Source organism: Streptomyces pyxinae, from assembly GCF_024756275.1.
GTDB lineage: Bacteria > Actinomycetota > Actinomycetes > Streptomycetales > Streptomycetaceae > Streptomyces > Streptomyces pyxinae.
In genome coordinates this window covers 1-56,511 of the sequence record NZ_JANUGQ010000006.1, presented here as the reverse complement: position 1 = coordinate 56,511, position 56,511 = coordinate 1, and the positions used below count along the sequence as shown (strand labels likewise).

The 56,511-nt window shown below is 72.9% G+C and carries 53 protein-coding genes and 1 tRNA gene (1 of these 54 only partly in view); 29 read left to right on the top strand and 25 right to left on the bottom strand.

Annotated elements, in window-relative coordinates; translation table 11 throughout:
• Nucleotides 1–849, top strand: the 3' portion of a protein-coding gene (locus NX801_RS09360) for a bifunctional FO biosynthesis protein CofGH (RefSeq protein WP_258786807.1). It extends 1,761 nt beyond the left edge of the window; 849 of the gene's 2,610 nt are visible here — the last part of the coding sequence; the start codon falls outside the window, past its left edge; it ends in the stop codon at nt 847–849.
• A gap of 27 nt (nt 850–876) precedes the next feature.
• Nucleotides 877–1,233: a hypothetical protein gene (locus NX801_RS09355; protein WP_258786806.1), complete on the top strand. Its 357-nt coding sequence runs from the start codon at nt 877–879 to the stop codon at nt 1,231–1,233.
• A gap of 40 nt (nt 1,234–1,273) precedes the next feature.
• On the opposite strand, the gene NX801_RS09350 is transcribed toward NX801_RS09355, so the two are convergent.
• On the bottom strand, nt 1,274–1,687 hold the full coding sequence (locus tag NX801_RS09350; protein WP_258786805.1) for an ATP-binding protein: 414 nt from the start codon (nt 1,685–1,687) through the stop codon (nt 1,274–1,276).
• 254 nt (nt 1,688–1,941) lie between these two features.
• On the bottom strand, nt 1,942–2,172 hold the full coding sequence (locus NX801_RS09345; RefSeq protein ID WP_258786804.1) for a hypothetical protein: 231 nt from the start codon (nt 2,170–2,172) through the stop codon (nt 1,942–1,944).
• 863 nt (nt 2,173–3,035) lie between these two features.
• On the opposite strand from NX801_RS09345, the gene NX801_RS09340 reads away from it, so the two are divergent.
• From NX801_RS09340 to NX801_RS09315, 6 genes are all read left to right on the top strand, one after another.
• Nucleotides 3,036–3,854 carry a helix-turn-helix domain-containing protein gene (locus NX801_RS09340; protein ID WP_258786803.1) on the top strand — a complete coding sequence of 273 codons (819 nt, stop codon included), beginning with the start codon at nt 3,036–3,038 and terminating at the stop codon, nt 3,852–3,854.
• Nucleotides 3,851–4,045: a DUF397 domain-containing protein gene (locus NX801_RS09335; RefSeq protein ID WP_258786801.1), complete on the top strand. Its 195-nt coding sequence runs from the start codon at nt 3,851–3,853 to the stop codon at nt 4,043–4,045. The genes NX801_RS09340 and NX801_RS09335 overlap by 4 nt, the downstream gene beginning before the upstream one ends.
• 60 nt (nt 4,046–4,105) lie before the next feature.
• On the top strand, nt 4,106–5,176 hold the full coding sequence (locus NX801_RS09330; RefSeq protein WP_487403417.1) for an NsdA family TPR-like regulatory protein: 1,071 nt from the start codon (nt 4,106–4,108) through the stop codon (nt 5,174–5,176).
• Nucleotides 5,177–5,276: 100 nt separating this feature from the next.
• Nucleotides 5,277–5,594, top strand: coding sequence for a putative quinol monooxygenase (locus NX801_RS09325; RefSeq protein WP_258786799.1), 318 nt, complete (start codon nt 5,277–5,279; stop codon nt 5,592–5,594).
• 137 nt (nt 5,595–5,731) lie between these two features.
• Nucleotides 5,732–5,917 (top strand): DUF397 domain-containing protein, encoded by a 186-nt coding sequence (locus tag NX801_RS09320; RefSeq protein WP_258786798.1) that lies wholly within the window; start codon nt 5,732–5,734, stop codon nt 5,915–5,917.
• Between the two features lie 125 nt (nt 5,918–6,042).
• A complete protein-coding gene (locus NX801_RS09315) occupies nt 6,043–7,152 on the top strand; it encodes an ADP-ribosylglycohydrolase family protein (RefSeq protein ID WP_258786797.1) in 1,110 nt (369 codons plus the stop codon).
• A 224-nt stretch (nt 7,153–7,376) separates the two neighbouring features.
• Here NX801_RS09315 and NX801_RS09310 read toward each other — a convergent pair whose 3' ends face one another.
• From NX801_RS09310 to NX801_RS09300, 3 genes are all read right to left on the bottom strand, one after another.
• A complete protein-coding gene (locus tag NX801_RS09310) occupies nt 7,377–7,577 on the bottom strand; it encodes a DUF397 domain-containing protein (RefSeq protein WP_258786796.1) in 201 nt (66 codons plus the stop codon).
• A 328-nt stretch (nt 7,578–7,905) separates the two neighbouring features.
• Complete coding sequence (locus tag NX801_RS09305; RefSeq protein WP_258786795.1) at nt 7,906–8,763, bottom strand: helix-turn-helix domain-containing protein; 858 nt, start codon at nt 8,761–8,763, stop codon at nt 7,906–7,908.
• A gap of 571 nt (nt 8,764–9,334) precedes the next feature.
• A complete protein-coding gene (locus tag NX801_RS09300) occupies nt 9,335–10,072 on the bottom strand; it encodes a GOLPH3/VPS74 family protein (protein ID WP_258786794.1) in 738 nt (245 codons plus the stop codon).
• Between the two features lie 177 nt (nt 10,073–10,249).
• On the opposite strand from NX801_RS09300, the gene NX801_RS09295 reads away from it, so the two are divergent.
• Nucleotides 10,250–12,682: a D-alanyl-D-alanine carboxypeptidase family protein gene (locus tag NX801_RS09295; protein ID WP_258786793.1), complete on the top strand. Its 2,433-nt coding sequence runs from the start codon at nt 10,250–10,252 to the stop codon at nt 12,680–12,682.
• A gap of 574 nt (nt 12,683–13,256) precedes the next feature.
• Complete coding sequence (locus NX801_RS09290; protein WP_428986108.1) at nt 13,257–15,185, top strand: MFS transporter; 1,929 nt, start codon at nt 13,257–13,259, stop codon at nt 15,183–15,185.
• Nucleotides 15,186–15,419: 234 nt separating this feature from the next.
• Here the strand turns inward: NX801_RS09290 and asnB are convergent, their stop codons facing one another.
• Complete coding sequence (asnB, locus tag NX801_RS09285; protein ID WP_258786792.1) at nt 15,420–17,261, bottom strand: asparagine synthase (glutamine-hydrolyzing); 1,842 nt, start codon at nt 17,259–17,261, stop codon at nt 15,420–15,422.
• A gap of 627 nt (nt 17,262–17,888) precedes the next feature.
• Between asnB and NX801_RS09280 the strand changes: the two genes are divergently transcribed.
• Nucleotides 17,889–19,763, top strand: coding sequence for a hypothetical protein (locus tag NX801_RS09280; RefSeq protein ID WP_258786791.1), 1,875 nt, complete (start codon nt 17,889–17,891; stop codon nt 19,761–19,763).
• Nucleotides 19,764–20,149: 386 nt separating this feature from the next.
• Here NX801_RS09280 and NX801_RS30735 read toward each other — a convergent pair whose 3' ends face one another.
• Nucleotides 20,150–21,301: a hypothetical protein gene (locus tag NX801_RS30735; protein ID WP_309505809.1), complete on the bottom strand. Its 1,152-nt coding sequence runs from the start codon at nt 21,299–21,301 to the stop codon at nt 20,150–20,152.
• Between the two features lie 506 nt (nt 21,302–21,807).
• Nucleotides 21,808–22,584: a TetR/AcrR family transcriptional regulator gene (locus NX801_RS09270; protein ID WP_258786790.1), complete on the bottom strand. Its 777-nt coding sequence runs from the start codon at nt 22,582–22,584 to the stop codon at nt 21,808–21,810.
• Between the two features lie 275 nt (nt 22,585–22,859).
• Here NX801_RS09270 and NX801_RS09265 point away from each other — a divergent pair, with 275 nt between their 5' ends.
• Together NX801_RS09265 and NX801_RS09260 are read left to right on the top strand one after the other, a co-directional pair.
• Entirely contained in the window at nt 22,860–24,260 is a 1,401-nt protein-coding gene (locus NX801_RS09265; RefSeq protein WP_258786789.1) for a carotenoid oxygenase family protein, read from the top strand.
• A 248-nt stretch (nt 24,261–24,508) separates the two neighbouring features.
• The gene (locus NX801_RS09260; protein WP_258786787.1) at nt 24,509–24,745 is read left to right on the top strand and encodes a hypothetical protein; all 237 of its coding nucleotides are present in this window, start codon (nt 24,509–24,511) and stop codon (nt 24,743–24,745) included.
• A 79-nt stretch (nt 24,746–24,824) separates the two neighbouring features.
• On the opposite strand, the gene NX801_RS09255 is transcribed toward NX801_RS09260, so the two are convergent.
• From NX801_RS09255 to NX801_RS09235, 5 genes are all read right to left on the bottom strand, one after another.
• Nucleotides 24,825–24,897, bottom strand: a tRNA-Arg gene (locus NX801_RS09255).
• 155 nt (nt 24,898–25,052) lie between these two features.
• Nucleotides 25,053–25,409, bottom strand: a complete 357-nt coding sequence (locus tag NX801_RS09250) for a DoxX family protein (protein ID WP_258786786.1) — start codon at nt 25,407–25,409, stop codon at nt 25,053–25,055.
• Between the two features lie 163 nt (nt 25,410–25,572).
• Nucleotides 25,573–26,757: an amidohydrolase family protein gene (locus tag NX801_RS09245; protein ID WP_258786785.1), complete on the bottom strand. Its 1,185-nt coding sequence runs from the start codon at nt 26,755–26,757 to the stop codon at nt 25,573–25,575.
• Nucleotides 26,754–27,899: an MAB_1171c family putative transporter gene (locus NX801_RS09240; RefSeq protein ID WP_258786784.1), complete on the bottom strand. Its 1,146-nt coding sequence runs from the start codon at nt 27,897–27,899 to the stop codon at nt 26,754–26,756. Before NX801_RS09240 ends, NX801_RS09245 begins: the two co-directional genes overlap by 4 nt.
• Nucleotides 27,899–28,360: a hypothetical protein gene (locus tag NX801_RS09235; protein ID WP_258786783.1), complete on the bottom strand. Its 462-nt coding sequence runs from the start codon at nt 28,358–28,360 to the stop codon at nt 27,899–27,901. Before NX801_RS09235 ends, NX801_RS09240 begins: the two co-directional genes overlap by 1 nt.
• Nucleotides 28,361–28,784: 424 nt before the next feature.
• On the opposite strand from NX801_RS09235, the gene NX801_RS09230 reads away from it, so the two are divergent.
• Nucleotides 28,785–30,470, top strand: a complete 1,686-nt coding sequence (locus tag NX801_RS09230; RefSeq protein WP_258786782.1) for a class I adenylate-forming enzyme family protein — start codon at nt 28,785–28,787, stop codon at nt 30,468–30,470.
• 183 nt (nt 30,471–30,653) lie between these two features.
• Here NX801_RS09230 and NX801_RS09225 read toward each other — a convergent pair whose 3' ends face one another.
• A complete protein-coding gene (locus NX801_RS09225) occupies nt 30,654–31,934 on the bottom strand; it encodes a M6 family metalloprotease domain-containing protein (RefSeq protein WP_258786781.1) in 1,281 nt (426 codons plus the stop codon).
• A gap of 333 nt (nt 31,935–32,267) precedes the next feature.
• On the opposite strand from NX801_RS09225, the gene NX801_RS09220 reads away from it, so the two are divergent.
• From NX801_RS09220 to NX801_RS09200, 5 genes are all read left to right on the top strand, one after another.
• Nucleotides 32,268–32,930, top strand: coding sequence for a TetR/AcrR family transcriptional regulator (locus NX801_RS09220; protein ID WP_258786780.1), 663 nt, complete (start codon nt 32,268–32,270; stop codon nt 32,928–32,930).
• Between the two features lie 524 nt (nt 32,931–33,454).
• On the top strand, nt 33,455–35,041 hold the full coding sequence (locus NX801_RS09215; protein WP_258786779.1) for an MFS transporter: 1,587 nt from the start codon (nt 33,455–33,457) through the stop codon (nt 35,039–35,041).
• 218 nt (nt 35,042–35,259) lie between these two features.
• Nucleotides 35,260–36,165 carry a LysR family transcriptional regulator gene (locus tag NX801_RS09210; RefSeq protein ID WP_258786778.1) on the top strand — a complete coding sequence of 302 codons (906 nt, stop codon included), beginning with the start codon at nt 35,260–35,262 and terminating at the stop codon, nt 36,163–36,165.
• A gap of 255 nt (nt 36,166–36,420) precedes the next feature.
• Complete coding sequence (locus NX801_RS09205; RefSeq protein ID WP_258786777.1) at nt 36,421–36,972, top strand: cysteine dioxygenase family protein; 552 nt, start codon at nt 36,421–36,423, stop codon at nt 36,970–36,972.
• On the top strand, nt 36,972–38,102 hold the full coding sequence (locus NX801_RS09200; RefSeq protein ID WP_258786776.1) for a YeiH family protein: 1,131 nt from the start codon (nt 36,972–36,974) through the stop codon (nt 38,100–38,102). Before NX801_RS09205 ends, NX801_RS09200 begins: the two co-directional genes overlap by 1 nt.
• A gap of 187 nt (nt 38,103–38,289) precedes the next feature.
• Here NX801_RS09200 and NX801_RS09195 read toward each other — a convergent pair whose 3' ends face one another.
• Entirely contained in the window at nt 38,290–38,802 is a 513-nt protein-coding gene (locus NX801_RS09195) for a MarR family winged helix-turn-helix transcriptional regulator (RefSeq protein ID WP_258786775.1), read from the bottom strand.
• A gap of 112 nt (nt 38,803–38,914) precedes the next feature.
• Here NX801_RS09195 and NX801_RS09190 point away from each other — a divergent pair, with 112 nt between their 5' ends.
• From NX801_RS09190 to NX801_RS09170, 5 genes are all read left to right on the top strand, one after another.
• Nucleotides 38,915–39,739 (top strand): dioxygenase family protein, encoded by an 825-nt coding sequence (locus NX801_RS09190; protein WP_258786773.1) that lies wholly within the window; start codon nt 38,915–38,917, stop codon nt 39,737–39,739.
• A 278-nt stretch (nt 39,740–40,017) separates the two neighbouring features.
• Complete coding sequence (locus NX801_RS09185) at nt 40,018–41,028, top strand: sigma-70 family RNA polymerase sigma factor (RefSeq protein WP_258786772.1); 1,011 nt, start codon at nt 40,018–40,020, stop codon at nt 41,026–41,028.
• Between the two features lie 393 nt (nt 41,029–41,421).
• The gene (locus tag NX801_RS09180) at nt 41,422–42,183 is read left to right on the top strand and encodes a DeoR/GlpR family DNA-binding transcription regulator (protein WP_258786771.1); all 762 of its coding nucleotides are present in this window, start codon (nt 41,422–41,424) and stop codon (nt 42,181–42,183) included.
• Nucleotides 42,180–43,139 (top strand): 1-phosphofructokinase, encoded by a 960-nt coding sequence (pfkB, locus tag NX801_RS09175; RefSeq protein ID WP_258786769.1) that lies wholly within the window; start codon nt 42,180–42,182, stop codon nt 43,137–43,139. The genes NX801_RS09180 and pfkB overlap by 4 nt, the downstream gene beginning before the upstream one ends.
• On the top strand, nt 43,136–45,292 hold the full coding sequence (locus NX801_RS09170) for a PTS fructose transporter subunit IIABC (protein WP_258786768.1): 2,157 nt from the start codon (nt 43,136–43,138) through the stop codon (nt 45,290–45,292). Before pfkB ends, NX801_RS09170 begins: the two co-directional genes overlap by 4 nt.
• A gap of 13 nt (nt 45,293–45,305) precedes the next feature.
• Here NX801_RS09170 and NX801_RS09165 read toward each other — a convergent pair whose 3' ends face one another.
• Entirely contained in the window at nt 45,306–45,995 is a 690-nt protein-coding gene (locus NX801_RS09165; RefSeq protein ID WP_258786767.1) for a MerR family transcriptional regulator, read from the bottom strand.
• A gap of 89 nt (nt 45,996–46,084) precedes the next feature.
• On the opposite strand from NX801_RS09165, the gene NX801_RS09160 reads away from it, so the two are divergent.
• The 4 genes from NX801_RS09160 to NX801_RS09145 all read left to right on the top strand — a co-directional run bounded on the left by NX801_RS09160 (nt 46,085) and on the right by NX801_RS09145 (nt 49,816).
• The gene (locus NX801_RS09160; RefSeq protein WP_258786766.1) at nt 46,085–46,567 is read left to right on the top strand and encodes a DUF4188 domain-containing protein; all 483 of its coding nucleotides are present in this window, start codon (nt 46,085–46,087) and stop codon (nt 46,565–46,567) included.
• 417 nt (nt 46,568–46,984) lie between these two features.
• Nucleotides 46,985–48,211, top strand: coding sequence for a glycosyltransferase (locus tag NX801_RS09155; RefSeq protein ID WP_258786765.1), 1,227 nt, complete (start codon nt 46,985–46,987; stop codon nt 48,209–48,211).
• A gap of 63 nt (nt 48,212–48,274) precedes the next feature.
• Nucleotides 48,275–48,853, top strand: a complete 579-nt coding sequence (locus tag NX801_RS09150; protein ID WP_258786764.1) for a TetR/AcrR family transcriptional regulator — start codon at nt 48,275–48,277, stop codon at nt 48,851–48,853.
• Between the two features lie 78 nt (nt 48,854–48,931).
• Entirely contained in the window at nt 48,932–49,816 is an 885-nt protein-coding gene (locus NX801_RS09145) for an alpha/beta fold hydrolase (RefSeq protein WP_258786762.1), read from the top strand.
• An 80-nt stretch (nt 49,817–49,896) separates the two neighbouring features.
• On the opposite strand, the gene NX801_RS09140 is transcribed toward NX801_RS09145, so the two are convergent.
• From NX801_RS09140 to NX801_RS09105, 8 genes are all read right to left on the bottom strand, one after another.
• A complete protein-coding gene (locus NX801_RS09140) occupies nt 49,897–50,469 on the bottom strand; it encodes a hypothetical protein (RefSeq protein WP_258786761.1) in 573 nt (190 codons plus the stop codon).
• Between the two features lie 44 nt (nt 50,470–50,513).
• Nucleotides 50,514–51,089, bottom strand: coding sequence for a hypothetical protein (locus tag NX801_RS09135; RefSeq protein ID WP_258786760.1), 576 nt, complete (start codon nt 51,087–51,089; stop codon nt 50,514–50,516).
• Between the two features lie 116 nt (nt 51,090–51,205).
• Nucleotides 51,206–51,766 carry a hypothetical protein gene (locus NX801_RS09130; RefSeq protein ID WP_258786757.1) on the bottom strand — a complete coding sequence of 187 codons (561 nt, stop codon included), beginning with the start codon at nt 51,764–51,766 and terminating at the stop codon, nt 51,206–51,208.
• Between the two features lie 66 nt (nt 51,767–51,832).
• A complete protein-coding gene (locus NX801_RS09125) occupies nt 51,833–52,489 on the bottom strand; it encodes a contact-dependent growth inhibition system immunity protein (protein WP_258786755.1) in 657 nt (218 codons plus the stop codon).
• A gap of 13 nt (nt 52,490–52,502) precedes the next feature.
• Nucleotides 52,503–52,817, bottom strand: a complete 315-nt coding sequence (locus tag NX801_RS09120; protein ID WP_309505808.1) for an RNase A-like domain-containing protein — start codon at nt 52,815–52,817, stop codon at nt 52,503–52,505.
• Between the two features lie 43 nt (nt 52,818–52,860).
• Nucleotides 52,861–53,424, bottom strand: coding sequence for a fibroblast growth factor (locus NX801_RS09115; protein WP_258786753.1), 564 nt, complete (start codon nt 53,422–53,424; stop codon nt 52,861–52,863).
• 24 nt (nt 53,425–53,448) lie between these two features.
• A complete protein-coding gene (locus tag NX801_RS09110; RefSeq protein WP_258786752.1) occupies nt 53,449–55,236 on the bottom strand; it encodes an RNase A-like domain-containing protein in 1,788 nt (595 codons plus the stop codon).
• Nucleotides 55,236–55,544, bottom strand: a complete 309-nt coding sequence (locus NX801_RS09105) for a WXG100 family type VII secretion target (protein WP_258786751.1) — start codon at nt 55,542–55,544, stop codon at nt 55,236–55,238. The genes NX801_RS09110 and NX801_RS09105 overlap by 1 nt, the downstream gene beginning before the upstream one ends.
• A gap of 164 nt (nt 55,545–55,708) precedes the next feature.
• On the opposite strand from NX801_RS09105, the gene NX801_RS09100 reads away from it, so the two are divergent.
• The gene (locus NX801_RS09100; RefSeq protein ID WP_258786749.1) at nt 55,709–56,113 is read left to right on the top strand and encodes a WXG100 family type VII secretion target; all 405 of its coding nucleotides are present in this window, start codon (nt 55,709–55,711) and stop codon (nt 56,111–56,113) included.
• Nucleotides 56,114–56,157: 44 nt separating this feature from the next.
• Here NX801_RS09100 and NX801_RS09095 read toward each other — a convergent pair whose 3' ends face one another.
• Nucleotides 56,158–56,373: a DNA polymerase V family protein gene (locus tag NX801_RS09095; protein WP_258786747.1), complete on the bottom strand. Its 216-nt coding sequence runs from the start codon at nt 56,371–56,373 to the stop codon at nt 56,158–56,160.
• Nucleotides 56,374–56,511 lie beyond the last annotated feature (138 nt).

The following is a 56,511-nucleotide window of genomic DNA, read 5'->3' as shown; positions in this document are numbered from 1 at the left end:
GTGGAGGTGTGCATGCAGGGCGGCATCCACCCGGACCTGCCCGGCACCGCGTACTTCGACATCGCCCGCGCGGTGAAGGCCCGGGTGCCCGGCATCCATGTGCACGCCTTCTCGCCCATGGAGGTGGTCAACGGGGCCAGCCGTACCGGACTCTCGATCCGCGAGTGGCTGACCGCCGCCCAGGAGGCCGGACTCGACTCCATCCCGGGCACCGCCGCCGAGATCCTGGACGACGAGGTGCGCTGGATCCTCACCAAGGGCAAGCTGCCCGCCGCCACCTGGACCGAGGTCATCAGGACCGCCCACCAGGTGGGCCTGCGGTCCAGCTCCACGATGATGTACGGCCATGTCGACCAGCCCCGCCACTGGCTGGGCCACTTCCGCACACTGGCCGCCCTCCAGCAGGAGACCGGCGGCTTCACGGAGTTCGTCACCCTCCCCTTCATCCACACCAACGCCCCGGTCTATCTGGCCGGCATCGCCCGCCCGGGCCCCACCACCCGCGACAACCGCGCCGTCACCGCCATGGCCCGGCTCCTCCTGCACCCGCACATCACCAACATCCAGACCAGCTGGGTGAAGCTCGGCGCGGAGGGCGCCGCCGAGATGCTCCGCTCCGGCGCCAACGACCTGGGCGGCACCCTCATGGAGGAGACCATCTCCCGGATGGCCGGCTCCTCCTACGGCTCGTACAAGTCCGTACGCGACCTCACCGCCATCGCCGCCGCCGCGGGCCGCCCCGCCCGCCCCCGCACCACCCTCTACGGCGAGGTCCCCGAGGAACGCCGCCGGGCCGCCACCGCCTCCGACGGCCACCTCCCCCGCCTGCTCCCCGTCCTCACCGACTGAGCCCGCCCGAAAGGAACACCGGCAGCCGTGCGGCTCCTCTTCCAGGTCACCTTCGCCGTGGCCACCCTGCTGGAGATCGTCCTGATCGCCGTCCTGATCCGCCGGTCGGTACGGAAGACCTCTCCGCGCCGCACGGTGAGCGGGGGCGAGTGGCTCTCGGCGGCCGGCTACTTCGCCGGTCCCATGGTGATCGTCCAGCTCCTCGTCCACGGCTGGGACACCCTCCACCCCACCGACATCGCCCTCTTCGCCGCCACCTTCGGCCTGGTCACCGCCGCCCTCACCGAACGCCTCCGCCCCCGCCACCCCACCGCCGCCCTCGCCACCCTCACCCTCCCCGCCGCCCTCGGCCTCCTCGGCGGCCTGGTGGGCCCGGGGCTGTGACGGGTACGTGCCGATCGGCGCCCCTGTCGTGGGGCGGGGGTCACCGGACCACCGCCCAGACGGTCTTTCCCCGGTGGTGTTCCTCGATCCCCCACGACTGCGCGAGCGCCGACACGAGGGCCAGTCCGCGTCCGGTCTCGTCGTCGTGGCCCGATGCGCGCGGCACGGGAAGTACGCCGGAGGAGTCGGTGACCGCCACCCGGACGGTCCGCCGTCCGGTACGGTCGATGGCCACCGCGATGTCGTCGCACCGTGCGTGCCGCACGGCGTTGGACATCAGCTCCGAGACGATCAGCGCGGTGGGGTCGGCCAGTTCCTCCAGGGCCCAGGTGGCGAGCGCGACACGGACCAGACTCCGGGCGGTGGCCGCGCTTCCGGGGGCGGGCGGCAGGGTACCGCCGTAGCCGGGGCGGCAGGCTGGCTGCGCGGATTCCCCCGGTGAGGGTTGAGCCATCGTCGTCTCCTTTGACTTTGACGGTGGTGTGGGCATCGCCGCACTGCGGCGCCGATGCGGGTGGCTGACTCCCGGTACGGGCGCGGCCCCGGCGGGTGGCGTACAGGCCTCGGGCTCTCGACGGGTCCGGTCAAGGCCCGCGCGGCTTACGCCCTGGCCTCGACGTGGGTCAGAGCCGGCCGAGCACGGTCCAGGTGAGCAGCAGCGTGGCCGTGGCGGCGACGACCGCCGTCAGTGCCCGCCACCCGGGGCCGTCACCGGTCACGGACGGCCTGCCGATGCAGCCGGGCGAGGGCGGCGAGCTGCCGCTCCTCGTGCGCGGTGGGCCGCCGCAGCTGTGCGAAGGCCGCGAACCAGGGGTGGCCTCCGGGACGTACGAGCGTCACTTGCTCGGCACCCGGCCGGACGGCAAGCACCCGGCCGGCCTGGCCTTTCCGCTGGTCGAACCACACCTCTCCGGCCTCCGGGTCGGGTCGCTCGGGCATCCGGGAGTTCCTGCGCCGCGAGGCCGGGGCGTTCGCCGTCCCGGAGCTTCGCCGCTGCACCGGTCGGCCGTCACCGGCTCCGGCGGCGGTGTGTGCGGCGACGGCGGCGAGCTGCCGCACCTCGGCCTCCGTGGCCGGGCGCGTCCTGGCTCGCTCCGCCGTCCACGGTTGCCGGCCCGGCCGTACCAACGTGACCCTGTCCGCCGTGACTTCCGCGACGCGCCCGGCAGCCTCCCGGGCCCGGTCGAACAGCACCTCGCCCACTTTCACCGGACGCAGCGGCAGACGCGGCCGACCCCTTCGGTTCATGACCGGCCCCCGTCCGTACGCCGCCGGCGCGGGTGCTGCCGGACGACCTCGTGCTGCGCCTCCACGCCGGTGAACTCGCGCGCCCCGTAAGCCTGGTGTCGGTACTCGCCGGCTGTCGTGCAGACCTCGCACTCGGACCCGGCGACGGGGTCCAGTTCCTGCGCACGGTCCGTCCTCCTCCGGCGGAGCCCGGCCTCGACGGCTTTCGGCGTGGCGTGGTCGGGGACCGTGGTGACCGGCGTCGGGAAGGTGAAGGTGCCGGCCGCGTACGCCTTCAGGACTTCGTCCGGGACCGGTACGCGGGTGCCCGGCGGTAGCGGCACGGACGGAGGCGGCGACGGAGACGGGCGCCCGCGCCGCATGAAAACGCTCATGGTCGAGACCTTCCTGTCGGAAACTCGTTGCACAGGAAGAGAGTCGGTTCCGTGGCCCAGCATCTGAAGGTGCGCACGCCGCAACCTGCACGGTGAATTCCCCGGCATATGCAGGGGTGTTGTCACCTGCGGAGACGTTCCGGCTGCCAGTCGTGTGCATCCTCGCGAGAAGGGGGCAAAATGGACGTGGAACGCGTGGACGATCCGCTGATGGCTTTTGCTGAGCGGCTCAAGCAGGATCGTGAGTTGTACCCCGAGCGTCGGCTCACGCAGGCCGATGTGGCGCGCATGGTTCACATGTCCTCGTCGACCATCAGCCGGGTCGAGTCCGGGAGGTATCCGATCCCGGACGGCCTGCCGGCCCTGCTCGACCGGATCTTCAACACGGACGGGGTGTACAAGCGGCTGTACGAAGCCAGTGTTGCCGCGAGCTTTCCGGTGCTCTTTCAACGACGGATGCTGCTGGAGCGGAACGCGGAGGCGATCTGGGAGTGGTCACCGTGCATGGTGCCGGGTCTGCTGCAGACGAGCCGGTACGCCCACAGCCTGATCCGCAAGTGGGACCGGTTGGCCAGTGCCACCGAGGTTGCCCGACTGACGGCGGCGAGGGTGGATCGCCAGGAGGTCTTCCGTCGAGCCGCACCCCCCGACGTCCGGATGGTGCTCTGCGCATCGACGCTTCTGCGCCGCCCTGTTGAGCACGATGTGATGCGCGAACAACTTGCCGCGCTGTTGACCCATGCCCAGCGGCCCACGGTCAGGCTTCATGTCCTGCCACTGGACGCGCCCGCCCACACGCTGATGGACAATCCCATCAGCATCCTGACTACCTCGACACACGAAACCGTGATCTGTGTCGAGGCGTACGAGACGGCAGCCATCATTCAGGACTTGGACAAGGTTCGGACGGCCGTTCGCGCCTACCATGACTTGTCGGAGGAGGCGCTATCGGCTCGCGCCAGCGCGGAGTTCATCAGAGACCAGATGGAGAAGCTGTGAATACGTTCCTGCGGTGGGTCAAGTCCTCGTACAGCGGTCCGGCGGGCGGCAACTGTGTCGAGTGGGCCCCGGACGCGGTGGGCGCGACCGGTGCGGTGCCCGTCCGCGACAGCAAGGTTCCCGGTCCGGTCGTCACGGTCTCGGCCGGTGCCTGGGCGGCCTTCGTCCGTGTGGTGCGTTCCGAGGACTGACTCCGCCCGCACGCGATCCGGCGGCTCTGCTCATGATCCGCCGAGTGAGCCGGGTAAGCCATGTTCCCCACCTTGGAGTTGGCAAGGAGTGACGTGGAGCGCCGGACCTTCCTCACCGCCTCCAGCGGATACGCCCTGGGTGCTCTGGGGTTGCCCGACCCGGAGGGTGTGCTGCGCCGGGCCGGGCGTCCCGTGGCCGGAGCCGTCCGGGTGGGGCAGGGGGAGGTGGCGGCGGTGCGGCAGATGGTGAAGTCGTTGGGGGACTCCGCCGCGGAACTCGGTGGCGGGCATGCCCGGCATCTCGCCGTCCGCTATCTGACGGAGGACGTCGCCCCCTGGCTGGCGGGGCGGTTCGGTGAGGCCACCGGACGGCGGCTCTTCGGAGCCGTCAGCGAACTCGTGCACCTGGTGGGCTGGATGGCGCAGGACGAGGGGGACACCCCCGAGCTGCGGTGGCTGGCGCAGGCGTACTACGCGCATGCCTACCGGCTGGCCGCCGAGGCGGGGGATCCGGAGCTGTCCGCGACCGCGCTGCGGGGCCTGGCCGTTCAGTGCGGGGAGCTGGGACACCGCGCCGAGGCCGTCCAACTGGCCGAGGCGTGCGTGGAGCACGGGCGGCGGGTGGACCACCCACGGGCCGTCGCCTACTACGAGGCCACGCTCGCCCAGGCGGCCGCGCAGGACGACGACCGCCGGACGGCCACCCGCCATCTCGCGGCCTCCGAGGCGGCCATCGGGCGTTCCGCGGACGTTGCCGGAGATTCCTGGGCGGCCCACTACTCGCCGGGCCGCTGGGCCCATGAGAGCGGCACGATCCTGGGGCGGCTCGGTGATCTCGACGCGGCCGAGGAACATCTGCGGCTGGCGCTCGGGATCCACGGGCTGGACCGCAGGCGCACCCGGGCCATCGTCCTCGCGGACCTCGGCACCGTACGCCTGCGCCAAGGGGACACGGACGGCGCGTTCACCGCCTGGGACGGCTTCCTGGACTGCGCCGAAGGCATCCGGTCGGTCAAGGTGCGGGCCGCCCTGCGGGAGCTGGGGATCCGGCTGCGGCGTTACGGCGGGCTCTCCGAGGCGCGGACGCTGTGCGAACGGGCCGCCCGGGTGGCGGGGGCGGCGGGGGAGTGAGCCGGGGACATGGGCGCCGACCGGCCACCGCCCCTCGACGCGACATGTGTGGCCGTGGGCTCCACCCTGCGGCTCCGGAGGCAAGATCAAGGAGGGCCACATGACCAGAGGGTTTGGCCTCGTCGTCCGGTTCACCCTGCGCGACGCGGAGGCGGCGGAGGCGTTTGACGCCCTGGTGACGAAAGTGCTCGAAGGCATCCGGGCCCAGGAACCGGGCACGCTGGCCCATGTCGTGCACGCGGTGGCGGGGGAGCCCCACGCCCGTCTCTTCTACGAGCTCTACGCCGACCGGGCGGCGTTCGACCACCATGAGCAGCAGGAGCACACCCGCCACTTCCTGAAGGAGCGGGAGAAGTACGTCTCCGACGTACACGTCACCTTCCTGCGGAGCCAGGACGCTGCCGGGGCGTGGACGTGACCCAGACGGGATGCCGTGCATGTCGGAGCACGGGTCACCGATCCGAGGGAGCAACGCGGATGCGCACATGCCCTGTCGGCGGAGGTGCTGTCGGCCCACGCCTGCGCGAAGTTCATCAGGGACCAGAGGGAGAAGCTGTGGATACGTTCCTGCGGTGGGTCAAGTCCTCGTACAGCGGTCCAGCGGGCGGCAACTGTGTCGAGTGGGCTCCGGGCGCGGTGGGTGGGGTACTCGTCCGTGACAGCAAGGTCACCGGACCGATCGTCACGGTCTCGACCGATGTCTGGGCGACCTTCGTCGGCGCGGTGCGATCCGAGAGCTGATCCGCGCGGGCGGCCCCGGGTGGAGGGTGCCGGTCCGGGTGCGGGGAGCGGGGGGCGGACGGGGGCGGGGTGGTCGGTTACAGTGCTGGGCCAGGCGTACGGTGGCGGCCGACGGAAGGGGCTCGGTGGGTACTGTCTGGGGCCGGGCCGAGCAGCAGGACTTCCGTGCCCGGGTACGCGGCTGTCTGCTGGGCGCCGCCATCGGGGACGCCCTCGGGGCGGGGGTCTCCGGGCTCTCCGTGGAGGCCATCCGGGACGCCCACGGGCCGGACGGGCTCAGCGATCTCACCCCCGCCCACGGCCGGCGCGGCGCCGTCACCTCGGCCACCCAGCTGACCCTGTTCACGGTGGACGGGCTGATACGCGCCCAGGTGCGCCGTGACACCGGTGCCTGGCATCCGCCGACCGACATCCACCGGGCCCACCTCCGCTGGGCCGCCACCCAGCGCGACTGGGGCCCGGACGAGCGGCGGAAGGACAACGGCTGGCTCGCCTGCGAGGAGTGGCTGTACGCCCGCCGGAACCCGGCCCGGGCCACCCTCACCGGGCTCGGGGACGAGGTACTGGGCACCCCCGACCGCCCCAAGAACCCGGCCGCCCGGGACGCCGGGGCCGTGGTGCGCTCGGCGCCGTTCGGGCTGCTGGTCGGCTGGGAGCCGGAGCTGGTGTGCCGGCTCGCCGTGGAGTGCGCCGCGCAGACGCACGGGCACCCCTCGGCGTACCTCGCGGCCGGTGCCTACGCCGTCGTGGTGCACGGTGTCGCCCGGGGCGAGACCATCGAGGCGGCGGTGGCCCGGGTGCCCGCGCTGCTCGCCGGGTACGCCGGGCACGAGCCAGTCGCCGGGGCGCTGCGGGGCGCGCTCGGCGCCGTACGGCAGGGGGTACCGGGGCCGGACCGGATCGCCGCGCTGGGCGACACCGACGGCGAGGCGGCCGAGGACGCGGTGGCCATCGCGGTCTACTGCGCCCTCGTCGGGGCGGACATGCGGCACGGGCTGCGGCTGGCGGTCAACCACGACGGGCCGTCCGAGACCACCGGGTCGCTCACCGGCGGGCTGCTCGGCGCCCTGCACGGCGAGACCGCGCTGCCGCCCGCCTGGCTGGCCGAACTGGAGGGCCGGGCCACGGTGCTGGAGCTCGCCGACGACTTCGCCATGGAGATGACCCAGGGCCCCGCGCTGCACGGCCCCGCCGTCTCCGCCCCGGGCTGGCTGGCCCGTTACCCACGGGGATGAGGACCGGGGTGAGAAAGGCCGGCCGACGACGACGGACGGGGGTGCCGGAGCCGGGTGCGGGCAGGACGGAGCCCCCTCGGCCTGGTCGGCGGTAATCCGGTCGAGAGGGCTCTGTGGGTGATGCGATGCAGCGATGACGCGGTGATGCGGTGATGCCGTGATGCCGTGAGATGGGGGGCGGGGCCGCGAGTCTCCGGGCCCGGGCCTGCGGAACCCGCCGGTTCTCAGCGGGTGCCGGTGCCGACGTCGCGTACGAAGGCGTTCCAGGACCCGGGGACGAAGGTGATCGACGGCCCGGCGGGCACCTTCGAGTCGCGCACCGAGATCGCCGCCACCAGCGGTGACTTGACCTCGACGCACGCGCCGTTGCCGCAGGAGTACGAGGACTTGGTCCAGGTGTTCAGGGCGCCCTGGGTAATTGCCATGATCTTCACTCCGGTTCCGAGGGGTGAGGGGCTGCCGGCGGTCTCCCGGCGGACCGCCGGCGGCGGCCCGGGACGACCGACGGACAGCGGTGACGCGCGCCGGCCCGGGCTCCGGGCCCGTGCGCTCGTCACCGACATCGTTCGACGTCGGCATCGACGCTACTGGCCAACGCGGGCCCGTGCGGCGGCCGTTCACCCGACCGGATGGCATATTCCAGGTGGACTTACACCGAGAACCGGGCCGGTGTACGGTGCCGACCCCGCCGGCCGGTCCGGGGCGCCCGAACCGGCCGGGACCGGGGGATCGACCGGGCCCGGTGCACCGGGCTCAGCGGGCGTACTCCTTGGTGATGTCGACGATGAACTGCCGGGACTGGTCGACGTTGAGCGACTGGGCGCGCAGGTGTTCGTACATGACGCTGTACCGCTGCACGTCGTGGGCCTTCTCCAGGTACAGGTCGCTGGTCACGCCCTCGATGTAGACGGCCGACGAGTCCGACGCGTCCGGGAACTCCAGGATCGCGTAGTGCCCGCACACCCCCGGATGCGCGCCCATCTCGAACGGCAGTACCTGTACGGTGACATGCGGCAGGTGGGACTGCTCCACCAGGTGCTCCAGCTGCGTGATCATCAGCTGCTTGTCCCCGACCACCCGGCGGAGCGCGGACTCGTCGATGACCGCCCACAGCCGCAGCGGCTGGTCGGTGTCGTTGATCCGCTCCTGGCGCCGGACGCGGACGTTCACCCGCTTCTCGATGTCGGTCAGCGAACTCTCCGGCAGCGCACCGGTGATCAGCGCCTCCGCGTACTGCCGGGTCTGGAGCAGTCCGGGCACCACCTGCGGCTCGTAGACCCGCAGCGAGGCCGCGTCGGTCTCCAGGCCGATGTAGACGCTGTACGGGATGTCGCCGAAGGCGTGCCACCAGCCCTGCTGGCGCGAGTCCTTGGCCATCTGCATCAGGGAGTCGACGATCCGGAGGTCCTCGACCTCGTACACCCCGCACAGATCGCGGACGTCCCGCTGGCTGATGGAGCGGCGGCCGTTCTCCAGGCGGCTGATCTTGGACTGCGAGACGAGCAGCCGGTCCGCCACCTCCTCCGCCGTCATGCCCTTGAGTTCGCGCAGCCGCCGGAGCTCCTGGCCCAATCTGCGTCGCCTGACGGTGGGGTTGACGTTCGACGCCACGGGAAACTGCACCTCCGACTCGGGTCGCTGTGCGTATCTACTGCTCAGCAGATTGCCACCGAGGGGGCGCCCCGCGCTGGGAAATGGCTACACGCGTCAACGGGGTGCCCCCCGGGGGGCAGCGGCCGGGACACCCGTACCGACGGGACACCTCCGTCATTACGGCACAAGCGCGCGGGGCGACCGGTCGGCCGCCCCGCGCTCCTGCGGTGCCGAGGACCCGGGTGAGGCCGGGGTCGGGTCGTACCGGGCCGGGGTGGTACCGGGGCCCGGTGGGGTGCGCACCGGTCCGTCGGCCGGGCGGTGCGGTGATGCGGTGATGCGGTGGGTGGTTCCGTGGCGGATCCCTGGTGGTTCCGTGGTGGGTCCGTGGGTGGTTCCGGCCGTGCGGTGGGCCGCCCGGCGCCGTGGTGCGGTGGCGCTGTGGTGCGGTGGGTGTCGCGGTGCGGCGCGCACCCGTGGGTGGACGCGGTGTGCGGTGTGCCGTGTGCGACGGTGTGGTGCGAGCCGGTGGGCCCGTGACCTGGTGTCGCGGTGTGTCCGGTGGGCCGGCCGCGGCCCCCGGCTGCCCTCAGTGGGCGACGGCCCGGACCATGGACCCGCCCCGGGCGCCCGGCTGGATGGGCACGCCCGACGTGGCCGTCCTGCCGGAGCCGCCCGCGGGCGTGCCGCGCCGGGGCTGGGCGGCCACGCCGTTCTGGACGTCCATCACGGCATGCGCCACCAGGCCGCCCATGGGGTCGTGGCGGATCAGATCCCGGAGGCGGGAGCGCGAGGAGCGCCCCTCGTTCCCGGGGTAGAGATGCTTGCCGAGCCCGACCGCGTGGGCCAGCGCGGCGAGCGCCGCGGTCCGTGGGTCCGGCGGCACACCGGTGCGGATCGCGCTGTCCAGCCGGGCCCTGATCTCCCGGCTGATCGCCGTCTCGGTCGCCTGGTAGCGCGTCGTCGGCAGCACCCCGCACATCTGGCTCTCGACGGCATGCACCATGCCGCACCGCTCCAGGTGTGAGAGATACGTCTGGCGGAGCCCCAGCCGGGGCCCGCCGATCCAGTGGACGGCCCGTACCGGGCTGCCGCGCCTGCGCAGCAGTTCCAGTGCGGAGTCCAGTGTCGGATCTCCGGTCGGCCGTGGCATCACCACGGCGATACGATCCCCGTCCGGGGCTATCCGTCCCGCCAGAGCCAGCTCCACTAGCTGTGCTCCGGCAAGGCCGAGGTCGAGCGACTGCGGCTGCGCTGTGGTACCCGTGGCCGGGTCCAGAGCGAGCAGCAGAAGCTCCTCCGGAAGTGTTCTGCGGCTCCTGCCCATCCATGCCTCCCCGCGTGGATGAATGACAGGGTGACCCCTCTCACATTCATCTGTCGAGAGCGCCTGGGTGCTTTGTGCGGGAACCGGGCCGTATGTCGTTCTCGTCTAGCACGGGGGCTTACGGCTCACACAGGACACTGATACATGGTTCGGACAACGCGTTGTTGAGGAGGCACGGTGGCGGGCGAGTCCCCGGACAAGTCGGAGCAGCAGAAGTCGTCCGGGAGGACGGCTCCGGGTGAACGTGACCCGCGGCTTGCCGTGCTGGGTGACGAGCGCACACCGGACCGGAAGGACCAGTCCGACCGGGCCGCGAAGCCGGTCGACCAGCCGACGGCGGTCTTCCGCGCGCCCGGGAAGCCGGCGGCCGGGGAATCCGGGGCCGGAAAGGCCGGGGCGGACGAGGCCGCGGCGGGGAAGACCGGAGCGGGAGAATCCGGGGCGGAGAAGGAGCCTGCGGAGAAGGACGCCACCGGGAAGGACTCCGCCGCCACGAAGGGCTCCGCCAAGGAGGACTCCACCGCGAAGAACTCCACCGCGAAGGGCTCCGCCGGTGGCGAGGGTGATGAGCGGCTGAAGGCGGCGGTGGCGGCCTGGGTGGCCGAGGACGCAGAGGACGCCGAGGACGCGGAGGAAGCCGCAGAGGCTGGTGAAGCCGAGGACACCGGCGGCGCCGAGGGTGCCAGTGACGCCGACGCCGCCGAGGACACGGGCGGTGTGAGAGGCGCCGGGGCGGAAGGTTCCGGCAGCGGGAGCGACGGGGTCCCGGGTGCCCGGACGACGGCGGACGACGCGGAGGCGGGCGGCGGGGGCCTGAAGGACGGGGCGGCCGGGGTGGGCCGACCGGGCGGAGAGGCGCGGCCCGCCGACCGTACGAAGAAGGACACCGACGGCGAAGGCACCGCCGAGGAGGCCGGGGAGGGCGCCCCCGGGGAGGCGCGGGTGGACCAGCCCACCGCCGTCTTCCGGGCGGCGCCGCGCAAGCCGGTCGAGGACCAGCCCACCACCGCGCTCAAGGCGGTGGCCCCGGGTGCGGCGGCCAAGGCGTCGGATGCGGCGCCCGCGGAGTCGCCCGCCGAGCGGACCAGCAAGTTCGTGCCGCTGCGGGGGGACGACGTGCGTCCGGCGGTCGGCGGTACGGCGCCGAAGACACCGGCGGCGCCGGCGACAGCGGTGTCGCCGAAGACACCGGCGCCGTCGAAGGCCGAGCCGTCGTCGAAGGCGGGGGCCGGGGCGGCCGGGGCCGGGGCCGGGACGGCGGCGGGGGCCGGGGAGCCGGCCGCGCTGACCGGGGCCGAGCGGACCACCCAGCAGCCGATGCCGCCGCGCCCGCCGCTGGACCTGCTCGCGGAGCTGACCAACACGCCGCCCCCGCCGGAGACACCGGTCCGGACCCTGGTGCGGCGCGTCAAGATCTGGACCCCGCTGGTCGTGCTGCTGGTGATCGTCTTCGCGGTCGTGCAGGCCGTCCGGCCGCTGCCCGCTCCGGAGCTGGCGCTCAGCGCCGAGCCGACGTACACCTTCGGCGGCGGCAAGCTGGAGATGCCGTGGCCCACCGAGGGTCAGGGCGCGGTGGAGGTCGAGGGTGTCGGCCGGATCGGCACCTACGGGGAGCAGAAGCCGGCGCCGATCGCCAGCGTCGCCAAGACGATGACCGCCTACATCATCCTCAGGGACCACCCGATCAAGCCCGGCGCCAAGGGGCCGGTGCTGACGATCGAGAAGCTCACCGAGGAGCAGGCGAGCAACCCGGACTGGTCGGTCGCGGAGGTCAAGGAGGGCAAGCAGTACACCCTGGAGGAGATGCTCCAGATGCTGATGCTCCGCTCAGCCAACAACGTCGCCCACCAGCTCGCCCGCTGGGACTCCGGCACGGAGGAGAAGTTCATCAAGAAGATGAACGACACCGCCAAGGAGCTGGGCATGACCGGGACCACCTACACCGACCCCAGTGGCTTCGACAAGACCACCGTCTCCACCCCGCTCGACCAGATCAAGCTGGCGAAGGCGGCGATGCAGGACGCCGTCCTCCGGAAGACCGTGGACCTGCCGCAGGTCGAGATGCATGATGTCGGCCTGCTCTACAACGGCAACAAGATCGTGAACAATCCGGGTGTCATCGGTCTGAAGACCGGTTCCTCCACCCCGGCGGGCGGCAATCTGCTGTGGGTCGCGCGCACCATCGTGGACGGCAAGGAGCGCCGGATCTTCGGTGCCGTGATGGGTGTGCAGAATGCCTCCGGGGTCAGCGCGAGGCTGGAGAAGGCCACGCGGGTCTACAGCCGCGGCCTGGTCGAGAAGGCGCAGAGCGACATCGACTCGGCGGTCGTGGTGAAGAAGGGCGCGGTCGTCGGGTACGTGGACGACGGCCTGGGCGGTCGTACGCCCCTGGTGACGACGGCCGACCTGAAGGCCGTGGGCTGGCCCGGGCTGAAGGTCGACCTCCGGCTGACCGGCAAGAAGGACGGCGTGCCGCACGAGGCGCCGCGGGGCACGGTCGTCGGCGAGCTGTCGATCGGCTCGGGCACCGGCAAGACCGCCGTGCCCGTCGTCACCCAGCAGGCGCTGGCCGAGCCCGGCTTCGGCGCCAAGCTGACCCGGCTGGGCTGAGCGGGGACTGGCTCAGCGGGGACTGTTCGGCCTCCCGGGTCGCCGGGGCCCGGGGCCGGAGCCGTCGTGGGCCCGGACCGTCAGGGGCGGGTGACCGTCACCCGGCGGGCGGCCGGGGCGCCTCGGAGCCGGGTGATCCGAGCCCCGGTCCGGCCCGGGCGGCCGGGGCGACTCGGGCCCGGCCTGTCGGTTCGGGCCCGGGGGTGCCGGGCCCGGGCGGTGCCGGCTCGGGCCCGGGTGGTGGCTCGGGCCCGGGGGCGGTGCCGGTTCGGGCCCGGCCTGTCGGCTCGGGCCCGGGCGGTGCCGGTTCGGGCCCGGGGGGTGGCTCGGGGACCGCGCGCCCGGGCCCCGGTCCGGGCCGGGTGGCCGGGGTGGCTCGGTGGCCGGAGGGCCGCGCGTGCTAGCGTCCGGGCGCATCGCCGCCGGACGCGCGGGACCCCGGGGCGCCCGTGCCCCGGCCGGTACGCGGCGGCAGCGGTACGGGCCCCGGGCCGTACCGGCCGGTGCCGCCCGATAGGCGGCGACACGGGGACGACGCTCATACGGGGACGACGCAGACGACAGGGGAGCCGCGGTGACCACCACTGAGCCGACCCGGGCGCCCGATCCCCCGGCGACCGGCCCGTCCATCGCCGTACCCGCCGTGCCTGTCGCCGTACCCGCCGTACCTGGCGTGGGGTCCGGGGCGCCCGCCGCCGGGTCCGGACCGGCCGACCCGGTCGATCCGGCCGACCCGGTCGATCCGCCCGCGCCGCGCTCCGGCGCCGGAGGGGCCGCACGCCGGCCGGCCCGGCTGCTGCGGGCGCGGGCGCTGGGCGGGCGGCCGGCCGCGGTGGCGACCGGGGTGGCCGCGCTGATCCACATCGTCTGGGCGCTGTTCATCGCCAACAGCGGCGGCGACCTGGCCGCCCAGGACGCCTGGGCCGAGTTCGTCGGGCGCCATCCGGACTCCGCGTACAACCTCGCCTGGTACGGCGGGATGCACCCGGTCTCGTACAGCGTGGTCTCGCCCTATCTGATGTCCCTGCTGGGCGTCCGCACCACGATGATGATCGCCGGTACGGTCTCCGCCGGGCTCACCGCGCTGATCCTGGTGCGGGTCCGGGCGGTGCGCAATCCGCTGGCGTGCGCGCTGGCCGGGGTGTTCGCGTTCCTGTGCAACGCGCTCTCCGGCCGGGTGACCTTCGGCCTCGGCATGATGTTCGCGCTGGGCGCGGTGGCGGCGGTCTTCTGCTGGCCGCACCGCTGGCGGCTCCGGCGCGGGGCGAAGGCCGCGGTCGCCGCGCCGCTGGCCGCCCTGGCGACGGCGGCGAGCCCGGTGGCCGGGCTCTTCCTGGGGGTCGCGGCGGCGGCGCTCTTCCTCAACAAGCGGCGCCCCGGGGCGTACGCGCTGGGGCTGGCCCCCGCCGTGGTGGTGGCGCTCTCCGCCTGGCTGTTCCCGTTCTCCGGTACGCAGCCGATGTCCTTCGCCTCCACCCTGCTGCCGTTCGGCTTCGGCGTCGCGGTCTTCCTGCTGGTCCCGTCCGAGTGGCGGACGGTGCGCGCCGGGGCCGCGGTCTACTCGGCGGGCACGCTGCTGACCTGGGCGGTCGACTCGCAGATCGGCTCCAATGTCACCCGGCTGCCGATGCTCTTCGCCGGGGTGGTGCTGCTGGCCGCCCTCCCGTACGCGGCGCCGCGCAGCCGTCGCCGGTACGCGGTGGTGCTGGCGTTCGTCGCGCTCAACGGCTGGATCGGCTTCAAGAGCGTGGACGACATCGTGCGCACCGCCCCGGACGCCTCCTGGGCGCGGGAGGCCGCCCCGCTGATCGACCAGTTGCAGCGGCGCGGCGCGGAGCGGGCGCGGGTCGAGGTGGTCCCGGCGCGCAGCCACCGGGAGGCGTCGGCCCTGGCGCCCTACATCAACCTGGCGCGCGGCTGGAACCGCCAGGCCGACATGGAGCGCAACCCGCTCTTCTACGACGACACCCTGAACGCCGCCACCTACCGCGACTGGCTCCACCGCTGGGCCGTCCACTACGTGGTGCTGCCCAAGGGCGAACCGGACACGGGTGCCCACGAGGAGGCGGCGCTGGTCGGGGCCGGGCTGTCGTACCTGAAGCCGGTCTGGTCCGACGCCAACTGGCGGCTGCTCGCGGTGGAGGCGCCGACCCCGCTGGCCGACCCCCCGGCGACGGTGGACCGGGCCGCCGCCGAGGAGGTCACCATCCGGCTGCGCTCGGCGGGCCGGGTGCTCATCCGGGTGCCGTACTCGCCGTGGCTGGCCCTGCTGGACGCGGAGGGCCGCAAGGTGGAGCCGCCGCAGGAGACCGAGGCGTCCAAGGCGCGGAGCGGCGGCCCGAAGACCTTCACCAATCCGCACGGCTGCCTGCTGAAGGCGGAGGAGGACGCCGAGGGCGACGAGTGGACGGAGCTGGTCGCCCCCCGGGCCGGGACCTACCGGCTGGCCGCCCCCTACAAGCTCTTCCCGCGCGGCACGGCCTGCCCGGAGGAGCTCCGCTGAGGGCGGGCCGCCTCCGGGAGACGGCGGGCCGCCAGCGTAACCGGGCCGGGGCGGGCGCGGGGACCGGGGCCGTACGGGACCGAGCGCGTACGGGACCGGGGCCGTACGGGGCGGGAGCCGTACGGGCCCGGACCGGGCCGGGGGGCTCGTACAAGGCCGGAGCCGGGCCGGCCCCGGGGCCCGGCGGCCCCCACTCCGGCGGCGCCCGCCGGTCCCGCGCGTCCGCCCGGCCGCTCACTCCATGACGATCTCCGGCTCGTACATGTCCAGCCACAGCGCCAGGTCGAGGGTGCGCTCCAGGCCGCGCCGGGACGCCTGGGTGATCTGCGGCAGGTCGCGGCGGGCGACGCGCCCGACGGCCTCGCGGTCGAGCAGGTCGAAGACCCGGTGCGAGGGCCGGGACAGCAGGTCCTTGGCGTGGTCCTGGAGCGCCACCGCGTACTTCGGGTCCTGGGTGGACGGGTAGGGGCTCTTGACCCGGTCGTACACCGACTTCGGCAGCACATCGGCCGCCGCCTCGCGCAGCAGGCTCTTCTCCCGGCCGTCGAAGGACTTCAGCGCCCAGGGCGTGTTGTACACGTACTCGACCAGCCGGTGGTCGCAGAACGGCACCCGGACCTCCAGCCCGGTCGCCATGCTGGCCCGGTCCTTGCGGTCGAGCAACACCCGGACGAACCGGGTCAGATGGAGGTGGCAGATCCGCCGCATCCGGAACTCGAAGTCGCTCTCGCCGTCCAGCCGCCGGATCCCGCGCACGGCGGCGGCGTAGCTGTCGCGGACGTACCCGTCCAGGTCCAGCCGGTCCGTGAGGTCGGCGCGCAGCACGCCCGAGTCGTCGCCGAAGTGCTGGGCGAACCTGACCAGCCAGGGGAAGGTGTCGGCCGTGCGCGCCTCCTCGTCGAAGAACTGGAGGTAGCCGCCGAACACCTCGTCGGCGGACTCCCCGGAGAGCGCGACCGTCGAGTGTTCCCTGATGGCCTTGAAGAGCAGGTAGAGCGAGGCGTCCATGTCCCCGAAGCCGGCCGGGATGTCCCGGGCCCGGATCACCCGGGCGCGGACCTCCGGGTCGGCCAGCGCGTCCGAGTCCAGCACGATGTCGCGGTGGTCGGTGCCGGCCAGCTTGGCGACGTCGTGGACGTACGGGGTGTCGGGGGTGCCGCGCAGCTCGTCGGCGACGAAGTTCTCGGTCTGGCCCACGAAGTCGACGGCGAAGCTGCGTACCGTCTCGCCCCGCTCGGCGAGTTGGCGGGCGGCGAGCGCGGTCATGGCGGAGGAGTCCAGGCCGCCGGAGAGCAGGGTGCAGCGCGGCACGTCGGAGACGAGCTGGCGGCCCACGATGTCGTCCAGCAACTCCCGGACCCGGCCGATGGTGGTGGCGCGGTCGTCGGTGTGGGCGCGGGTCTCCAGCGACCAGTAGGTGTGCCGGCGCAGGCCCGAGCGGTCGACGGTCACGACCGTGCCGGGCTCCACCTCGCGCATGCCGTCCCAGAAGGCGTGACCGGGTGTCTTGACCAGGGTGAACAGCTCCCGCAGCCCGTCCAGGGTCACCCGGGAGCGGGCGAGCGGGTTGGCCAGGATCGCCTTGGGCTCGGAGCCGAAGAGCACGCCGTCGGGCGTCTCGTAGTAGTAGAACGGCTTGATGCCCATCCGGTCCCGGATCATCACCAGCTTCTGGACCCGGCCGTCCCAGACGGCGAAGGCGTACATCCCGTTGAGCCGCCCGGCCAGCTCCGCGCCCCACTCCAGGTAGCCCCGGAGCACCACCTCGGTGTCGGAGTCGGTACGGAACTCATGCCCCCGGCCCGCCAGTTCGCGGCGCAGCTCGGTGAAGTTGTACGTCTCTCCCGAGTAGACCAGCGCCACCGTGCCCTCGGGCGTCTCGGCGGTCATCGGCTGGCGGCCGCCCGGCAGGTCGATGATCGCCAGCCGCCGGTGGCCGAGCGCGGCCGGTCCCTCGGCCCAGGTGCCCCGGTCGTCCGGACCACGGCAGGCCATGGTCTCCGTCATCGCGTCCAGCGCCTCGGCCGAGGCGCGCAGGTCACGGTCGAAGGAGACCCAGCCGGTGATGCCACACATGTCCTACCTCCTGTTTCCCGGTGCACCGGAATCCGCCGCCGGCGGGCGCGTCCACGGGGTCCGCGAAAAGTCCGCGAAAAGTCCGCGAACCGCGGTGCACGCACGGTGAGTGCGCGAAGGGTTCGCGGTCGGTGCGTGGTGGGGTGCGCCATGGGGGTGCCCGCCCTCGGAAGATTCAGATGTACATAGCATCTATCTCTCCTCGAGGGTGCTCCTCGGTGAGCGGCGCGGTCAACCGGTCCGTCATGGCGGTGTCACACGGCACCGATCGATTCCGGCCGGAGATGACCAGAAGATGACGGGAGGCGCCCGGACTCAGGTTCCCCGGCCTCGCCCGAGCCTACGCAGGGTGAAGTCGTACTTCTCCCTCGGAGAACATGGCCTCAGGGCACCCTGGACCTCAGAAAACAAGCCACAGGCAAAATCTCCGTCACGCCGGGCCCACTCCACCCGCCCCACCCCTCATCGACCCCCCTCCCGACGGCAGTTGACCCCGGGCGGCCGTCACCGGTGGCACCGGCGGTCCGGCTGGGTACTCTCGGGGCCCGGCCGCTGCCGCCACCCCTCCAGCGGCCCGTGACCCCGCCCCGGAAGCCGGTTCCGGATCGAGCGAGCAGGAGGTCAGCGTTGACACCCACGCCCCTGGCGATGCCCAGCCGCAGACCCGCGGCCCCGACTCCCGCACGGGAGCGGGCCGATTACACCCCGGAGGAGTCCCGCGCCGAGAACCCACTGGTCTACCGGGCCGTGCTGCCGGTCCTCGGGGCCGACCAGGAGCAGATGTTCGCCCGGGCGCGGACGTGCTTCACCTCCTGGCTGGAGAGCAAGTCGCTCACCGCGCAGCTCTGTTCGGGCATCCACCGGTTGACCGACACCGCCACCCTCACCATGACCGACTCCTACGACGGCGACGGCCAGCAGGCCGCCCTGCGCCTGCGGCTGCGGGAGGACAAGGAGGACCGGCAGGAAGGGACCTGGCAGACGACGCTCACGTCCGCCGTCGACCGTGCGGCGGGTGAGGCGTACGCCGGTACCGAGCGTGCGGCGGGGAAGGCGTACACCGGCACCGACCGTGCGGCGGGGGAGGCGTACATCGGCGTCGACCTGGAGCACTACCCCAGCCCGGGCAGACGGCAGACCACGCCGTTCCCGCCCGGACTGGTGCGCGAACTGCTGGAGCACTTCACCGTCATGGACGGGACGACCCGTCTCTCCGCGGCACCGCACCGGATCGACACCGGGTCCGTCGGCCGGCTCCATGCCGCGCTCACCGCCCCGGAGCGGGGACTGCCGCTGGTGGTCGCGGCGGAGCCGCCGCACGACGACCCGCAGTGGGAGCGGCTGCTGACCAAGTTGATCAGGCGCCTGACCGGAATCTCCTCGGTGTACCGGCTGGACCGGGACGCCGTCCCGCTCTTCCGGGAGGCGACCGGCGACCGGCACGACGTCTTCCCCGGCCAGATACGCACCTACCTCCCGGACGTCGACCTCGCGTCCGCCGAGGACGGGCGCCGGCACCGCCTGCTGACCCACCGGCGGCTCCGCGACCCGGATTTCCGCGACGCGGACGTCCGGATCTCCCGGTATCCACGGCTCTACGCGGTGACGACACCGCAGCCGGCCCTGCTGGACGGGGCCGCCTTCCCCGGGATCGAGGAGGTCCTGGAAGACCTCCGTGCGGCGCGTACTCACACGTCACAGCCACGGGACGACGGGGACACCGACACCCTGCGCGCCCAACTCGACACCGCCAACCGGACGATCGACAAGGCGCTGGAGAAGCTGGGCGAGGTCGCCGGTGCCCGCGACCTGGCGGAGCGCGGCAGGCGGGCGCTCGACCAGCAGCTCCAGGAGGCGATCGACCGGTACCAGGACGAGATCGCGGACCATGACACCACGCAGGCGGAGCTGTCCCGGCTGCGCCAGCAGGTCGCCGTGCTCCAGCAGCGCCTGGTGGCGGCGGGCAGAGCCGAGGACGCCTACACACCACCCGCCGAGGAGGCGGCACCGGTGTCCTTCTCCGGGCTCAACGACCGTGCCCGGGGCCGGATGCCGCATCTCGTCCTGACGTACGACACCAGCAAGGCGGAGGACCTGGACGACGACATCAAGGGTTCCACCTGGGCGTCGAAGGTGTGGGACGCGCTGCTGGCGCTCGACTCCTACAGCGCCCTCCGGGCGACCGAGGACGGCTTCGACGGAACGTTTCGGGACTTCTGCGCGGCCGGACCGCAGGGGAGGCGCACCTATCCGCTGACCCGGGTGGCCATGGTGGAGTCGGACACCGTCCGGAACGACAAGAAGTACCGGCGCCAGCGCGAGTTCGCCGTCCCACCGCACGTCGACGTCTCGGAGAAGCTGTTCATGGAGGCCCACATCAAAATCGACAACAAGGGCCGGACCGCGCCCCGCGTCCACTTCTACGACGACACCGCCGGATCCACCGGAAAGGTGATCGTGGGCTACATCGGACCACACCTGCCCAACACCCAGACGAACTGACCGGCCGGCGGGCGACCGGCCCGTCGCTGACCAGGAAACCGTGTAGCCGCCCGCGAAACCGTATAGCCGCCCACGAAACCGCGTCGTGGCCCCGGCACCCACCCCGCCGGGACCACGACCCCGGCCCCGCCCCGGCCCCACCGCCCAGGAGCCGGGCAGGCGCCCGGCCCGGCGTCGGCTTCCCCCCCGGCCCCCGGCCCCGCCTCGGGCCCGGCCTCAGCTCCGCGACCTCGGGCCCGTGGTCCCAGGCCCGCAGCCTCGGGCCCGCAGCCTCGTGCCCGGGGTCTCGGGCCCGAGGTCTCAGCTCCGCAGCCGTCCGTCCCCCGGCCTCATCCCCTCAATATCCCCTCATCCCTCGCTCCCCGTCCCCCCGTCCCCTCAATCCCTCATCCCCTGACACGGATCTCGCCGGCCCGGGCCCGGTCGGCCAGGTCCGTCCAGAAGCCGGCCTCCACACCGGCCGCCGTCCGCTCCGTGGTCCAGCTCTTCTGCAGATTCGCGGCCGGCGCGGCCATCAGCTTCCAGAGGCCGTCCGTGCTCCCCTTGGCCGACTCGGCGGTCTTCTGCCAGCTCGACGCCCGCGCCTCGGCCACCTGCTGCTCCGCCAGCCAGGTGGCCCGCGCACCCTCCGCGTGCTCGGCCACCACCTGCCAGGCCTGCTCGGTCTCCGTACGGGCCTTCGCCGGATCCTCCGCCGACCGCAGCGCGTTCTCGGCGGACACCGCCCGGGCGATCAGTGCCGGCAGCGCGTGGTGGCGCCGCACGTCGGCGTCGGCCCCGCGCTGCCGGTACGCCTCCATGTCCAGGGTCGCGCCCATGGCCCAGCCGTAGCCGAAGAACTCCGCGATGTCCGCGTCCGTGGCGCCGGGGCGCAGCGCCGAGCCCGCCGCCGCTCGCACCTGCTCGCCCAAGTCGCCTTCCGAGAGCGCCCGTACGGACGCCCGGTGCTGCTCGGTGACCACCACCCGGCGCTTGGGGTCGGCCTCCCGCGCCAGCCGGTCCCGCCGCTGAGCCTCGGCATAGCCGGTCTTCATGAAGGCGGCCCGGTCGGTCTCGGTGCCCCGCGCCGCCCGGTCCGCGGCCGCCCGCACCTCCGGGGAGAACGCCGCCTGGTGGACGCCGAGCACCCGCGTGGAGAAGTCCCGGCCGACGGTCCGGGGGTCCCGCATGAGGGTCTGGGCCACCTCGTAGCCGCCCTGCGGTCCGAAGAAGTCCGCGATCGCCGCGTCCCCCGTCGTCCGGCGCAGCGCGTTCGACGCCGCCGTGCGGACATGTCCGGGCAGGTACGACAGTGCCATCCGGTGCACGCGCTCCCGTGCTCCGGCCGCCGCCGCGTCGGCCACCTGCTGCGCCTGGTCGGCCGGTTCTGCCGCCGCCGACCGTACCGGCACGCCCGCCGTGCCGTTCCGGACGCCACTGTCGGCCAGGGCCGCCCCCGGCGTGAGGGTGCCGGTGACGGCCGCCAGGACGGTGGCGGACACCAGTCCGCGTACGGCGATCCGCCGCATGCGCGCGGAGGCGATGTATGCGCTGTTCATGGTGGTACGAGACTCCTCCGCCGCCGCGTGACGGCGGCTCGATGTGAGTGGGATGGAGTGGGGTGGAGCGGGATGCGGGCGCGGGCAACCGCGCGGACCTGACCACGGCCGGGTGCGCCACCGGGCTGCGGGCCCCTTGAAGCCGGAACGGCCCAGCGACACACGCCTGTTGGTTTCCATGAACCGGGAAGAATCCTGGCTCGGCCCGGACGGCGAAGTGCCGACGCGCGTCAGAGAATCCCGAAGGTCGGCAAGGCACTCGTCGGCATACGGCGCACCGGCACACGCACGGCGCGCGTGGACTCACGCTTCACAAATCCCCCGTTGAGCAAAGAAACACGCTGGGCGCCCCGGTCCGTCCAGGGCATCGCTGCCCCGTCGGTCCCCTCCGGCCAACCGCCCGGTCAAACTGGTCGCCAGCACCCTAACCCGCATGTGCATGCCCAAGCAATGATCTTTCCGGCCCACCGGACGAACGACGCAACCGCAGGTCACGGACCCGGAGATCAGACCTCACCGCCCCCGCCACCGGCAGCGACACCAACCCCCGCACCCACGTCGGGAATCCGGCGGTGGACATCCTGCACCAGGTTGCGCATCGCCGTCCGGAAGACCTCGGCCTGGTGGTCACCGATGAAGGAGGTGTGCCCGAACACCTCCAGGACGACCAGTCCGTGCAACTGCCCCCAGGCACTCAGCAGCAGGGCAGCCGCCGGTGCGGGCAGGTCCCCCAGGCTGTCCGGTGAGAGCTGCTCCAGGTGTGCCCGGAGCGGGGACGACAGAACGGGCATGTCCGCGGCAGCCAGTTGGGCCGGGGTGAAGCCGTCGAACAGCGCGCGCTTGATGACCGCGGCCACCCGGCGCATCGCCCGGGTGGTCGGGCCGCCGGCCGGTGCCGAGTAGTGGCGCAGCGGTGTCCCGTAGATGAGCTGGAACCGCTCGGGATGGTCGACGGCCCATCGCCGGTAACCCTCGGCCGCCGCCACCAGACGCGGTACGGCCGGGTCGTCCGCCCCGGGTTCGGTGGCCGCCCGTACGGCATCGGCCAGTTCGTCGTACGCCTCGGTGACGAGCGCCGTGACCAGGGCGTCCCGGCTCGGGAAGTAGTGGTAGAGCGCCTGCACCGTCATGCCGAGGCTCCGGGCGACCGCGCGCAGGGACAGGTCCCCGAGACCCCGCTCGGTGACCAGCTTCTCGGCGGCGTCCAGGATCTCCCGGGTCGCGACGGCCCGGCGCCGCTCGCGCAGCGAGAGCGGGAGCGGCGCGGCTTTCTCTGTCGGCATCCAATGACCGTAAGGCGCCAACCCGCCCAGGTCACCCCCGAGTTCCCCCGCCGTGAAAAAAATCTCACACTGCCAGATTTTCCACTACCTCGTTAACGTCGACCGCAGAGCCGAAAGGCCACCCGCCCCACGGCCTCTCCCCCTCCCTCCTCGCTGGTCGGCGGCTACCGGGCCGCGCTGCTCACCACGGCGGCCGTCGCCGCCGCCACCGCTCTCCTGTCCCTGTTCGTACGCCGCCTCCGGACTCCCACCACCCACGCCGAAGGAGCCACCTCATGAACGCGAACCAGCCCCCCAAGCCCTATCTCAGCGGCCACTACACCCCGGTCACCGACGAGATCACCACCACCGGTCTCACCGTGCGCGGCACCATCCCGCCCGAGCTGTCCGGCCGTTACCTGCGCAATGGCCACAACCCCAAGCCCGGCGTGACGCCCAGCCACTGGTTCAAGGGCAGCGGCATGATCCACGGCATACGGATCCGGGACGGCCGCGCCGAGTGGTACCGCAACCGCTGGGTGCGCACCCCCGCCTTCACCGAGGACGCGCCGCTCCTCCGTCCCGACCACTCCGTCGACCTCGCCGCCAGTGTCGCGGCCACCCATGTCATCCAGCACGGCGGCCGGCTGCTGGCCCTCCAGGAGGTCAACCTTCCCTGGGAGCTGAGCCCGGAGCTGGACACCGTCGCGCCGTTCGACTTCCACGGCAAGCTGAAGTCCGCGATGACCGCGCACCCCAAGGAGGATCCGGTCACCGGGGAGCTGCACTTCTTCGGCTACTCACCCTTCCCGCCGCACCTGATCTACTACGTCGCCTCCCCGGCCGGCGAGATCGTCCGCACCGAGATCATCGAAGGCGCGGGCCCCTCCCTGATGCACGACTTCGCGATCACCCGCGACCACGTCGTCTGGATCGACCTCCCGGTGGTGTTCAACCCGGCCGAGCTGTCCGGCATCCCGTACCGGTGGAGCGACGACTACCCGGCCCGGCTCGGCGTGATGCCGCGTACCGGACCGGCCGAGGTCACCTGGTTCGAGGTGGACCGGGGTGCCTTGCTGCACACCACCAACGCCTACGAGGACGAGGCCGGCCGGATCGTCCTCGACGGCCCGCGCTACGACCGGGCGGCGTGGGAGACGAGCTGGAAGTGGTGGACCGGCGCCCCCGGCCATGGCACCACCCCGGGCACCGGCTCGGTCGGCCGGCGCTGGACCCTGGACCCGGCCACCGGCAAGGCCACCGAGGAGCCGACCGACGACCTGGTCACCGAGTTCCCGGCGATCGACGACCGGCGCACCGGGCTGCCTCACCGGCACTCCTACGCCCTCGCCTTCCCCGGCGCCGGCCTGCGCGACTACCACCTCGCCAAGTACGACCACCGCACCGGCGCCCGCCAGTTGTTGTCGCTCGGCGCTGACCGGATGCCGAGCGAGCCGTGCTTCGTCCCCGCCGAGGACGGCACCGCCGACGACCACGGCTATCTGCTGACCATCGTCAGCGACCTCGCCCGGAACGCCTCCGAGCTGCTCGTCCTGGATGCCTCCGACCTCCGCAAGGCCCCCCTCGCCGCCATCGAGCTCCCCCGCCGCGTCCCCGCCGGCATCCACGGCTCCTGGATCCCCGACACCGCCCTCGCCCGGGCCGACTCTCCTCCGAACCGGATGGTCACCGCGTGATCGACATCTCAGAATGCTGGAATCACCACCGGAGCCAGCCATTCCAGTTAGCCGTCGAGCAAAGAGCGACTGCCCGAAGTGTCCCGATCAGTGTGGATTCATCATCCGCCGATATATCGGACTTGCGGTCTGTTTCCGCTTTTCTCTTCCCGCATGCGAATTGCTTAATTAATCTTGACATCGGTCTGCCAGAAATCGCATGATCTCCCGGCGCCGCAGCACTGGCGCCTACAACGGGAGGATGAAGAATGCGCAAGACGTTGACCGCGGTCTTGACCGGACTGTTCGGCATCGCTCTGTTCGCCGGCTTGCCGGCGAACCACACCGAGGCCAGGGCCATGACGTTCGACCCGAACGCCTGCCTCGACCTCAGCGAGGTCATGCAGTGCAAGAACCACGTTCTCTGGAAGCATGTGCCCGTCGCCGGCCCGTACCCGAAGGGCACGTGCCGTCCGTACGTCGCCGTGAAGGCCGGCAAGTGCTGATCCCCGCACCGCGCTGACACCGGCGCACCGCTCATGCGAAGGGCCCCGGACCGCGATCGGTCCGGGGCCCTTCGTCCGGTGCCCCCGGCAGGATTCGAACCTGCGACACCCGCTTTAGGAGAGCGGTGCTCTATCCCCTGAGCTACGGAGGCGGGGTCTGAGCGAAACGCGGCGGAAACCCGGAGGGGCTTCTGCCGCGTGGTGTGGCCGCGTGATGGTGCGGCGCTCCCCCCTCAGCGTAGCGGATGGGGGAGGGACGGAGGAGCAGGAGGGGGCCGTGGGCCCTGGAACCGGTGGGTCCCGTGGGTCACCAGGCGCCGTGGTGGGTCAGGCCCAGGGCGAGGGCGGCAGCCGCGGTGGCGAGGAACACGATGCCGCCCGCGATGTCGCGGGAGCCCACCCGCAGGTGGGCGATGATCGCGCCGATGAAGTACAGCACGAGGCCGGCGGCGGCGAGCGTGCCCAGCAGCGGCACGGCGAGTCCGGCCAGCAGTCCCAGGGTGCCCGCCGCCAGCAACGCGCCCAGCACCGGTACGTACTTCCGGGGTATGCCCTTCATGTCCGCCTGGGACTTGGGGTATTCGTGGCCGATCAGATAGGTGACGGCGGCGGCGCCGTTGAAGAGCACGCCGAGGACGGTGACCGTGACGAAGGCGGTGTGCACGTTCTCTCCGATCTGCGAGGGCGAGGTCGGGCGCCCCGGTGCGGAGTGCCGTGCACGGGATGACAAGTGGGCGACTCGTTTGGTGACAGGGGTGGGGGCGGCGGGGCGCTCCGGCCGTGACCCGGCGCGGTGGCGTCGCCCCGCACCGGGCGGCGGGGGCGGGTCAGGCGGGGGTGGGGTGGGCGGGGGTGAGGACGTGGCGGACTCGGCGGAGGGCGGCCAGGTCGGTGCGGGGGTCGCCGTCCACGACGATGAGGTCGGCGCGCATGCCGGGGGCGAGGGTGCCGGTGTCCCGGAGGCCGAGGGCGTGGGCGGCGTCGGTGGTGGCCATGTCGAGGATCTCGGAGTTCTCGAAGCCCAGGGAGGCGAAGAACTCGAGCATGCCGACGTAGTCGCCGAACCGGGCGCCGGGTACGCCGGCGTCGGTGCCGGCGATGAACCGGACACCGGCCTTCCGCATCTCCTTGATCACTTCGGCCATCGCCCGGGCGCGTTCGGGGCCCATCTGGCTGAGGAAGAGTTCCCAGTCACCGGAGACGCAGCGGCAGACGGCCACGTCGTTGTCGACGATCCGGCTGGTGATCGCCGGGTCGTAGGTGATGCCCTCCGCGGTGCGCCAGGAGCAGTGCTCGATGGTCCGGACACCGGCGTCCACGCAGTGGGCGATGGTCTCGGTGCCGTGCGCGTGCGCGGCGACCGGCAGCCCGTGGCGGGTGGCTTCCCGGACGATCAGGCTCAGTTGGGCGGGGGTGAACTGCGGCTCCCACATGCGGGGGCCGCCCGGGGTGAGCGCGCCGCCCGAGGCCATCACCTTGATCAGGTCGGCGCCGGCCGCCGCGTTGCGGGCGATCTGAGCCCGGATGTCGTCGTCCGTGCTCACCTCGCCGCCGAGAAAGCCGCAGTGGCCGCCGCGCGAGGTCAGCGGCGCGGTCGCGGCGACGATGCGGGGTCCGGCGACGGTCCCGGCGCTGACGGCGGCGCGCAGCGCCAGGGTGAGATCGTCGCGGTCACCGAGGTCCCGTACGGTCGTCACCCCAGCGGCCAGCAGCTGCCGGGCGCGGTCCGCCATGGCCGCGGACAGCTCGGCCGGGTCGGCGGCGGCCACCGCGCCGATCGGGTCCGGTCCCGCGTCGAAGGTCAGGTGTACATGGCAGTCCACCAGGCCGGGCAGCACCGTCGCCCCGGGGCAGCGCAGCCGGGGCACCCGGGGGTCGGTCGACGCGTCCAGCCCGGCCGAGGCGCCGACGGCGACGACGACCCCGGAGTCGACCAGAACGGCACCGTCGGCGGTCACCCGGTCCGCGGGGCCGGTGATGACGGCGTCCGCGGTGATCAGCAAAGTGCTCACGATTTCCTTTCGTTCCTTTCGCGCAGGGCGTCGGACACGGCGATAAGTTCCCGCGCGTCGGCCTCCGGGTCGCCGCTGACGGGCGCCGCGACGCGGACGGCGGACCCGGGGCGCGTGGGCTCGGCCGCCGACCGCAGGGCCAGCGCCTCGGAGATGTACCGGGCGAGCCGGTCGGCCGGCACCTGGGAGAGGTCGGCGCCGGGCGCGACCCGGGCCAGGTGCGGGCTGAGGCGTATCAGCCCGTCGCGGCATTCGATGAGCCGCCGGTAGAACTGCCGCCCGGTCGCCGGGCGCCGGTGGAGGAGGCGTCGGCGCGAGCCGGTCGGCGGTCCGTTCAGGACGAGTTCGGGGTAGGCGGTGGTCAGGGCCGTCCACAGGGGGGTCAGCTCGTGGTACATGCGGCGGTGCCGGGCCATCGACCGCAGCCGGGCGAGCAGTTGGGCGGAGGCCGAGTAGCAGATTCCGGTCAGCGCGATCCCCATGCCCCAGTTGGAGAGGGACCAGTTGACCGCGTTGAACGCCTCGTGCGAACCGGGTTCACCGATGCGCAGCACCACCAGGATCAGCCGGTTGACCGAGGCCACGGCCAGCCCGAGCAGTCCCAGGGCCGTGATCAGCAGGCCGATCCCGAGGTGCTGCACGGCCTTGCGGGCATAGCGCAGGGCCCACCAACCGGCGGTCAGATAGGCGAAGATGAAATAGGCGTTCCCGATGACATAGAACGAGGCGATACCCGGTTCCGCCATGTGCGGGGTGCTGAGCGAATGGGCGCGGAATGCCTCGGGGGTGGCCAGCAGGGAAAGGGCCAGCGCGATGACGACGGCAGCGAGAATTCCGGTGTGTGTTCTCCGGTGCCGCCGGTAGGTCCCGGCCGCGCCGCGTACGGCACCGGCGAAGAAGAGATTGAGCGCGCACAGGCCGGACAGGTAGATCGCGTTGAACGCCAGCTTTCCGGCGCCCGCGGCCGAGACCGCGTCGATCGCGGCATTGACTTCCGGAAGGCTCAGCACCTCACCGGCCAGCAGCAGCACCAGACAGGAGACGAGGAGGCGCAGCACCCGGTCGTGCGGGGCGCGCGCCAGGTCGAAACCCTTCCACAGCACCCCGACGCTCAGCAGCGCGATCAGCGGCAGCTGGAACATCACATCCACCCCCACCGGGGGTGCAGCGCGAAGCGCAGCGGGCCCAGGGCGGTGTCCTCCGGGTCCCGGGGCGTGACATGGCTCAGCACCGTGGACCACTCCAGAATGGTGGTCGCGATCAGCTCGGCCTCACGCTCGCGTTCGTCCTCGTAGGCGGTCCGGCGCAGCGCTCTCCTGATGGCGTCGTACGAGAGGGCCGGCAGCAGGGACTGCCAGACGACGGGGTCGTCCTCGTCGCTCGTGTCGTCGGCGAGGATGTGACCGACCTCGTGCAGGATGATGTGATCCTGGTGCAGCGGGCTGGTCTCCTGCTGGTAGAAGATGAGATCCACCGTGTCCGTGGCGATCCACAGCCCGAAGGGTCCCGGCGCCGGCAGGGCGTAGGGGACCAGCTGGATGGGACGGCCGCGGTAATCACCGAGCAGCCGGCACAGTTCCCGCACGTGGAGCGGAGGGCTCACCCCGAGGTCCCGGAGAATGCGCTTGCAGCGCTTTCGCAGGCTTCGCCGGCTTCGCTTGTTCACAGTGTTTCTCCGCTCGCAGGTCCGCCGAACGCGCCGCCTTCCCCTTCTCGTGGAGGTCATGTGCGGGCGGTTGCGGGAAGGGAAGTGGGCGGTGGTGACTCCGGGGCCATGGATAACGATGGGCAACTGTTGTGTCGAGGGCAAGGGGGAAATGGTCCGGGAGGCGCTTTTGGCGCAAAAGCCCCGCGTGTTCGGCTCGACCCGCGTCTTCGGCGCACGGGAGTAGGGGCGAGGACGGGTGGCCGGGCCTGCCGGCGCCGGGCGGCGAGCATTCTCATGGCTGATACATGTTCTTGACGGGCGGGGAACGGGCGCATAGCGTCGCGGGACGGACTGAGCAAGCGCTTAGGGAGTGGCAACGGTGCCGTACGCCGCCGAGCGGGACATCCAGGGCCCGCATGAACTGCTGACCGCGCCCGGGGCGCCGTTCGCCGTGCTGGCGGGGGAGGACGGCCGGCTCGGGTACGCGGAAGGGCCGCGCACGCTGCGGGAGTTCGCGGAGGTCACCTGGGCGTACGGCGAGCGGCCGTTCCTGGTCGCCGGCGAGGTGACGTACAGCTACGGGGAGTTCTTCGCCGCCGCGTGCGCGCTGGCCCGGCGGTTCACCGAGGTGTACGGGCTGCGCCGGGGCGACCGGGCGGTGGTGGCGATGCGCAACCACCCGGAGTGGCAGATCGCCTTCTGGGCCACCCAGCTGGCCGGGCTCGTCGCGGTGCCGCTCAACGCCTGGTGGACCGAGGAGGAGTTCACGTACGCCCTCGACGACTGCCGGCCCCGGATCCTGCTGGTGGACGGGGAGCGGGTGGCGCGGGTGCGGAGCTGGGCCGGGCGGGAAGGGGTACCCGGGATCGTCTTCCACGCGGAACCCGGCGAGGAGGCGGCGGCCGGCTTCGAGCGGTACGAGGAGCTGGGCCCGGCCGATCCCGCGCTGGGACCGCCGGAGGTCGAGGTCCGGCCCGGCGACGACGCCACGATCATCTACACCTCGGGCACCACCGGCCGGCCCAAGGGCGCCGTCGCCACCCACTTCGCCCAGGCCGGCGCGGCCCAGAACCCGCGCTACCACGCCGCGCTCGCCGCCCTGGAGCGCGGGCTCGTCCCGGGGCAGGGGCCCGCCCCGGTGACGCTGGCCACCTTCCCGTTCTTCCATGTCGCCGCGTTCACCGCCGTCTACTCGGCCATGGCGGTGGGCGGCACCCTGGTGCTGATGCGCAAGTGGGACGCCCGGGAGGCGCTCCGGCTCATCCACCGGCACCGGGTCACCCACTACGGCGGGGTGCCCACGACGGCCCTGGGACTGCTGCGCGCGGCGGCCGAGACGGGGCTGGGGCTCGGGCCGCTGACCCACCTGAGCACGGGCGGGGCCGCCGCGCCGCCCGGGATCGTGGCGGGCTGCCCCGAGGAGGTCGAGCCCCGGAACGGCTACGGGCTCACCGAGACCAGCGGTGGCGTGCTGGCCAACTGCGGGGACAGCTACCGCCGCCTCCCCGGCAGCGTCGGCACCCCGACCCCGGCCACCGAGGTCCGGATCGCCGGGCCGGACGGGCGGGCGCTCCCCGACGGCGAGGTGGGCGAGCTGTGGCTGCGCGGCCAGTCGCTGGTGCGCGGCTACTGGGGCGACCCGGCCGCCACCGCGGCGGCGTTCACCGAGGACGGCTGGTTCCGCACCGGCGACCTGGCGACCGTGCGCGAGGGCTTGGTCAGCGTGGTCGACCGGCTGAAGGACATGGTCGTCCGGGGCGGCGAGAACGTGTACTGCGTCGAGGTCGAGACGGCGCTCTTCGGCCACCCGGACGTGGCGGACGCGGCCGTGCTCGGGGTGCCCCACCCGGAGCTGGGCGAGGAGGTCGCCGCGGTGGTACGGCTCCACCCGGGCGCCACGGCCGGCCCCGAGGAGCTGCGGGCCCATGTGGGGCGGTCGCTGGCCGCCTTCAAGGTGCCCGCGCACCTGCTCGTACGGGACGAACCGCTGCCCCGCAACGCCACCGGCAAGGTGCTCAAGCGCGAGCTGCGGGCGGGGGTGGAGGCGGCCCTGCCCTCCTCCTGAGCCCGGGGAATCCGAATCCGGCTCCGGCGGAACGCGGCCGGGTCGGGACCGGACGACGGCCCGAGACCGGCGGAACGCGGGCGGGGCAGGACCGGAGGACACCTCGGGCCCCGGTCACCGGCCGGCGCGGGTCAGGCCCCGGCACCGGTCACCGGCCCCGGGCCCCGGGGGAACAAGGCCGGGTCAGGACCGGGTGATCCGGATGCGGTAGCTGCCGGTGTCCGGCTCCTCGGAGAGCACGGTGATCCGGATGCCGCCCTCCTCGTCGGCGAAGGACTCGCCGGGCCGGAAAGGGGCGTCGGAAAGTTCGGCGTGCACATTGGGGCGGCGGGTGCAGCCGCCGCTGTCCTCGTCGCTGTCGGCCACCGTGATCGGCCCCTGCCCGGTGTCCACGTCCGACTGGACCCGGTAGATCAGCACGCCCGGCTCGCAGACCGCCTCGTCGTTGCCCTCCCGGGTGCGGACCTCCACGGCGTACCCGGACTCGCCGTCCACCGGGACGAACGCCAGCTTGGTCCCGCCCGTCGTGCCCAGCGGCGTCAGCGAGTAGATCCGGCTGCCGGGCGCCGACGCGCAGCGCACCTGGTCGTTGTCGAGCCAGCCGAGCTTCCACTTGTGCCAGCCCAGCAGATCGTTGTTGGCGCCCCAGTCCTCGGACATGATGTCCCAGTGGCCGACCGCCCCGCCGCCCTCGGTGGTGTAGAGGTCGGGCAGCCCGAAGACATGGCCGTTCTCGTGCGGCAGCACCCGGTAGCCGGTCTCGTGGTACGACCCCGAGCCGTCGTCCTGGCGGCTGTAGACGAACGAGGTGTTGGCGAGCGGCACCCCGTCCGCGTGCGGGGCCTCGCCGTTGCCGGAGAAGGTCACCGAGAGCACGGTGTCCAGTGCCGAGGGGCCGGCGTTGGGTGTCACCAGGATGTTGACCAGGTCGTACGCCGAGAAGTCGACCCGCGAGTCGGCGGCGTCCACGATGTCCTCGACCAGCCGGCGGTAGCCCGGCTCGTACGGTGAGCCGCGCTCCATCCCGTACGCGGCGAACGGCATCGGCATCCGCAGCCAGTCCGGCAGCGGGGTCTCCGGGCGGTAGGTGAGGCGCCCGTACGAAGCGGTGCGGAACCAGTCGGAGGTCTGCGGGAAGAACTCCGCGAACCGGCTCATCGCGGGGCCCTCGCCGGGCGCGTCCGGAAAGTCGACCATCAGGTTCAGGGCCCGGACCTCGCCGGTGGAGCGGGTGTAACCGGTGCCGGTGGGTATGCCCTCGGACATCTGGACGCCCAGCGTGGACGCGATCCGGCAGGGCGCGAGCCCCAGCGCGTCGGTGGCGTCGTCGGCGGCCACCGAGCCCGCCGACACACGGGTCCGGTCGGGGAGCGTCGCGCTCGCGGTGGCCAGCGAGGCCAGCGCGAACGTGGTGGCCGCTCCGAGCGCGACCGGTCTGCGTATCCGCCGGCGGGTCAGCTGCATGCGTGGCGCCTTCGGGTCCGCGGCAGCCGGCCGGGCCCGGGCTGCTCTCCGTCCGCTCAGCCTCTGCCGGGGTGCCGGGGGCCGCGCGCCGGGTGATCCGTTCGGGGGCTACCCGCCGGTAGGGGGAGTGACGCGGGTCACCTCGGGTTCGGGAAATAACCGGGGAGCGGTTCCCCGTTTACACCTGTGCCGGCGCAAGCGGGGAGTTCTTCCCCGGTTGACGGAGCCCGCGGTGCCCCGGTTCGGAGGCGCGGCCGGGTCCGGAAGCCGTGCGAGACCAAGCCAGTGCAAGCCAGTGGAGGGCCACGCCATGAAGGGTGAGGAGGAGCGGTCATGAGCAGTGTCACCGGTACGGCGGACCCCGCGACCCGGCGGCCCGCCCGCCCCCGGGCGGACGCCCTGCGCAACCGGGAGCGGATCGTCGCGGCGGCGCGCGAGATGTTCGTGGAGTCCGGCCCCGATGTGCCGTTCGACGAGATCGCCCGCCGGGCAGGCATCGGCAACGCCACGCTCTACCGGCACTTCCCGGACCGGGCCACGCTCGTCCGTGAGGTCGTCGTCTCGGTCATGTCCCGGGTCGCCGCCGACGCCGAGCGGCTGAACGGCGCCGAGGACGACCCGTTCCAGGCGGTGCGCCGCTTCACCCACAACGCCGCCGAGGAGCGGATCGGGGCGCTGTGCCCGATGCTCTCCGGAGGCTTCGACCGCGAGCACCCGGAGCTGGCGGCCGTCCGTGACAGGTTGGAAGGTGCCGTACGGGCGCTCTTCGAGCGGGCCCGGTCGGCCGGCCGGATGCGGCCGGACGTCGAGGTCGGTGACCTGCTCGTCGCGCTCTCCCAGCTCACCCGCCCGCTGCCCGGCACCGGCTGCCTCGACATGGACCGCTTCGTCCACCGCCATCTGGAGCTGTTCCTCGACGGCCTTGAGGCGCCCGGGCGCTCCCGGCTGCCCGGAACCGCCGCCACCCTGGAGGACTTCCGCCCCCGCCGCGCCTGAAGGCCCTGTGAACCCGAAGGAATCGATGCACCCGATGACCCGATGCACCCGATGGAATCGATGAGCCGATGAAACCGATGAGCCCGAAGTCCTTGAGTCCGAAGGTCTCTTGAACCCGAAGAACCTCGAAGGTCTCTTGAACCCGAAGAACCTCGAAGGCCTCTTGAACCCGAAGCCCTGAAAACCCCGAAAACCCTTTGAAGTCGCCCGGAGTCGTGTGATCTCGTCGGGGACTGCCCGGCCTTCCACGGTTTCCGTCGGCCCCACCCGGCTTCGCCGGACCGCGCGTCCCGGCTCCTGGGACCGTCCGGCCCCGGCCCGCCGGCCGAGCCGCTCTCCGGCTGCCCGGCTGCTGCCCGGCTCTTCAGCTCTCCGGAGCTCCGGGTGGGTCACCTGCTTCTTCGTCCACTGCTTGTTCGTCCGCTGCTTGTTCGCCTACTGCTTGTTCGCTTGTTCGCTTGTTCGTCTGTTTGTTCTTCGACTGCCCCTTTACGTAACCCACGCAACGCAAGGTAGCCCCAGCCATGCCAAAAACCTCCGGCGCTCCCGCCGTCCCCGATGCCGCACTGCCCGATCCCGGGCGCTGGAAGGCGCTTGTCTTCATCGCCCTGGCCCAGCTCATGGTCGTGCTCGACGCCACGATCGTGAACATCGCCCTGCCCTCCGCCCAGCAGGACCTGGGCATCTCCGACGGCAACCGGCAGTGGGTCATCACCGCCTACGCCCTCGCCTTCGGCGGACTGCTGCTCTTCGGCGGCCGGATAGCCGACCTCTGGGGCCGCAAGCGTGCCTTCGTGGTCGGCCTCATCGGCTTCGCCGCCGCCTCCGCGCTGGGCGGCGCGGCCACCGGTGAGGCGATGCTGCTCGGCTCCCGGGCGCTCCAGGGCGCCTTCGGCGCGCTGCTCGCGCCGGCCGCGCTCTCGCTGCTGGCGGTCATGTTCACCGACGCCCGCGAGCGGGCCAAGGCGTTCGGCATCTACGGCGCCATCGCCGGTGGTGGCGGCGCCGTCGGCCTGATCCTCGGCGGCTTCCTCACCGAGTACCTGAACTGGCGCTGGACCTTCTTCGTCAACATCCCGTTCGCGGTCGTCGCCGCGGCCGGTGCGCTGCTCGTCGTCCATGAGCCGGCCGGCGCCCGCAACCGCAACCCGCTGGACATCCCCGGCGTCGTCCTCTCCACCCTGGGCCTGGTCGCCCTGGTGTACGGCTTCACCCGCGCCGAGTCCGACGGCTGGACCGACGCCGGCACGCTGGGCGTCTTCGCGCTCTCGGCCGTGGCGCTCGCCGCGTTCGTGGCCGTCGAGGCGAAGGTGGCCCATCCGCTGCTGCCGCTGCGGGTGCCGTCCGACCGCAACCGCGGTGGTGTCTACCTTTCGCTGGGCCTCGCCGTCATCGGCATGTTCGGGCTCTTCCTGTTCCTCACCTACTACCTCCAGGTCGTGAAGGGGTACTCGCCGGTCAAGACCGGCTTCGCCTTCCTGCCGATGGTGGCCGGCATGATCACCGGCTCGACGCAGATCGGCACCCGGCTGATGACCCGGGTCGCGCCCCGGCTGCTGATGGGCCCCGGCTTCGCGCTGGCCGCGCTCGGCATGCTGCTGCTGACCCAGCTGGAGGTCGGCTCCTCGTACGCCGGGCTGATCCTGCCCGCGCAGCTGATGCTGGGCCTGGGCATGGGTACGGCGTTCATGCCGGCCATGTCCCTGGCGACGTACGGGGTGCAGGCCCGGGACGCCGGAGTGGCCTCCGCCATGGTGAACACCTCGCAGCAGGTCGGCGGCGCCATCGGTACGGCGCTGCTCAACACCATCGCCGCGTCGGCCACCACCGCGTACTTCACCGACCACGCGGGCGCCGCCACCACGCCGGACGCCCTGCGGCTGGTCCAGCTGCGGGCCATGGTGGAGGGCTACTCCGCCGCCATCTGGTGGGCCGTCGGCATCCTGGCGCTGGCCGCCACGATCGCCGTGACCTTCATCAACACCGGCCGTCCGGGCAGCGGCGCGCCGACCGCCTCGGGTGAGACGGACGGCTCCGCCGGGGTCGCCAAGACCGCCGAGAACGCCGAGACCACCGATGACGCCGTGCGGGTGCCGGTCATCGCGCACTGACGCCGGACGAGGCGGTCGTACGACGAGCGCGCACCGACGCCGTACGACGCGTCGCGCGACAGAGCCGTACGCCGCCACCGCTCGGCAGCGAGCGTCCGGAGCGCGCCGGTAGCTCCTGGCGCGGGACGGCACGGGGGCGGGACCGACCGAACGGGTCGGTCCCGCCCCTTTTCCGTACCCCAAAATCTGCTTATGGGTCGCTGTCTATGCTGGTTCCTGTGTTCGACTCCCGGTACATCAAGACCTTCCACGACGTGGTCCGCACCGGTTCCTACACGGCCGCCGCCCGTTCCCTCGGCCTCACCCAGCCCGCCGTCAGCCAGCAGATGAAGGCGCTCGAACGGGACGTCGGCACCCCGCTGTTCACCCGGGTCGGCCGGGGGCTGCGGCTCACCGAGGCGGGGGAGGCGCTCACCCGGCACACCACCGCCATCCTGGACTCGCTGACCGCCGCCCAGCACCAGATCGACGCGATAGCGCGGCTGCGCTCCGGGCGGGTCCGGGTCTGCGCGTTCCCGAGCGCGGCGGCGACCATCCTGCCCGGGGCGATGGCGCGGATGGCCGCCGAGCACCCCGGCGTACGGGTCGAGCTGATGGAGAACGAACCGCCCGAGTCGCTGCGGCTGGCCGCCCGGGGCGAGTGCGACATCGCGCTGGCCTTCGGCTACCCGGGGCTGCGGGCGGACGTACCGGAGGAACTGGCCGAGTTCCGGCTCCTTGAGGACCCGCTGACCGTGCTGCTGCCGGTCGGTCATCCGCTGGCCCGGCGGCGTTCGGTACGCCTCGCGGACCTGGCCGGCGAGCGGTGGATCGCGGGCTGTCCCCGGTGCGGCGCCAACTTCCTCCAGGCGTGCGCCGAGGAGGGGTTCACCCCGGACGTGGCCTGCACCACCGACGACAACCTGGTGATGCAGAGCCTGGTGGCGGCGGGCGTCGGCATCGCGGTCGTCCCGGCGCTGGTGCTGTCCTTCCTCTGCCACAGCAAGGTCACCGGGCGGATCCTGGAGCCGCACACCCGCCGCCAGGTGTACGCGTACGTGCTCCGCGACCATCTGCGCATCCCCGCCACCGCCCTGATGCTGGACGAGATACGAGCGGCCGCGGAGAACAAGGTCGGCTGCTGAGCCGTATCGCGGGCGGGGGCGGTCCGGGCCGCGTCCCCGGCGGTGCCGGCCCGGGGGGCCCGGCCGCGCCCCCCGGTGGTGGCCCGGAGCCGGATCCGGGAAGGCCCGACGGCGGTCCGCGCCGACCCGGGGCCGGGCGCGGGGGAACCTCCGTCCGCGTCGCCGGCCCGGCGCCCCCGCGCATAAGCGTTCGTTGCCGGGGGTGCAAGGAACGCTCCTTGGACGCGCCCCGGCCGCTCGCCCGACGCTGCCACCATGACCACGACCACCATCGCCGCGACCACCGTCCGGCTCCGCGCCCTTGTCGCGGAGATACGCGAAGCCGTGGACCGGGGGCTGCCGCCCGGACCCACCGCCCAGCTCGTGGCCGACCTGCTCACCCCGCACCTGGGCGCGCCCGACCTGCTGCTCCCCGAGCACCACGAGGGCGACCCGGACCGCTACCGCCAGCACGTCCTGCACGCCGAGCCGGACGGCGGCTTCTCGCTCGTCGCCCTCGTCTGGCTGCCCGGCCAGATCACCCCGATCCACGACCACGTGGCCTGGGGCGTCACCGGCGTGCACCAGGGCGCCGAGTACGAGCGCCGCTACCGCCTCGTCCCGGACGGCCCGTCCGCCCGGCTGGTCGCCACCGAGGACGTGATCACCCGGCAGGGGGAGGCCAGCGCCTTCGCCCCGCCCGGCGACATCCACCGGGTGCACAACGGCGGCACCGGCACGGCCGTCTCCGTCCATGTCTACGGCGCCGACATCACGCGCCTGGGTACCAGCGTCCGGCGCCTCTACCGGCTGCCGGCCGACGCCTGATGGCGCTCACCGGCTCCGGAGCCCGGCCGCTCCCCGGCTCCCCGACCCAGACCCGGTCCGGCTTCCCGGCCCGCGCCAGGCCCGGGGCCGGCGCCCGGACCTCCTGGGGTCTCGGCTCCGGCGCCGGGCCCGGTCTCGCGCTGGCCGCCGCCGGGGTCGCCACCGCCTGGCTGGTGCACCGGGCGCTGCCCGCCGTACCGCTGCTGACCGCCGCCGTGCTGCTGGGCGTCGCCGCCGTGCACGTCCCCGGACTGCGCGAGCGGGTACGCGGGGTCTGCCGGCCCGGGCTGAGCCTGGCCGCCAAGCGGCTGATGCGGGTCGGGGTGGTGCTGCTCGGGCTGAAACTGAGCCTCGGGGACGTGCTGGGCCTCGGCTGGGGCACCGCCGTCATGGTCCCGGCCGTGGTCGTCGCCACCCTCGCGGGCACCTGGTGGCTGGGGCGGCGGCTCGGCCTCCCCGGTGACCAGCCGCTGCTGATCGCCTCCGGGTACGCCATCTGCGGGGCCTCCGCCATCGGCGCGGTGAGCGCGGTGCGGGACAGCGACGAGGACGACGCCGCCGCCTCGGTCGCCCTGGTCACCCTCTGCGGCACCCTCGCCATCGCCGTACTGCCGCTGCTGCACGTCCCGTTGGGCCTGGACGACGCCGCGTTCGGGCGCTGGGTGGGCGCCAGCGTCCACGACGTGGGCCAGGTGGTGGCGACCGCCCAGACCGCCGGGCCCACCGCCCTGGGCGAGGCGGTCCTGGTGAAGCTGGTCCGGGTGGCGCTGCTCGCGCCGCTGGTCGCCGGGCTCGCGCTGGCCGCCCGCCGCCGGAGCGCGGCCGGGGCCGGTGGCGAAGAGGGCGGTGTCAGCGGCAAGCGCCCGCCGCTGGTGCCGCTCTTCGTGGCCGGGTTCCTCGCCATGGTGGCGCTGCGCACGACCGGGCTGCTGCCAGCCCCGCTGCTCACCGCCGCCGGTACGGCCCAGGAACTGCTGCTCGCCGCCGCCCTCTTCGGCCTCGGCTCGGCGGTGCACCTGCCGACCCTCGCGCGGACCGGTACGGGGGTACGGGTCGCCGCGCTGGGGCTGAGCGCCTGGGTGCTGGTCGCGGCGGCCTCGTACGCGGGCGTCCTGCTGACGACGGGCTGAGGACCACCAGTCCGCCGAGGACCACCGGTCCTCGCCGCAGCCGGGGCCCGCGCGCTGAGCCCGGCCGGGGCCCGCGCGCTGAGCCCGGCCGGGGCCCGCGCGCTGAGCCCGGCCGGGGCCCGCGCGCTGAGCCCGACCGGGGCCCCGTGTACTCAGCGCGGCGGCCAGGCCCCCGTGCTCAGTGTGCTCAGCGCAGCCAGGGCAGGTCGGCGTCCCGGTCGCAGGGCTGGAGGCCCTCGGCCATCAGCCGCATGATCTCGCCCAGCTGCCGGACCTGCTCCGGGCCGAGCCGGTCGAACATCGCCTGCCGCACGGCGGCGACATGGCCGGGCGCGCTCTCCTCCAGCACCCGGAAGCCCTCGTCCGTCAGCACGGCGTTCTGCCCGCGCCGGTCCGAGGGACAGTCCTCCCGCCGGACCCAGCCGTTCTTCTCCAGCCGGGCGATGGCGTGCGAGAGCCGGGAACGGGTGATCTTGGCGTCCTTGGCCAGCTCGGTCATCCGCATCCGGCGGCGCGGCGCCTGGGAGAGCTGGACCAGCAGCCCGTAGTAGACGTGCGGCATCCCGGCATCACGCTGGAGCTGGCGGTCGAGATGGTCCTCCAGCAGCGTGGTGGCGTGCAGATAGGCGCGCCAGACCCGCTGCTCCTCGTCGGTGAGCCAGCGGGGCTCGGCGTCGGCGCCGTTCGATGCCATGGTCATGGTTCCCACTGTACGTCCCTTGAATGTTGAAATATCCAGCACCGAGGCGGATGATAAAGCGAAGGTTTAACTTTCAAGTGTTGACCCTCGCAGCCCATCAGGGAGCCCGCCCATGCCCACCCCTCTCTCCGTCCCCGTGCCCGCCACACCCGCACCCCCCGCCGGCCGCATGCCCGCGCTCTACCTCTCGCACGGCGCCCCGCCGCTCGCCGACGACCCGGTCTGGCCCGGCCAGCTCGCCGCCTGGGCGCGTACCCTGCCCCGCCCCACCGCCGTCCTGGTGGTGTCCGCCCACTGGGAGGAGGCCCCGCTGGCCCTGGGCGCCACCACCACGCTGCCCCTGGTGTACGACTTCTGGGGCTTCCCCGAGCACTATTACCGGGTCCGGTACGCCGCCCCCGGCGCGCCCGCGCTGGCCGAGGCGGTCCGGGGGCTGCTGCGGGCGCCCGGCACCCCGGTGCAGGACATGCCGGACCGGGGACTGGACCACGGGGCGTACGTACCGCTGGTCGAGATGTACCCGGACGCCGACATCCCGGTCCTCCAGGTCTCGCTGCCCACCCTCGACCCGGCCGGGCTGATGGAGACCGGCCGCAGGCTGGCGCCGCTCCGGGACGAGGGCGTGCTGATCGTCGGCAGCGGCTTCTTCACCCACAACCTGGCCGCGCTCCGGCACACCGGGCCCGGGGTGCCCGGCTGGTCGGCCGAGTTCGACCACTGGGGGCGGGACGCGCTGGCCGCCGGGGACGTGGACGCCCTGCTGGACTTCGAGCACAAGGCGCCGGCCGGGCGGCTCGCCCATCCGCGTACCGAACACTTCGCCCCGCTCTTCGTCACCCTGGGCGCCGCCGAGGCCGCCGGGGACCTGGCGGACGGCCGCAGTGTCATCGACGGCTTCTGGCTGGGCCTGGCGAAGCGCTCGCTCCAGTTCGGGTGATTCCCTCCGCCGAACGGCGGGTACCCGCCTGACTCGGGTGTGACGGCCATCTCACCGGTGCGGGCGGCCGTCCGGTCGCCGGGGCCGCGTCCGTCGTGGCTGACCTGCGGGAACGGCGTACGCGGGGAACCGGAGCCGCCCGGGAAGCCGGACAGGGTACTGCATGATCGCGGAAATGCCCGCCCCGCATGGGAATTGTGTCCGGATTCCAGACGTTGTTTCCACCGGATGCAGGGCACCCGCAAGGGTGTCGCGACCTACTCAGCAAGGGAGCTCGCATGGCAACCCGTGCCGTCGCCCGTCGGGAGTCCGCCAAGGGTGGCACCGACCGGGCCAGCAGCGTTCGCGCCGTGGGCGGGGAGATCGCCGACCGCGACCTGGTCGGCATGTACCTCGACGAGATCGCCCGTACGCCGCTGCTCGACGCCGCCAAGGAGGTCGAGCTGTCCCAGACGATCGAGGCCGGCGTCTACGCCCGCCAGATCCTGGACGGCGAGGCCGGCGCCGAAGAGGGCTCGGCGGCCGCGAGCGCGAGCCGTGCGGAGCTGGAGCGCCTGGTGGAGGAGGGCGAGCGGGCGAAGGACGTCTTCATCCGCTCCAACCTCCGGCTGGTGGTCGCGGTCGCCCGGCGCTACCCGCGCAGCGGGCTGCCCCTGCTCGACCTGATCCAGGAGGGCAACGCGGGCCTGGTGCGCGCGGTGGAGAAGTTCGACTACACCAAGGGCTTCAAGTTCTCCACGTACGCCACCTGGTGGATCCGGCAGGCCATCACCCGCTCCATCGCCGACCAGTCGCGCACCATCCGGCTCCCCGTCCACCTGGTGGAGGAGCTGGGCCGGATCCGGCGCGTGCAGCGGGAGTTCAACCGCGAGCACGGGCGCGACCCGGAGGCCGGTGAGATAGCCGAGGACCTGGGTTCCTCCCCGGAGCGGATCACCGACGTCCTCGACTGGGCGCGCGACCCGGTCTCGCTGAACATGTCGGTGGACGACGCCGGTGAGACCCAGTTCGGTGATCTGCTGGAGGACACCTCCGCCGTCTCGCCCGAGCAGTCCGTCCTGACGCTGCTGCGCAGCGAGGAGCTGGACGACCTGATCGGCAAGCTCGATCACCGTACGGCCTCCATCATCCGGATGCGGTACGGCATCGAGGACGGCCGCGAGCGCACCCTGACCGAGGTCGGCAAGGAGCACGGGCTGACCCGGGAGCGCATCCGCCAGATAGAGAAGCACGCCCTTCTCGAACTGAAGCGGATGGCCCGCGACACCGGCTTCGACGCCGCCGCCTGACCCGCCCGGCCCGCCGGTGCCCCCGGCCCGCCGGTGCCCCCGGCCCACCGGTCCGCCTGCCCGCCTTCGACCCGTCTGGCCCTCCGGGCCCCGGGTCCCTGTGGCCCTCCTGGACCTCCGGGCGCCTCTGGCCTTCCGGGTCCCTCTGGCCCGCCTGGACCTCCGGGCGCCTCTGGCCTTCCCGGCCCCCGGCCCCGCTTCCGGAGCCCGGTTCGTGTCTCCCACGGACCGGGCTCTCGCGCGTCCGCCCGCGCCGGGGCGCACGCCCGGGCGCCCACGTCCCCCCGTGCCCACATGTGCCCGGACGTGCCCGAACGTGTTTACTTTCCGCCAGGATGGCCGTAGCCTGACAGTGAAACCACATACTCGGGCATCGAACGGACGCATATCCACATGTACGCCCCCGAGCGCCAGCAGCAGATCCTCCGCCTCGCCCGCGACAGCGGCCGGGTCGAGGTGCTCTCGCTGGCCGAGGAGTTCCAGGTCACCGCCGAGACCATCCGGCGCGACCTCAAGCAGCTGGACCGCGCCGGTCTGGTCCGCCGGGTGCACGGCGGCGCCATCCCCGCCGGGCGGCTCGACTTCGAGCCCGACCTCGCGGAGCGCGAGTCCACCGCCGCCGACGAGAAGGACCGGATCGCCCGGGCCGCCCTGGCGGAGCTGCCCGAGGGCGGCACCGTCCTGCTGGACGCCGGCTCCACCGTGGCCCGGCTGGCCGAGTGCGTACCGCTGGACCGGACGCTCACCGTGGTCACCCACGCGCTGCCCGCCGCCTTCCGGCTCGCGGACCACCCGGGCATCGCCCTGCACCTGGTCGGCGGCCGGGTCCGGCAGCGCACCCGGGCCGCCGTGGACGCCTGGGCGCTCGGCGCGTACGGGCAGGTCCGCGCCGATGTCGCCTTCCTCGGCGCCAACGGCTTCTCCGCCGCGCACGGGCTGACCACCCCCGACCTGGCCGAGGCCGCCGTCAAGCGGGCCGTCATCGCCGCCGCCCGCCGGGTGGTGCTGCTCGCGGACTCCGCCAAGCACGGCCAGGAGCACTTCGCCCGCTTCGGGGACCTCGCCGACGTCGATCTGCTCATCACCGACAGCGGGCTCGGCCCGGAGGACGCCGCCGCGCTCACGGCGGCCGGAACGGATGTCGTACGCGCATGATCCTCACCGTCACCCCCAACCCGTCCCTGGACCGGACGTACGAGGTCCCCGGCCTGGCGCGCGGCGAGGTGCTGCGCGCGGCCGGCGAGCGGATGGACCCGGGCGGCAAGGGCGTCAACGTCTCCCGCGCGCTCGCCGCCGCCGGGCACCGCACGGTCGCCGTACTGCCGCTCGGCGGCGCCCCGGGCGCACTGGTCGCGGAGCTGCTCGCCGCGCAGGGCATCGAGGTGGCGGGCGTACCGGTCGCCGGGCACACCCGCTCCAACATCGCCCTCGCGGAGCCCGACGCCACCCTCACCAAGATCAACGCGCCCGGCCCCGAACTGACCCCCGCCGAGTCGGAGGCGCTGCTCGCCGCCGTCGCCGCCCGGGCCGCCACGGCCGGCTGGATCGCCTGCTGCGGCAGTCTGCCGCGCGGCCTCGCTCCCGAGTGGTACGCCGAGCTGGTCACCCGGGCCCACGGCCACGGCGCCCGGATCGCCCTGGACACCTCGGGCCCGGCCCTCCCGGCCGCGCTGGCCGCCCGGCCGGACGTGGTGAAGCCCAACGCCGACGAGCTGGCCGCAGCCGTCGGCCGGCCCCTGGTCACCGTCGGGGACGCGGTCCGGGCGGCGGGCGAACTCCGGGCGGCCGGTGCCGGGGCGGTCCTCGCCAGCCTGGGCGCCGACGGCCAGTTGCTGGTCTCCGCCGACGGCACCCACTACGGGTACGCCGAGGTGCCCGCCGGAGCCGTCCGCAGCAACGTCGGCGCGGGCGACGCCTCCCTCGCCGGGTTCCTCGCGGCGGGCGGGACCGGCCCGGCGGCCCTGGCGGCGGCGGTCGCCCACGGCGCGGCGGCCGTCCGGCTGCCCGGCAGCGCGATGCCGGCCCCGCGCGATCTGGACCCGTCGGCGGTCACCGTGACCACCGACGTACCTCTCGGCCGAGAGCTGAGCGAGCAAGGGAGCCCGCGATGAGCAGCCTGATCACCGCGGACCTGGTCGATCTCGACCTGGCCGCGACCACGAAGGAGGCGGCGGCCCGCGCCCTCGCCGAACGGATGGTGGCACTCGGCCGGGTGACCGACCTCGACGGCTTCCTGGCCGATGTGGCCGCCCGCGAGGCCCAGATGCCGACCGGTCTGGACGGCGGCATCGGCATCCCGCACTGCCGGAGCGCCCATGTCACCGAGCCCACCCTCGCCTTCGGGCGCTCCGCCGCCGGTATCGACTTCGGCGCCCCGGACGGCCCGGCCGACCTGATCTTCCTGATCGCCGCCCCGGCCGGTGCCGACGACGCCCATCTGACCATTCTGTCCGCCCTGGCCCGGCGGCTGATGGACGCCGCCTTCACGGCCGCCCTCCGCGCCACCCCCGCCCCCGCGGCGGCCGCCGCCCTGATCACCGGCGAGCAGCCCCCGGAGCCCGCCCCCGCCACTCCGGAGGCCCCTGAGGCTCCCGCCACTCCGGAAGCCCCCGAGGCCGAAGCTTCCGGGGCCCCCGCCGCCCTCGAAGTTCCGGGAGCTCCCGCCACCCCGGCAGCGGCGGGCTCCGCCCTCGCCCCCGCCACCCCGGCAGCGGCGGAATCCGCCCTCGCCCCCGCCGCGCCCACCGAGGAATCGGCCGCACCCGCCGGCGGGGCGCCCCCCTTCCGCATCGTCGCCGTCACCTCCTGCCCCACCGGCATCGCGCACACCTACATGGCGGCCGAGGCCCTGGAGCGGGCCGGGCAGGAGGCCGGGGTCGAGCTGGTGGTCGAGACCCAGGGATCGGCCGGGTTCACCCGGCTCGACCCGGCCGTCATCGCCGCCGCCGACGGGGTGATCCTCGCCCATGACGTACCGGTACGGGAGCGGGAGCGGTTCGCCGGGAAGCCCACCGTCGACGTGGGCGTCAAGGCGGCCGTCAACGACGCGGCCGCGCTCGTCGCCCAGGTCCGCGAGCGCGCCGCCCACGGCGGGTCCACCCCCGCCGCCCCCCTGCCCGATGGCGGCAACCCGGCGCCTGCGAACGACAGTTACGCCACCCGCCTCCGCGTCTGGCTGATGTCCGGCGTCAGTTACATGGTGCCGTTCGTCGCGGCGGGCGGACTGCTCATCGCGCTCGGCTTCGCCATCGGCGGCTACACCATCGACAAGGCGCCGTCCGTGGCCGAGCACTTCGTCTGGACCCAGGCGGACAGCTGGGCCGCGCTGCTCTTCCAGACCGGCGGGCTCGCCTTCGGCTTCCTGGTCCCGGTCCTCGCCGGTTACATCGCGTACGGGATGGCCGACCGCCCCGGTCTGGTCCCCGGCTTCGTCGGCGGCGCCGCCGCGCTCACCATCGACGCCGGTTTCCTCGGCGGGCTCGCCGCCGGACTGCTCGCGGGCGGAGTGGTGCTGGCCGTCCAACGGGTCCGGGTGCCCGCCCCGTTGCGCGGGGTCATGCCGGTGGTGGTCATCCCGCTGGTCTCCGCCGCGCTGGTCGGCTTCCTGATGTTCCTGGTGGTCGGCAAGCCCATCGCCGCGCTCCAACGGGCGCTCACCGACTGGCTGTCCGGTCTCTCCGGCTCCAACGCCCTCATCCTGGGCGCCGTGCTGGGCCTGATGATGTGCTTCGACCTGGGCGGACCGCTCAACAAGGTCGCGTACGCCTTCGCCGTCGGCGGCCTGGCCGACCCCAACGAGGGCTCGCTCAAGGTCATGGCCGCCGTGATGGCCGCCGGTATGGTGCCGCCGCTCGCCATGGCGCTGGCCACCGTCGTCCGGGGCCGCCTCTTCACCCGGGCCGAGCGGGAGAACGGCAAGGCCGCCTGGGTGCTCGGCGCCTCCTTCATCACCGAGGGCGCCATCCCCTTCGCCGCCGCCGATCCGCTGCGGGTCATCCCCTCCGCGATGGCCGGCGGCGCGGTCACCGGCGCCCTGTCGATGGCCTTCGGCTGCACCCTGCGCGCCCCGCACGGCGGCGTGTTCGTGGTCCCGCTGATCGGCAACCCGTTCCTCTACCTGCTCGCCGTCGCCGCCGGCACCCTGACCACCACCGCCCTGGTCGTCCTCCTCAAGTCCGCCCGCAAGGCCCCCGCCACGCCCCCGGCCGCCTCCGACACCCCCACCCCCGAACAGGCCCCCGCACAGGCCCGGGTGGCCGCCTGATCGCGGCCTCCGATCAGGCCCCCGTCGCTGCCTGATCCGGGCCGGCGGACCGCCCCGGCCGGACCTCCTGCCCCCCGAACCGCCGGGCCGACTCCTGGATGTGGGCCAGCCTGCGCAGGCTGAGCAGCACCGGTTCGTACAGCACGGTCAGGGCGACGGCCGCCTCGATCTGCCCGGCCGCCGTGGGCCGTTCCTCGACCGTGTCCAGGTCGGCCACGGCGAGTTCGGCGGCGAGGCGGCCGTACGGCAGCAGATGCGCGGCGTCGCAGGGATAGCCGAGGCGGGCGAGCGCGGCGACGGAGGTGACGAGCGTGCCGAGGGCGGGGGAGGGCTCGTCGTGCGGGTCCTGCCAGCCCAGTTGTTCCAGGAGCGCGTCCACCGACCGGCGCGCCGCCCCGGTCGCCTCGTCGTCCGCCGCGGGCCCCGGGGGGTGCGGCAGCGCCCGGGTGGCCGCGCCGAGCCGCATGTGATGGTCCAGCGACGTGTCCTCGGCGGCGGCGATCACGTCCCGCGCGACGGCCACCGGCACCTTGCCGATCTGGATCAGCGCCCGCACCAGACGCAGCCGGCGCAGGTGCTCCTCGCCGTACGCGGCCTGGGTGGCGGTGACCCGGTGGCCGGGCTGGAGCAGCCCCTCCCGCAGGTAGTACTTGATCGTGGCGGTCGACACCCCGCTGCGCTCGCTCAGCTCGGCCAGTCGCATTCCTCTTGCGCCCTCCCTTGGATACTGTCACTATCCAAACATGGATAGCGTCGCTATCCAACGACGGGCCGACGGACTGGGGGAACGACATGGGTACGGCACCGACAACGGAACGGGTCACGACGACGGCCGAGGGGGACGTGGTGGTCTTCCTCATCGGCATGCGGATCAACCGCTGGCGGTCGGTGCGGCACTGGCTGCCCGTCCTCACGGCCATGCCGCGCATGCTCAGGGAACTCGCGCGCGAGGAGGGCGGCGGGCTGCTGGGATACGGGCGGTACGCGAGCGGCCCCCGCAGCTTCACGATCGTCCAGTACTGGGAGTCGCGCGAGAAGCTGCTCGCCTACGCCTCCGACCCGGACCGCAGGCACCGCCCCGCCTGGGCGGCGTTCAACCGCCACGCGCGCGGCGGAGCGGGGAGCGTCGGCATCTGGCACGAGACGTACCTCGTGCCGGCGGGCTCGTACGAGGCGGTCTACCACGCCATGCCGCCGACCGGGCTGGGCGAGGCGTACGGGATCCAGCCGGTCGGGCGGCGCGGCGAGCGGGCCGCCGAGCGTCTCGCGGGCTGACCGGAGCCGGCCCGGCCGACCCGGTGACGGACCGGCTCCGGCCGGTACCAGGCCCGTACCCGGCGACCGGTGCCGGTGACCGGTGCCGGTGACCGGGCGGACCGTGCGGCAGGTGGTGAACGACAGGCGACGGACGGCGGGTGACAGGCGCCGGGCGGCAGGCACCGGGCTCCGGGCGATGTACGGCGAGCGCCGGGCGCCCGGGCGGGCGGCGAACGGCAGGCGACGGACGACGGATGACGGACGGCGACGGACGACGGCCGGCGAGCGACGGGCGGACCGAATGACGAGCGCCGGGCGGTGGGTATGACGGTGACCGCCCGGGCGGGCGGCGGTCCCGACGGCGCCGAGCGCCGGGTGCCCGGGCGGCGGCCCGGCGGCAGCCGAGGCGTCGTGGGTGCTGGGGAGAATCACCCCATGCGCATTCTGATCATCACCGCCGGCTCGCGCGGGGACGTCGCCCCCTTCACCGGTCTGGGGCGGCGCCTGCGGGACGCGGGCCATCGGGTCGCCGTGGCCGCCCACCCGTCCTTCGCCGCGCTCGTCGGCGGGTGCGGTCTCGACCACCGGCCGATGCCGGGCGACCCGCAGGGGCTGATCCAGGACTGGTCCCGGGCGGCCTCCCGGGCGGAGGTCCAGGCGCTGACCAGGGCGTACGCGGAGGGGCTCGCGGACGGAGTGGCGGAGGCCGTGGCGGGCGGCGCCGATCTGCTGCTCACCGCCTTCGGCCCGGCACCGCTCGCCCGGGTCGCCGGCGAGGCGTTCGGCATCCCCGTGATCGGCACCTACCTCACACCGTCCTTCGCCACCGGCCAGTTCCCGCTCCCCAACGCGCGCGCCACCGACGACCCGGGACCGGCCGGCAACCTCGCCACGGGCCGGGACGTGCTGGAGCGCGCGGAAGGGGTCTTCGCGGGCGCCGTGACCCGGCTGCGCGCCCGCCTCGGCCTGCCCGCCGATCCGCCCCCGGACCCGGCGGACGGCCCGGCGGACGACCGGCCGGTCTTCCACGGCTTCAGCCCCCTGGTGGTGCCGCGCCCCGACGACTGGCCGCCCTCGGTCGGCGTGTCGGGCTACTGGTGGCCCGCCCGGCCGGACGGCTGGCGACCCCCGGCCGAACTGGTCGACTTCCTCCGGGCCGGCCCGCCCCCGGTGTTCATCGGGTTCGGCAGCATGGCGCCGGGGCAGGGGGAGCGGCTCAGCGAGCTGGTGACCGGGGCGGTGCGGCGAGCCGGTGTGCGCGCGGTGGTGCAGGCCGGGTGGGCCGAGCTGTCCGGCCGTGGCCCCGACATCCTGGCCATCGGTGACATCCCGCACGACTGGCTGTTCCCGCGCACCGCCGCCGTCGTCCACCACGCCGGGGCGGGCACCACCGGGGCCGGACTGCGGGCCGGGGTGCCCGCGCTGCCCGTCCCCGTCATGGCCGACCAGCCGTTCTGGGCGTCCCGGCTGCACCGACTGGGCGTCGCCCCCCGTCCGCTGCCGTTCCAGGACCTCACCGCCGAGACCCTCGCCGAGGGCATCACCGCCTGCCTGACCGACCCGGCCCACCGCCACCGGGCGACCGCGCTCGCCCGGGACATCGCCCTGGAGGACGGCGCCGCCCCGCTCCTCGCGCACCTGGCCGCCGTCCACCCCGGATGAGCCGTGCCGTCAGAAGTGACGATTTTTCTTGAACGTGCGATCCAGATGGGTTACGGTCTTCTCATGGCGAGGACACGGGAGTTCGACACCGAGGCGGCGGTGAGTCGCGCGATGGAGCTGTTCTGGGCGCGTGGCTACGAGGCCACGTCGGTGCGGGACCTGACCGCGTACCTCGGCATCGGGCAGGGCTCCCTGTATGCCGCCTTCAAGGACAAGGACGGTCTGTACCGGGCGGCGCTGGAGCACTACCGGACCAGCCTCGCGGCGGCGGCGCTGCGGGACCTGGAGGAGGGGGCGGACGCCCGTTCCGCCATCCGGACGATGCTGGTCGAGCGGATCCGGATCGCCGTGGCGCACGACGGCCGGGGGTGCCTGGCGGTCAACGCCGTCTGCGAGCGCGCGCCGGAGGACCCGGCGACCCGCCGTACCGTGCGGGACATGCAGGAGGCCACCCGGGAGGCGCTCACCGAGGTGCTGCGGGTGGCGGTCGAGCGGGGGGAGATCCCGGACCGGCACGACCCGTCCGCCCTGGCCGGCTTCTTCGTCACCTTCCTCAACGGGCTGCTGGTCTCCGCGAAGGTCACCCCGGACGCCCGTGCCCTCGAACCGCTCGTGGAGGTCGCGCTGGCCGCTCTCGGGTGAGTTTTTCGTACCCGAAATCTGTATCGCACGATCCACAAAAGCCCACCATGAAACACCTTGGAAAGGTTGTGTCGAGCCATGATGTACGACCACACCGGAGCCCCTGTCCGTACGGACCGCCCCACCGTCAACGGGACGGGCATCCACTACCGGACCGCCGGCTCAGGACCGGCGATCGTGCTGCTGCACGGGGTGCCCAAGACCGGCTACCACTGGCGCCACCTGCTGCCGAAGCTGACCCCGCACTACACCGTCGTCGTACCCGACCTGCGCGGGCTCGGGGACTCCACACGCCCCGCCGACGGCTACGACTCCGCGACGATGAGCGACGACATCGCCGCGCTGATGGCCCACCTCGGGCACACCACCTACACCGTGATGGGCGAGGACTGGGGCGCGGTGACCGGCTACCACCTCGCCGCCCGCCACCGCGAGCACGTCAACGCCCTGGTCTTCACCGAGGCGTTGTTCTCCGGCTACGGCTTCGAGGACCACACCGCCCTCACCCCGCAGAACACCGCGCCCGGCGGCATGCACCTCTGGCACCTCGGCTTCTACTTCCAGCCGGACGTCCCCGAGATGCTGATCGCCGGACATGAGCGCGAGCTGATCACCTACATGACCAAGTGCGCGCGGCTGCACCCCGATTCGGCCACCCCCGACGCCATCGAGGAGTACGTGCGCTGCTACTCCGGCCCCGGCGGCATCCGCGCCATGCTCGCGGTCTACCGGGCCATCCTGGTCGACGCCGAACAGAACCGCGAGGCGGCCCGGCGGAAGCTGGACATCCCGGTCCTGGCGATCGGCGGCGACGCCTTCGTCGGGGAGCGGGCCGAGGCCCAGATGCGCCACTTCGCCGACGATGTCACCGGCCACGTCCTGCACGCCGGCCACGACCTCGCGGAGGAAGTCCCCGACGAACTGGCGGCGCTGGTGCTCCCGTTCCTGGCCGACCGCCTCTGACGACGGCCTGGCCGGCCCCGCCGGTCGGCCTCGCCGGGCAGCGTCGCCGCCACCGACCGGCGCGGCGCCCCGGCATGCCCTCATCCGTTCGCGTTGAACGACCAGAAGACCCCGACCTCGTCCGCGCCGACGGCGATCAGCCCGAGGTCCATCACATGGTGGGTGAAGGGCCGGCCGCCGGCGAGGTCGGCGGCAAGGAACTCCGGCGAGGCGGAGGCCCGGGCCCGCTCGGCGGAGGTACGGAAGACGGCCCCGGCACCGAACCGGCCGAGTACCGTGCGCGCGTCGGCCAGCACATCGTTCCGGTCGGCGCGCGCCCGGACGGGGCGGCCCTCGAGGAACCATTCCTGGGTCAGCGAGGCGAGCAACTCAGCGGCGGCACCGGCCGTGACGGGATACGTCCACGCGCGCACCTGCTCGGCCGTGGGCGGCAGGAACGGGTAGGCGGGACGGCCGTTCTCGCGCCCCTCCTTGTCGATCCCCCACTCCAGTGTCCGCCACCCCCGGGGGTCGGTGACCGACCGGTCCATGACGGCCAGGACGTCCCGCGCCCAATCGCCGTGGTGCCGGGGCCCGGCCATCGCAAAGGTGTACACATCGTCGAGGAGCCGCTCCAGTGCGGTGTCCCATGCGGTGCTGTCGGTGGGGTCCATGATCTCCAGGGCTTGGGCGGCGCTCTCTCACGGGGCAGGCGGGGTCAGTAGTCGGAGAAGTTCCAGAACATGCCCACCTCGGTGTTGGAGACGACGACGAGGCCGTAGTCCTCCGAGTAGAAGCTCAGCGAGGCCCACCCCCAGTTCGGCGTCACGAAGTCGAGCGTGCCGGGTACACGGCCGGGCCGGTCGACGTTGGTGTGGTAGGTGGCCTTGTCCCCGTAGCGGGCGAGGATGGTACGGGCCATCGCCCGTAGTTCTTCCTTGGTTTCTTTGAAGTGGAAGAGGTTGGACAGGGTGCACTTGTCACCGGTGAGGGCCAGGAGCAGGTTTTCGGCGCTGTCCCGGTCGATCTCCTGGAGGCGTTCCGCGATGTACTCCGGGGGGTGGACGTCGAAGGGAAAGGTGGGGAACCCTTCGCGTTCCGGGGTGTGTGCCGCGTCGTCGAGTCCGGTCCACCCGCGGGGGTCGGGGACCCGGTTCATCACCGCGATGAGGTCCAGGATCCAGTTCTCGTGGTGGCGGGGGCCGGTGGCGTCGAAGGGGTAGGCGTCTTCGTAGAGGTGGCGTACCGCGGCCTCCCAGGACGACTGATCGACGGGCTGCATGGGACGGGACACGTGGCCTTTCTCGGAGCTTTGGGGAGTGAGTGGGTTCTGAGGGCCGTTGCCGCGTCGGCGTCATGACCGTGAACGGCGGGTTGAGACATGCTGCGCTCGTACGGCCGGCAGGCTCATCAGTCGGCCAAGTTCCAGAACAGGCCGACCTCGGTGTCGGTGACGACGACGAGACCACAGTCCTCCATGTAGACGCCCATCGGGCTGTAGCCGAAGGAATCCAGGGTGAAGTCGAGGGTGCCGGGCGCGCTGCCGCGCTTGCTGACATTGGTGTAGTAGGTGGCCGCGTCCCCGTAGCGGGCGAGGATCGTCTGGGCCATCGCCCGTAGTTCTTCCGGGGTTTCGTCGAGGTACCGGAGATTGGACAGGGTGCAGCCAGCCTCGGTGATGGCCAGGAGCAGGTTCTCGGCGCTGTCCCGGTCGATCTCCTTGAGGCGCGGCGCGATGTACTCCACGGTATGGACTTCGAACGGGTATACGGAGGACCACATCTGGTCCGGGTTCTCGGCCGCGTCGTCGATGACGGTCCAGCCCCGGGGGTCCGGGACCCGGCCCATCACGGCGAGGACGTCGAGGACCCAGTTCTCGTGGCGGCGGGGTCCGGTGGCGATGTACGCGCACGCGTGCACGTACAGGCGGCGTACCGCGGTGTCCCAGGACGACTTGTCGACGGACTGCATGGGATACGGGCCTTTCTCGGGGCTGTGCGGAGTCTGTGTGCCGGCGGTACGCCGCTGCGGGTCCGGTCAGCCGCCGGACAGCGTCGTCGCCAGTGACTGGAACCAGGCGCCGTGGGAGAAGGGCTCGGGCGGGGCGACCTCCATGCCGAGTTCGGCGACGGCCAGGGCGTAGTCGCCCTCGTCCAGGGGGAGGGCGAGCAGTTCGTGGAGTTCGCCCACGAGACGCGCGATCAACTGGGGGTGGGTGGTGGTGGCGTAGTCGGTGACGGCGGCGTCGTGGTCGGGGAACTCGTCCACGATGTCCTGCGAGAACCATCCGCCGAGCAGTTGTGCGGTCTCCGGGAAGCGCGCGTGCCACTCCCAGTGGGTCTGCGGGGTCGCCGGTTCGGGGACGTCGCCTTCCTCGATGCTCCTCTTGAGATGGTCGGCCAGCACCGTCAGCCAGCCGCCGATCTCCGACTGCGGCTTCCCGGTGTCCGGGATCGCGTAGAACTCGCCCAGCCGCTGCCGCAGAGGGCCCGGCGGGTTGCGGCTGTACTCGCGCAGTTGGCGCTCCGCCTCCGCGATGGCAGAGGGGCGGGTGTGCCAGGTGTGCCGGAGGTACGCCTCCAGGGCGTCGCTGCGCCGCTCCGGGGTGTCGTCGGCCGGCCGTCCCAGGTACGCGCGCATCACCTGGTCCAGCTCGCCGTACCGGCGGTCGTGTTCGAGGGGCTTCATGGACATGTGCGTGCGGCGCCTACAGGTAGAACGGAACGGTCGTGTGGACGACGAAGCCGTACGGGCTCGACGCCTCGCGGCGCAGCACCACGCGCGCCGCGCGGACATCGACGGGCCCGCGCCCGGCCAGCAGGTCGCCTTCGAGCTGGACCCGGCCCACGGGCTCCTCGCGGGAGGGCCAGGCGGCCTCGATGGTGAGGCGGGCCCGGGTGCTCTGGGCGAGCCAGCGGTGGATGACCTGCTCGTTGGCGGTCACCACCTGCTGGGTGGCCCACTGGGCGGTCTCCCGGTCGGGATAGGTCGCGGATCGTGTCAGCACGGGGGATTCTCTCAAGCTGCCTGGTCAGAAACTGCATTCGTTTGGGTCGCTAGGTGGGTCAGCAGTCCGAGAAGTTCCAGAACATTCCGACCTCGGTGTCGGAGACGACGACGAGGCCGTAGTCCTCCGTGTAGACGCTCAGCAGGCTGTACGCCCAGCCCGACGACGTGAAGTCGAGTGTGCCGCGTACGTGCCCGGGCCTGTTGATGTTGGTGTGGTAGGTGGCCTTGTCTCCGTAGCGGGCGAGGATGGTGCGCGCCATTGCCCGCAATTCTTCCTCGCTTTCCTTGAAGTGGGCCAGGTTGGACAGGGTGCACCCGTCACCGGTGAGGGCCAGGAGCAGGTTTTCGGCGCTGTCCCGGTCGATCTCCTGAAGGCGCTGTGCGATGTACTCCGGGGGGTGGTCGTTGAAGGGGAAGGCGGGAAACCCTGCGGCCTCCGGCATCTGTGCCGCGTAGTCCAGGCCGGTCCACCCCCGGGGGTCGGGAACCCGGTCCATCACCGCCAGGAGGTCCAGGACCCAGTTCTCGTGGCGGCGGGGGCCGGTGGCGTCGAAGGGGTAGGCGTCTTCGTAGAGGTGGCGTACTGCGGCCTCCCAGGACGACTGGTCGACGGACTGCATGAGGTGCGAACCCTTCTCGGGACGTTACGGATTCTGTGTACTCGGGGGTCTGTAGGGCATCGATGTCATGACGGTGAACGGTGGATTGCGACTGCTGTCATACCTGATCCGAGTGTCGATGCCGGTCACGTCGTACGCCTTGGCGTGGATCCCGCCCTCCCTGTATCCGGACAGTGGGTCGTTCGGCTCCACCCCCTGCTTGCTCACGCTCCGGCCGCTGGTCTCGCCGTTGGGCGCGATCGACTGGAAACCCTTGCCTTTCCCCTCGTCCGGCGGTGGTGGGCCCTTGAGCCACGCTTCGATGGCGGCCTTGTTCTTGTTGAGGTTGTACTCGGTCAGTTCCTCGGCCCGCCGGTAGTCCGGGAAGGCCGAGGAAGCGCCTGGGTACGGCCTGCCGTGCGGCCATGTTTGGGTGGGGCCGCTTGTCTGCTGGTCGCGCAGGCGTTGTGCGAGTTGCTCGTCGGTCTTGCCGACGTGCTTGTCCAGGGTGTGGCCGTTGGCCAGGTACTCGTTGGCGGCGAGGTTCAGGTCGTAGTCGCCGTGCGAGTCGACCTTCAGCCAGGTCTGGGAGCTCTTGAACTGCTCCAGGGCCCGGGTGCCGAAGCCGTGGGCTCGGGCGACGCCGGCTTCGAACTTGGGGGCGCTCAGGTATGCCTCGTCCAGGGGCTCCTTCAGCGCCTCCATGCGGGTGGTCAGGCCCGCCAGGATGCCGGTGTAGGTGTCGACGATCCGGTTCAGTTTGGCCTGGTCGAGGTTGAGCGCGGTCTTGACGTCCAGCGTCAGGACCAGGCTCGCACCCTTCTTGACGACCGACGCGACGGTGCCGAGGACGTCCTTCGCGTCCTTGGGTTTGGCCAGGTCGTCGATGATGTCCTTGGCGGCCTTCTTGATGGCGCGTTCGAACTCGTCCCACACGTCGCGGTTCAGATCGACGGCGGCTTCCGCGTACTCGCGGAGGATGGTGGCGATCTTGTCGGCCGTGTCCTTGAGCACGGTCATGACGGGTTCGCTGCCCGTCGGGGCGCTGGGCGTACCCGGACCGGAGTTGGCGGTCTGCGCCCACTGGTAGCCGTGGCGCTGCCGGCCCCAGGCCGTCGCACCCCACAGGGCGCTGCAGAAGGTCCGCATGGCGGCTTCCCAGTCGGCCTGCTGGTGGTTGGTGATGGCGCCGACGGCCTGGGTGAGCTGGTCCGCGCCCGTCGCGGCGACGAGGGAGACGTCCATCCAGCTGTGGCACAGGGAGTTCAGGTAGTGCTGCTGCGGATAGGGGTAGACGTCCGCCACCCTGCCGAGCCGGAACACGTCCTTGCACAGGGGATGGAGGAGGTCCCGGACGATCTCGGGCAGGCCCTCCAGCAGGCCGCGCAGCAGGTCGTCACCGCCGTCGTCGTCGCCCCACTTGATGTCGGGTACGGAGCCGAGGTTCGGCGGCTTGTCGATGACCGGCGGGCGGGGGCGCTGCTCGGCCGGCTTACCCGGCTTGGGGTGGGCCGCGGCGTCGGCCCTGGTGTAGGCGTTGGCGGTCTCGGTGAACCCGACCGCCACACCGCCGACGCTGAGCACGGACCGGCCCCAGACCTCCAGCCAGCGGTCGCCGGTCTTCCGGTACGCCTGGGCGAACTTCTGGGCCTCGGTGCCCGCGCCCCCGGCGTCGGGGTACTCACCCAGTTCCTCCAGGAGCTTTCGCGCGCCGCGCACCAGGAAGTCCTGCTGCTCGGCGACCTGGCCGGAGACCGACCAGAGGTTGCCCGGCTTGACGTCGATGGTGCCGGTGCCGCCCGGCGACTGGACGGGTGCGGAGGGGCCGGCCATCAGGCGCCGCCTCCCCAGCCTTCGAGTACGGCCTTGTTGGCCGCGGCGTAGTTGAGGTGCCCCTTGACGACGACCTCGTGGAGCCAGGCCTGGGTGGCTTTGAGGTCGTCGGCGGAGCGCCCCCATGTGTCCAGCTCGTCGATGAACGCCTCGCGGGCCTCGCCGTCCCAGCTCAGAACGGCCTGCGCGGTGCGCTCGTACAGCGTCTCCAGCTTCTCGTCGAGGGTGCGGAGGATCTTCTCCAGGTCCCCCGAGAGGCGCCGCAGGGTGGCGAAGTCGACGGTGATCCGGTCTTCTTCTTCCGGCATGGTGCTGATCCCCCGTGCTCCGCACGTCCATCCCCGTGTGTCCGTGCCCGGACACTCACTCTAGGGGCCGCCCGGCGGAGGCCGTGATTTTTTCGCCGGGTGGACGGTAAGCGTTGCTAGGGTGATTCGGGACTTACCGCACGAGCGTGGAAGCAGGGGGCGGCATGGGTGCTGAGCCGAAGCTCGCTTATACGTCATCGGAGTTGAAGAAGCTCGCGGACGACCTGGACGACATGCGGGAGTACCTCGGCAAGCAGGTCACCCGCATGGATGAGATCGTCGACAGCATCGAGGCGGGTTGGGCCGGTCCCACCGCCACGGCCTACCGGGCGCTCCACCGTGACGCCGCCCGGGACGCCGTGCGCATCCAGCAGACCATGAAGGTGCTCGCGCTGGGCGTCCGGCTGAGCGAGGACGGCTTCACGAAGCAGGAGCTCGACACTCTGGACGAGTTCCGCAGCCTTCAGGTCGGCATCGACATCGAGGCAGCCGCCGATGGCCTCTCCACACCGGCGAGCCCGCCCCCGCCACCGCCCCCGGCCCCGCGCAGTCGCCTGAGCGGTCTCTGACGGGAGGCGGGCGGGGACGGGGGCAGGGGGAGCGTGCCGCGTGGTTACGCGGCGAGGCCGAGCGGTTCGGCGGCGTCCTCGTCGTCGGAGTCGGGCACCTCGTCGGGTTCGGCGGCGGCGTCCTCGTCGTCGGGGACCTCGTCGGGGACCTCGTCGGGGGTGTCGTCGGCGGTGTCGGGGACCTCTTCCGGCTCGGGCTCGGCGGCGCTGGTGGTGTCCGGGTGCTCGGTGGGCTCGGTGGGCTGGGTGGTGTCGGTCATGGGGGGCCTTTCTCTTGGTGGGGGTGGGGCCCCTCCGGGCGGGATCCGTGGTCGCCCGGAGGGGGTCAGTGGGGCCGGCGCCACCAGGGGCGGGACTTGCGGTGACGGCGGTGCTCTCCGCCGGTGGCGGGTGGGGCC

Bases quoted from the DNA above. Each gene is read 5' to 3' on its own strand.
- NX801_RS09350 (WP_258786805.1), bottom strand. From the start codon at position 1,687: ATGGCTCAACCCTCACCGGGGGAATCCGCGCAGCCAGCCTGCCGCCCC.
- NX801_RS09345 (WP_258786804.1), bottom strand. From the start codon at position 2,172: ATGCCCGAGCGACCCGACCCGGAGGCCGGAGAGGTGTGGTTCGACCAG.
- NX801_RS09340 (WP_258786803.1), top strand. From the start codon at position 3,036: ATGGACGTGGAACGCGTGGACGATCCGCTGATGGCTTTTGCTGAGCGG.
- NX801_RS09330 (WP_487403417.1), top strand. From the start codon at position 4,106: ATGTTCCCCACCTTGGAGTTGGCAAGGAGTGACGTGGAGCGCCGGACC.
- NX801_RS09325 (WP_258786799.1), top strand. From the start codon at position 5,277: ATGACCAGAGGGTTTGGCCTCGTCGTCCGGTTCACCCTGCGCGACGCG.
- NX801_RS09310 (WP_258786796.1), bottom strand. From the start codon at position 7,577: ATGGCAATTACCCAGGGCGCCCTGAACACCTGGACCAAGTCCTCGTAC.
- NX801_RS09300 (WP_258786794.1), bottom strand. From the start codon at position 10,072: ATGGGCAGGAGCCGCAGAACACTTCCGGAGGAGCTTCTGCTGCTCGCT.
- asnB (WP_258786792.1), bottom strand. From the start codon at position 17,261: ATGTGTGGCATCACCGGCTGGGTCTCCTTCGACCGTGACCTGCGCGCC.
- NX801_RS30735 (WP_309505809.1), bottom strand. From the start codon at position 21,301: ATGAACAGCGCATACATCGCCTCCGCGCGCATGCGGCGGATCGCCGTA.
- NX801_RS09270 (WP_258786790.1), bottom strand. From the start codon at position 22,584: ATGCCGACAGAGAAAGCCGCGCCGCTCCCGCTCTCGCTGCGCGAGCGG.
- NX801_RS09265 (WP_258786789.1), top strand. From the start codon at position 22,860: ATGAACGCGAACCAGCCCCCCAAGCCCTATCTCAGCGGCCACTACACC.
- NX801_RS09260 (WP_258786787.1), top strand. From the start codon at position 24,509: ATGCGCAAGACGTTGACCGCGGTCTTGACCGGACTGTTCGGCATCGCT.
- NX801_RS09240 (WP_258786784.1), bottom strand. From the start codon at position 27,899: ATGTTCCAGCTGCCGCTGATCGCGCTGCTGAGCGTCGGGGTGCTGTGG.
- NX801_RS09225 (WP_258786781.1), bottom strand. From the start codon at position 31,934: ATGCAGCTGACCCGCCGGCGGATACGCAGACCGGTCGCGCTCGGAGCG.
- NX801_RS09220 (WP_258786780.1), top strand. From the start codon at position 32,268: ATGAGCAGTGTCACCGGTACGGCGGACCCCGCGACCCGGCGGCCCGCC.
- NX801_RS09215 (WP_258786779.1), top strand. From the start codon at position 33,455: ATGCCAAAAACCTCCGGCGCTCCCGCCGTCCCCGATGCCGCACTGCCC.
- NX801_RS09205 (WP_258786777.1), top strand. From the start codon at position 36,421: ATGACCACGACCACCATCGCCGCGACCACCGTCCGGCTCCGCGCCCTT.
- NX801_RS09200 (WP_258786776.1), top strand. From the start codon at position 36,972: ATGGCGCTCACCGGCTCCGGAGCCCGGCCGCTCCCCGGCTCCCCGACC.
- NX801_RS09195 (WP_258786775.1), bottom strand. From the start codon at position 38,802: ATGACCATGGCATCGAACGGCGCCGACGCCGAGCCCCGCTGGCTCACC.
- NX801_RS09190 (WP_258786773.1), top strand. From the start codon at position 38,915: ATGCCCACCCCTCTCTCCGTCCCCGTGCCCGCCACACCCGCACCCCCC.
- NX801_RS09185 (WP_258786772.1), top strand. From the start codon at position 40,018: ATGGCAACCCGTGCCGTCGCCCGTCGGGAGTCCGCCAAGGGTGGCACC.
- NX801_RS09180 (WP_258786771.1), top strand. From the start codon at position 41,422: ATGTACGCCCCCGAGCGCCAGCAGCAGATCCTCCGCCTCGCCCGCGAC.
- pfkB (WP_258786769.1), top strand. From the start codon at position 42,180: ATGATCCTCACCGTCACCCCCAACCCGTCCCTGGACCGGACGTACGAG.
- NX801_RS09170 (WP_258786768.1), top strand. From the start codon at position 43,136: ATGAGCAGCCTGATCACCGCGGACCTGGTCGATCTCGACCTGGCCGCG.
- NX801_RS09165 (WP_258786767.1), bottom strand. From the start codon at position 45,995: ATGCGACTGGCCGAGCTGAGCGAGCGCAGCGGGGTGTCGACCGCCACG.
- NX801_RS09160 (WP_258786766.1), top strand. From the start codon at position 46,085: ATGGGTACGGCACCGACAACGGAACGGGTCACGACGACGGCCGAGGGG.
- NX801_RS09155 (WP_258786765.1), top strand. From the start codon at position 46,985: ATGCGCATTCTGATCATCACCGCCGGCTCGCGCGGGGACGTCGCCCCC.
- NX801_RS09150 (WP_258786764.1), top strand. From the start codon at position 48,275: ATGGCGAGGACACGGGAGTTCGACACCGAGGCGGCGGTGAGTCGCGCG.
- NX801_RS09145 (WP_258786762.1), top strand. From the start codon at position 48,932: ATGATGTACGACCACACCGGAGCCCCTGTCCGTACGGACCGCCCCACC.
- NX801_RS09140 (WP_258786761.1), bottom strand. From the start codon at position 50,469: ATGGACCCCACCGACAGCACCGCATGGGACACCGCACTGGAGCGGCTC.
- NX801_RS09130 (WP_258786757.1), bottom strand. From the start codon at position 51,766: ATGCAGTCCGTCGACAAGTCGTCCTGGGACACCGCGGTACGCCGCCTG.
- NX801_RS09125 (WP_258786755.1), bottom strand. From the start codon at position 52,489: ATGTCCATGAAGCCCCTCGAACACGACCGCCGGTACGGCGAGCTGGAC.
- NX801_RS09115 (WP_258786753.1), bottom strand. From the start codon at position 53,424: ATGCAGTCCGTCGACCAGTCGTCCTGGGAGGCCGCAGTACGCCACCTC.
- NX801_RS09110 (WP_258786752.1), bottom strand. From the start codon at position 55,236: ATGGCCGGCCCCTCCGCACCCGTCCAGTCGCCGGGCGGCACCGGCACC.
- NX801_RS09105 (WP_258786751.1), bottom strand. From the start codon at position 55,544: ATGCCGGAAGAAGAAGACCGGATCACCGTCGACTTCGCCACCCTGCGG.
- NX801_RS09100 (WP_258786749.1), top strand. From the start codon at position 55,709: ATGGGTGCTGAGCCGAAGCTCGCTTATACGTCATCGGAGTTGAAGAAG.
- NX801_RS09095 (WP_258786747.1), bottom strand. From the start codon at position 56,373: ATGACCGACACCACCCAGCCCACCGAGCCCACCGAGCACCCGGACACC.